This is a genomic window from Bacteroides sp. 2201st1_D9_2201SCRN_220225 (assembly GCF_040928965.1).
Taxonomy (GTDB): domain Bacteria; phylum Bacteroidota; class Bacteroidia; order Bacteroidales; family Bacteroidaceae; genus Bacteroides; species Bacteroides stercoris.
Map to the genome: position 1 here is coordinate 2,659 of NZ_JBCODG010000014.1, position 51,659 is coordinate 54,317.

General features: G+C 50.7%; 59 protein-coding genes and 2 pseudogenes. 37 read left to right on the forward strand and 24 right to left on the reverse strand.

What is annotated here, in order from left to right:
* The 10 genes and pseudogenes from AB5903_RS06365 to AB5903_RS06410 form a co-directional block, all read left to right on the forward strand.
* A pseudogene (locus AB5903_RS06365) lies at window positions 1–180 on the forward strand (hypothetical protein); the annotation flags it as partial.
* 83 nt (window positions 181–263) lie between these two features.
* A complete protein-coding gene (locus AB5903_RS06370) occupies window positions 264–605 on the forward strand; it encodes a hypothetical protein (protein WP_004295473.1) in 342 nt (113 codons plus the stop codon).
* Window positions 606–691: 86 nt separating this feature from the next.
* Window positions 692–1,120, forward strand: coding sequence for a hypothetical protein (locus AB5903_RS06375; RefSeq protein WP_008025569.1), 429 nt, complete (start codon window positions 692–694; stop codon window positions 1,118–1,120).
* Window positions 1,121–1,199: 79 nt separating this feature from the next.
* Window positions 1,200–1,652: a DUF4265 domain-containing protein gene (locus AB5903_RS06380; protein ID WP_016212891.1), complete on the forward strand. Its 453-nt coding sequence runs from the start codon at window positions 1,200–1,202 to the stop codon at window positions 1,650–1,652.
* Window positions 1,653–1,725: 73 nt separating this feature from the next.
* On the forward strand, window positions 1,726–2,238 hold the full coding sequence (locus tag AB5903_RS06385; protein WP_008763874.1) for an ankyrin repeat domain-containing protein: 513 nt from the start codon (window positions 1,726–1,728) through the stop codon (window positions 2,236–2,238).
* A gap of 40 nt (window positions 2,239–2,278) precedes the next feature.
* A complete protein-coding gene (locus tag AB5903_RS06390; protein ID WP_004295263.1) occupies window positions 2,279–2,743 on the forward strand; it encodes an Imm21 family immunity protein in 465 nt (154 codons plus the stop codon).
* A 73-nt stretch (window positions 2,744–2,816) separates the two neighbouring features.
* Window positions 2,817–3,812, forward strand: coding sequence for an SMI1/KNR4 family protein (locus tag AB5903_RS06395; RefSeq protein WP_004295262.1), 996 nt, complete (start codon window positions 2,817–2,819; stop codon window positions 3,810–3,812).
* 77 nt (window positions 3,813–3,889) lie between these two features.
* Window positions 3,890–4,258 (forward strand): Imm44 family immunity protein, encoded by a 369-nt coding sequence (locus AB5903_RS06400; protein WP_004295261.1) that lies wholly within the window; start codon window positions 3,890–3,892, stop codon window positions 4,256–4,258.
* Window positions 4,259–4,317: 59 nt separating this feature from the next.
* Window positions 4,318–5,268: a hypothetical protein gene (locus AB5903_RS06405; protein WP_007662662.1), complete on the forward strand. Its 951-nt coding sequence runs from the start codon at window positions 4,318–4,320 to the stop codon at window positions 5,266–5,268.
* A gap of 24 nt (window positions 5,269–5,292) precedes the next feature.
* Window positions 5,293–5,883, forward strand: a complete 591-nt coding sequence (locus AB5903_RS06410) for a DUF4948 family protein (RefSeq protein WP_004295259.1) — start codon at window positions 5,293–5,295, stop codon at window positions 5,881–5,883.
* Window positions 5,884–5,911: 28 nt separating this feature from the next.
* Here the strand turns inward: AB5903_RS06410 and AB5903_RS06415 are convergent.
* The 8 genes and pseudogenes from AB5903_RS06415 to AB5903_RS06450 all read right to left on the reverse strand — a co-directional run bounded on the left by AB5903_RS06415 (window position 5,912) and on the right by AB5903_RS06450 (window position 11,764).
* Window positions 5,912–6,290, reverse strand: a pseudogene (locus AB5903_RS06415) (hypothetical protein).
* An 8-nt stretch (window positions 6,291–6,298) separates the two neighbouring features.
* Complete coding sequence (locus AB5903_RS06420; protein ID WP_008763921.1) at window positions 6,299–6,691, reverse strand: hypothetical protein; 393 nt, start codon at window positions 6,689–6,691, stop codon at window positions 6,299–6,301.
* Window positions 6,688–7,083: a hypothetical protein gene (locus AB5903_RS06425; RefSeq protein WP_004295258.1), complete on the reverse strand. Its 396-nt coding sequence runs from the start codon at window positions 7,081–7,083 to the stop codon at window positions 6,688–6,690. Before AB5903_RS06425 ends, AB5903_RS06420 begins: the two co-directional genes overlap by 4 nt.
* 4 nt (window positions 7,084–7,087) lie before the next feature.
* A complete protein-coding gene (locus AB5903_RS06430; RefSeq protein ID WP_004295257.1) occupies window positions 7,088–7,369 on the reverse strand; it encodes an Imm17 family immunity protein in 282 nt (93 codons plus the stop codon).
* 153 nt (window positions 7,370–7,522) lie between these two features.
* Window positions 7,523–9,532 carry a conjugal transfer protein MobC gene (mobC, locus tag AB5903_RS06435; protein ID WP_004319168.1) on the reverse strand — a complete coding sequence of 670 codons (2,010 nt, stop codon included), beginning with the start codon at window positions 9,530–9,532 and terminating at the stop codon, window positions 7,523–7,525.
* A gap of 37 nt (window positions 9,533–9,569) precedes the next feature.
* A complete protein-coding gene (mobB, locus tag AB5903_RS06440; RefSeq protein ID WP_004319166.1) occupies window positions 9,570–10,715 on the reverse strand; it encodes a conjugal transfer protein MobB in 1,146 nt (381 codons plus the stop codon).
* The gene (gene mobA, locus AB5903_RS06445) at window positions 10,709–11,131 is read right to left on the reverse strand and encodes a conjugal transfer protein MobA (protein WP_004295462.1); all 423 of its coding nucleotides are present in this window, start codon (window positions 11,129–11,131) and stop codon (window positions 10,709–10,711) included. Before mobA ends, mobB begins: the two co-directional genes overlap by 7 nt.
* Before the next feature lie 390 nt (window positions 11,132–11,521).
* Entirely contained in the window at window positions 11,522–11,764 is a 243-nt protein-coding gene (locus tag AB5903_RS06450; RefSeq protein ID WP_007559006.1) for a hypothetical protein, read from the reverse strand.
* 70 nt (window positions 11,765–11,834) lie between these two features.
* On the opposite strand from AB5903_RS06450, the gene AB5903_RS06455 reads away from it, so the two are divergent.
* The 18 genes from AB5903_RS06455 (at window position 11,835) to AB5903_RS06540 (ending at window position 26,579) form a co-directional block, all read left to right on the forward strand.
* The gene (locus AB5903_RS06455) at window positions 11,835–12,587 is read left to right on the forward strand and encodes a ParA family protein (RefSeq protein ID WP_007559008.1); all 753 of its coding nucleotides are present in this window, start codon (window positions 11,835–11,837) and stop codon (window positions 12,585–12,587) included.
* Window positions 12,588–12,593: 6 nt separating this feature from the next.
* Window positions 12,594–13,016 (forward strand): DUF3408 domain-containing protein, encoded by a 423-nt coding sequence (locus tag AB5903_RS06460; RefSeq protein ID WP_004295459.1) that lies wholly within the window; start codon window positions 12,594–12,596, stop codon window positions 13,014–13,016.
* A gap of 41 nt (window positions 13,017–13,057) precedes the next feature.
* Window positions 13,058–13,477: a DUF3408 domain-containing protein gene (locus AB5903_RS06465; RefSeq protein WP_004295458.1), complete on the forward strand. Its 420-nt coding sequence runs from the start codon at window positions 13,058–13,060 to the stop codon at window positions 13,475–13,477.
* Entirely contained in the window at window positions 13,474–14,214 is a 741-nt protein-coding gene (locus AB5903_RS06470) for a hypothetical protein (RefSeq protein ID WP_368117697.1), read from the forward strand. Before AB5903_RS06465 ends, AB5903_RS06470 begins: the two co-directional genes overlap by 4 nt.
* A gap of 145 nt (window positions 14,215–14,359) precedes the next feature.
* Window positions 14,360–14,662, forward strand: coding sequence for a DUF4134 domain-containing protein (locus AB5903_RS06475; protein ID WP_004319158.1), 303 nt, complete (start codon window positions 14,360–14,362; stop codon window positions 14,660–14,662).
* Between the two features lie 20 nt (window positions 14,663–14,682).
* Complete coding sequence (locus AB5903_RS06480; protein ID WP_032558190.1) at window positions 14,683–15,009, forward strand: DUF4133 domain-containing protein; 327 nt, start codon at window positions 14,683–14,685, stop codon at window positions 15,007–15,009.
* Window positions 15,006–17,501 carry a TraG family conjugative transposon ATPase gene (locus tag AB5903_RS06485; RefSeq protein WP_070753133.1) on the forward strand — a complete coding sequence of 832 codons (2,496 nt, stop codon included), beginning with the start codon at window positions 15,006–15,008 and terminating at the stop codon, window positions 17,499–17,501. The genes AB5903_RS06480 and AB5903_RS06485 overlap by 4 nt, the downstream gene beginning before the upstream one ends.
* A gap of 14 nt (window positions 17,502–17,515) precedes the next feature.
* On the forward strand, window positions 17,516–17,830 hold the full coding sequence (locus AB5903_RS06490) for a DUF3876 domain-containing protein (RefSeq protein WP_032558181.1): 315 nt from the start codon (window positions 17,516–17,518) through the stop codon (window positions 17,828–17,830).
* Between the two features lie 35 nt (window positions 17,831–17,865).
* Window positions 17,866–18,486, forward strand: coding sequence for a DUF4141 domain-containing protein (locus tag AB5903_RS06495; RefSeq protein WP_004295452.1), 621 nt, complete (start codon window positions 17,866–17,868; stop codon window positions 18,484–18,486).
* 19 nt (window positions 18,487–18,505) lie between these two features.
* Window positions 18,506–19,585 (forward strand): conjugative transposon protein TraJ, encoded by a 1,080-nt coding sequence (traJ, locus tag AB5903_RS06500; RefSeq protein WP_007662673.1) that lies wholly within the window; start codon window positions 18,506–18,508, stop codon window positions 19,583–19,585.
* Between the two features lie 11 nt (window positions 19,586–19,596).
* Window positions 19,597–20,220 carry a conjugative transposon protein TraK gene (traK, locus tag AB5903_RS06505; RefSeq protein WP_004295450.1) on the forward strand — a complete coding sequence of 208 codons (624 nt, stop codon included), beginning with the start codon at window positions 19,597–19,599 and terminating at the stop codon, window positions 20,218–20,220.
* 4 nt (window positions 20,221–20,224) lie between these two features.
* On the forward strand, window positions 20,225–20,524 hold the full coding sequence (locus AB5903_RS06510; protein ID WP_004295449.1) for a TraL conjugative transposon family protein: 300 nt from the start codon (window positions 20,225–20,227) through the stop codon (window positions 20,522–20,524).
* Window positions 20,499–21,779, forward strand: a complete 1,281-nt coding sequence (gene traM, locus AB5903_RS06515) for a conjugative transposon protein TraM (protein WP_008620140.1) — start codon at window positions 20,499–20,501, stop codon at window positions 21,777–21,779. The genes AB5903_RS06510 and traM overlap by 26 nt, the downstream gene beginning before the upstream one ends.
* Before the next feature lie 72 nt (window positions 21,780–21,851).
* Window positions 21,852–22,772, forward strand: coding sequence for a conjugative transposon protein TraN (gene traN / locus AB5903_RS06520; RefSeq protein ID WP_004303795.1), 921 nt, complete (start codon window positions 21,852–21,854; stop codon window positions 22,770–22,772).
* A 1-nt stretch (window position 22,773) separates the two neighbouring features.
* Window positions 22,774–23,358, forward strand: coding sequence for a conjugal transfer protein TraO (locus AB5903_RS06525; RefSeq protein ID WP_368117698.1), 585 nt, complete (start codon window positions 22,774–22,776; stop codon window positions 23,356–23,358).
* A gap of 13 nt (window positions 23,359–23,371) precedes the next feature.
* The gene (locus tag AB5903_RS06530; protein ID WP_004295445.1) at window positions 23,372–23,815 is read left to right on the forward strand and encodes a DUF3872 domain-containing protein; all 444 of its coding nucleotides are present in this window, start codon (window positions 23,372–23,374) and stop codon (window positions 23,813–23,815) included.
* A 63-nt stretch (window positions 23,816–23,878) separates the two neighbouring features.
* A complete protein-coding gene (locus AB5903_RS06535; RefSeq protein WP_032558183.1) occupies window positions 23,879–25,831 on the forward strand; it encodes a DUF4116 domain-containing protein in 1,953 nt (650 codons plus the stop codon).
* A 361-nt stretch (window positions 25,832–26,192) separates the two neighbouring features.
* Complete coding sequence (locus tag AB5903_RS06540; RefSeq protein WP_004295441.1) at window positions 26,193–26,579, forward strand: hypothetical protein; 387 nt, start codon at window positions 26,193–26,195, stop codon at window positions 26,577–26,579.
* Between the two features lie 56 nt (window positions 26,580–26,635).
* Here AB5903_RS06540 and AB5903_RS06545 read toward each other — a convergent pair whose 3' ends face one another.
* Genes AB5903_RS06545 through AB5903_RS06585 form a run of 9 tightly spaced genes read right to left on the reverse strand, consistent with a single transcriptional unit; the run spans window position 26,636 to window position 31,045 of the window.
* Complete coding sequence (locus tag AB5903_RS06545) at window positions 26,636–26,839, reverse strand: hypothetical protein (RefSeq protein WP_004295440.1); 204 nt, start codon at window positions 26,837–26,839, stop codon at window positions 26,636–26,638.
* Window positions 26,823–27,002, reverse strand: a complete 180-nt coding sequence (locus AB5903_RS06550) for a hypothetical protein (protein ID WP_004295439.1) — start codon at window positions 27,000–27,002, stop codon at window positions 26,823–26,825. The genes AB5903_RS06545 and AB5903_RS06550 overlap by 17 nt, the downstream gene beginning before the upstream one ends.
* A 4-nt stretch (window positions 27,003–27,006) precedes the next feature.
* Complete coding sequence (locus tag AB5903_RS06555) at window positions 27,007–27,273, reverse strand: hypothetical protein (protein WP_004295438.1); 267 nt, start codon at window positions 27,271–27,273, stop codon at window positions 27,007–27,009.
* A gap of 47 nt (window positions 27,274–27,320) precedes the next feature.
* A complete protein-coding gene (locus tag AB5903_RS06560) occupies window positions 27,321–27,638 on the reverse strand; it encodes a hypothetical protein (protein ID WP_004295436.1) in 318 nt (105 codons plus the stop codon).
* Window positions 27,639–27,679: 41 nt separating this feature from the next.
* A complete protein-coding gene (locus AB5903_RS06565; RefSeq protein ID WP_004295437.1) occupies window positions 27,680–28,006 on the reverse strand; it encodes a hypothetical protein in 327 nt (108 codons plus the stop codon).
* Between the two features lie 40 nt (window positions 28,007–28,046).
* Window positions 28,047–29,330, reverse strand: coding sequence for a PcfJ domain-containing protein (locus AB5903_RS06570; RefSeq protein ID WP_017141505.1), 1,284 nt, complete (start codon window positions 29,328–29,330; stop codon window positions 28,047–28,049).
* 2 nt (window positions 29,331–29,332) lie between these two features.
* On the reverse strand, window positions 29,333–29,743 hold the full coding sequence (locus tag AB5903_RS06575) for a PcfK-like family protein (protein ID WP_009132163.1): 411 nt from the start codon (window positions 29,741–29,743) through the stop codon (window positions 29,333–29,335).
* A 45-nt stretch (window positions 29,744–29,788) separates the two neighbouring features.
* Window positions 29,789–30,781: a hypothetical protein gene (locus AB5903_RS06580; protein WP_007559037.1), complete on the reverse strand. Its 993-nt coding sequence runs from the start codon at window positions 30,779–30,781 to the stop codon at window positions 29,789–29,791.
* A 12-nt stretch (window positions 30,782–30,793) separates the two neighbouring features.
* Window positions 30,794–31,045, reverse strand: coding sequence for a hypothetical protein (locus tag AB5903_RS06585; RefSeq protein WP_004303766.1), 252 nt, complete (start codon window positions 31,043–31,045; stop codon window positions 30,794–30,796).
* Between the two features lie 542 nt (window positions 31,046–31,587).
* On the opposite strand from AB5903_RS06585, the gene AB5903_RS06590 reads away from it, so the two are divergent.
* Entirely contained in the window at window positions 31,588–31,881 is a 294-nt protein-coding gene (locus tag AB5903_RS06590) for a helix-turn-helix domain-containing protein (RefSeq protein WP_004319131.1), read from the forward strand.
* On the forward strand, window positions 31,878–32,189 hold the full coding sequence (locus tag AB5903_RS06595; protein WP_004295430.1) for a helix-turn-helix domain-containing protein: 312 nt from the start codon (window positions 31,878–31,880) through the stop codon (window positions 32,187–32,189). The genes AB5903_RS06590 and AB5903_RS06595 overlap by 4 nt, the downstream gene beginning before the upstream one ends.
* Before the next feature lie 33 nt (window positions 32,190–32,222).
* On the opposite strand, the gene AB5903_RS06600 is transcribed toward AB5903_RS06595, so the two are convergent.
* Genes AB5903_RS06600 through AB5903_RS06610 form a run of 3 tightly spaced genes read right to left on the reverse strand, consistent with a single transcriptional unit; the run spans window position 32,223 to window position 35,161 of the window.
* Window positions 32,223–32,588: a hypothetical protein gene (locus AB5903_RS06600; protein WP_007559043.1), complete on the reverse strand. Its 366-nt coding sequence runs from the start codon at window positions 32,586–32,588 to the stop codon at window positions 32,223–32,225.
* Window positions 32,589–32,616: 28 nt separating this feature from the next.
* Entirely contained in the window at window positions 32,617–33,906 is a 1,290-nt protein-coding gene (locus tag AB5903_RS06605; RefSeq protein ID WP_007568639.1) for a site-specific integrase, read from the reverse strand.
* A 31-nt stretch (window positions 33,907–33,937) separates the two neighbouring features.
* Window positions 33,938–35,161 carry a site-specific integrase gene (locus AB5903_RS06610; RefSeq protein ID WP_007486356.1) on the reverse strand — a complete coding sequence of 408 codons (1,224 nt, stop codon included), beginning with the start codon at window positions 35,159–35,161 and terminating at the stop codon, window positions 33,938–33,940.
* Between the two features lie 421 nt (window positions 35,162–35,582).
* Between AB5903_RS06610 and pyrH the strand changes: the two genes are divergently transcribed.
* From pyrH to pelA, 7 genes are all read left to right on the forward strand, one after another.
* Window positions 35,583–36,293, forward strand: a complete 711-nt coding sequence (pyrH, locus tag AB5903_RS06615) for a UMP kinase (protein WP_005657658.1) — start codon at window positions 35,583–35,585, stop codon at window positions 36,291–36,293.
* A gap of 158 nt (window positions 36,294–36,451) precedes the next feature.
* Window positions 36,452–37,012, forward strand: a complete 561-nt coding sequence (frr, locus tag AB5903_RS06620; protein WP_005657660.1) for a ribosome recycling factor — start codon at window positions 36,452–36,454, stop codon at window positions 37,010–37,012.
* A 112-nt stretch (window positions 37,013–37,124) separates the two neighbouring features.
* Window positions 37,125–38,057 (forward strand): ribosome small subunit-dependent GTPase A, encoded by a 933-nt coding sequence (gene rsgA / locus AB5903_RS06625; RefSeq protein WP_005657662.1) that lies wholly within the window; start codon window positions 37,125–37,127, stop codon window positions 38,055–38,057.
* 131 nt (window positions 38,058–38,188) lie between these two features.
* Complete coding sequence (locus AB5903_RS06630; protein ID WP_005657666.1) at window positions 38,189–39,271, forward strand: efflux RND transporter periplasmic adaptor subunit; 1,083 nt, start codon at window positions 38,189–38,191, stop codon at window positions 39,269–39,271.
* Window positions 39,272–39,417: 146 nt separating this feature from the next.
* Entirely contained in the window at window positions 39,418–42,450 is a 3,033-nt protein-coding gene (locus tag AB5903_RS06635) for an efflux RND transporter permease subunit (protein ID WP_368117699.1), read from the forward strand.
* A complete protein-coding gene (locus tag AB5903_RS06640; RefSeq protein ID WP_117856948.1) occupies window positions 42,447–43,772 on the forward strand; it encodes a TolC family protein in 1,326 nt (441 codons plus the stop codon). Before AB5903_RS06635 ends, AB5903_RS06640 begins: the two co-directional genes overlap by 4 nt.
* A 110-nt stretch (window positions 43,773–43,882) precedes the next feature.
* Window positions 43,883–44,989, forward strand: coding sequence for a pectate lyase (gene pelA, locus AB5903_RS06645; RefSeq protein WP_368117700.1), 1,107 nt, complete (start codon window positions 43,883–43,885; stop codon window positions 44,987–44,989).
* A 116-nt stretch (window positions 44,990–45,105) separates the two neighbouring features.
* On the opposite strand, the gene AB5903_RS06650 is transcribed toward pelA, so the two are convergent.
* The 4 genes from AB5903_RS06650 to AB5903_RS06665 form a co-directional block, all read right to left on the reverse strand.
* The gene (locus tag AB5903_RS06650; RefSeq protein ID WP_005657676.1) at window positions 45,106–46,746 is read right to left on the reverse strand and encodes a fumarate hydratase; all 1,641 of its coding nucleotides are present in this window, start codon (window positions 46,744–46,746) and stop codon (window positions 45,106–45,108) included.
* A 174-nt stretch (window positions 46,747–46,920) separates the two neighbouring features.
* The gene (locus AB5903_RS06655; RefSeq protein WP_195658172.1) at window positions 46,921–48,906 is read right to left on the reverse strand and encodes a DUF4954 family protein; all 1,986 of its coding nucleotides are present in this window, start codon (window positions 48,904–48,906) and stop codon (window positions 46,921–46,923) included.
* Window positions 48,907–48,946: 40 nt separating this feature from the next.
* Window positions 48,947–50,206, reverse strand: coding sequence for a GTPase HflX (hflX, locus tag AB5903_RS06660; protein WP_272710974.1), 1,260 nt, complete (start codon window positions 50,204–50,206; stop codon window positions 48,947–48,949).
* A 235-nt stretch (window positions 50,207–50,441) separates the two neighbouring features.
* Window positions 50,442–51,659 (reverse strand): RagB/SusD family nutrient uptake outer membrane protein (locus AB5903_RS06665; protein WP_368117701.1); only part of this gene is annotated, 1,218 nt, incomplete at its 5' end.

Here is a 51,659-nt window from a genome sequence, read left to right on the forward strand (position 1 = left end):
CCGATAGAAGAAGTTGAAGTAAAATGGGATTCTACTGAATTAGTCCTATTTGATTCTTTGTCTCCCTATTGTGAAGCATCGGTTAAAGTGTTTTTATCACTACAAAAAACATCTTGTATAATAAAAACTTATCATTACCAAAAAGACGAAGTATCTTTAATAATACATTCAATCCAATAAAGACGATTAACATGCGGCTAAACCTCCCCAGAAAAAGGTCGGTTAGCCACCAAACATTAGCAACTTTACAAACTAAAAAGAATATGAGTGACCAAATAATTTTTGATGTTGACGGACTTATAGAAGCTCAAATCCGTCAGAGAGATAAAGACTACGCAAAAGTCTGTTGTCAGAACTTATTAAACTACGCATACGGAAAGGGGCTTTTGTGTGATAATCCATGTGATAATGAAGGAAACCTAATCATGCCTTCAATTATTAAGGAAAGTTCTTTAACAGAAATTGGTAAACATATTTTTGTTGAATTGCTATTTAAGTGGTTTGCATACACAGATAATGAAAGTGGAAAAATTGACAGAAAAAATAACATCAAAATGTTAGAGAAGTATTACAATCAACTTTTACAAAAGATTGATAGAAAATAGGTTGCTAACAAACAGATGAAACATTGAAGGCGGTTTATCTGCCGGACATTAGCAATAAAGTAAAACAAATAAAATATCATCAAATCATGCTAAGTAATAAAGTGATAGACTATTTGAATAAACAAGGTGTATATTCAGAAAAAGAAGATAAAGCATATAAAAAGGCTTTGATTGATTTAGGAATTGATTTAAATAGTGATTTTGCACTGTTTAATCTAAATACTACCGAAATAACATTTCGAGGACAATGTGGCGAAATCTATAATGTGTGTTGGTTTAAAATTTACTCTAATGATTTAAGTTATGGTATAGAAAGGCAAGCAGTGTTAGGCATTCCCTCCGAATACTTACCTCTTGATAGCTTTGAAGGTGAAGGCGGTTTTTTCTATAACCGTAATACAGGAGAAGTTCTTGAAATTGAATTGGGAGAGAAACTAATCAATTTTCAGAATGGAAAGTTGTCTCCACAATGGAAAGACTTCAATTCTTTTTTGGAATGGTATTTTGGATTATAATAAGTTATTGCTAACAAGCGAATGAACTGCCCTAACAATCAGTTATTCGCCAGCCATTATCAACTTATTAATGAATAAAATGAAAAAAGACAAACATATAAAAGTGCTATTCCACTTGGAACAAGATGAAGATGGCTATCCACCATTTTCTATTGAAGGTTTGTGGTGCAAAAAGGCAAGTAATGATACCTATATTGTCGATAATGTGCCATTCTATACCTATGGAATCAGTTTGGGGGATGAGATATGTGTTACAGAAGAAGATGGCGAATATCATTTTCAATCCATAGTGAATCCCTCTGGAAATAGCACATTGAGGGTACATTTTAACGATAAACGTATGCAGATGGTCAGAGACAAACTACTTGATATGGGATGCAAGGTAGAGATTTCTAATCTCTCTTCATTCGTATCCATAAATGTACCACAAGAAGTTTCCTTAAAAGTGGTCGAAGATGTTCTGACCAATATGCAAAAAGAATGTGATAGTTTGGCTTATGAACATGGTGTTGTCAGACAAAATATAAGTTGATAACAAACAGCAGATCGACTGAATAAGCGGAACGCTGCCGAACATTATCGTTGTCAACATTAGAATAAAAAAAATGAAAACAATAGAAGATATGAAACTTGAATTATTGAGTGATAACTCAAATAAGTTCATGCAGACTCTAATAGATTATGACATAAAAAGTAAAGACAAATATGGCAGTAATCTACTTCATTATTATATAATGAACTATGATAGTATTGTACATCCAGCAGGTGTGATTATATCCGAATTTATAAAAAAAGGATTGGATATAAATGATAAAAGAAAAGACGGACGGACTGCATTATATCTTTCTGTTCAGTGTCAGCTACAAGATATTTTTGAAATACTCCTGAATAGCAATGCAGATTTGGATATACAAAATGTAAATGGGAATACTCCTTTATGGGAAGCCGTTATGCGATACCGTGGAGATGGCTTCTTTATCGAACAACTTTTGAAAAATGGGGCTAATCCCGATATAAAAAATAACTATGGAGTATCTCCTAAATCATTGGCAAGAACTATCGCAAATTATGATGTAAGAAGATTCTTTAACAACGATAACAAACAGCAAACCGACTGAACAAGCGGCACGCTGCCAAACATTAATCGCTGAGAAAAATATGAATAATTGGATTGAAACATCAGGAAGCCCATTTGTCATTGTTGAGCAACAATATGCCCATCAATGGAAGGGTCAAGAAAACTACAATGCTATATGTAGCGTAACAGATTACTTGGGGAAAATCTATATAGACAATCATGTCTTATTGGTAATGGGAGATGAACCGATGGCTACACGCATAGTAAATAAAGATGGAGCAATTTTAATAATTCGTTGGAAGTATGCTCCCGATTATCTAACGGTGGAAAAACTTCTGGAGAATGATATAGTAACTGGGGCAGAACCGATAGAAGAAGTTGAAGTAAAATGGGATTCTACTGAATTAGTCCTATTTGATTCTTTGTCTCCCTATTGTGAAGCGTCGGTTAAAGTTTTTTTATCATTACAAAAAACATCTTGTATAATAAAAACTTATCTTTATCAAAAAGACGAAGTATCTTTAATAATACATTCAATCCAATAAAGACGATTAACAAGCGGCTCAACCTCCCCTTAAAGGTCGGTTAGCCACCAAACATTATCTGCCCATAAAAAGAATGAATATGAAAATAGAATTAGAAAATTGCCAAAAAAGTCTTACTCTCAAAGATTTTGAAGAAATAGAGAGTAAATTGGGTTATGCCTTGCCGGAAAGACTGAAAGAGTTCTATTTACAATATAATGGAGGTTCTACGAAACAGATCGCAAGCATAAATAAATATCAAGAGGTGGAAATTGAAGATTTCTTCCCATTCAAATATAACAAGGATTTTAAGAATGACCCCAGATATACGGCAGAAGGCGAAACATTAGAGTTAAGAAAAGCAGGAGCTATATCTGATAGCATTCTTATTTTTGCTATGGAATCTACCGATGAAGGTCGGATTACCATAGACTTGGTTAATGGAAAGATCTATCTTTACCCTATTGTGGGGATGCAAGATGTAATCTTCAATTTTGGAGAGCCACGACTTGTTGCAAATTCAATAGATGATTTCTTTGACAATCTCGTTGTTTTGGACGGGCACAAAGCAATTCCAGCAATAGAAGAAATCGAAGAGGGACAAACGGAGACAGCAGGTGTAATGCCTGAACTTTCGGACTGTTCGGCTTCGCTAACAAAAGAAGATATAAAGAATTTTGAGGTTGAGTTGAATGTAAAGATTCCGGCAGGCATGAAGAACTTTTACCTCAAGTTCAACGGTGGTATGCCATCACCATATTGTTATCAACCGCAGGACGAGGATTTGGATCGGGTGGAGATAAATGCGTTCTTTCCGATAAAGGAACGCACCAATGCTTTTGAAACAATTGAAGTCATAGCCAAAGATATATGGAGTAGGAATTTAATGCCATGCAATCTGTTGCCTTTTGCTATGGATTCGGGTGGAAACTATTATGCGTTGAACTTGAAGAATAAAAAGATTTACTATTACTTGACTGACGAGTGGGACGAAAACGCTTCAAGAGAATACAACTTTGAAACAAATACTCGTTACATCGCCCAGTCATTCAATTACTTTATAAATCATTTCATCGAAGAAGAGGAATAAAGCGGGCAGATAACAAGCGGATCAATCTCCTTTAATGATGATTATCCGCCGAACATTACTAACGATAACAAATTTGTATGAAAGTTTTTATTGGAGGTGAATTGGAACATAGTATTTCTGATAAGTTTCGTAAAGCAAGAAACTCTGTAATAGAATATATGGATTGTCTATGTGATATTTCATATATTAATGAACTAAGTTTCTATGTATTCTGCTTAAAAGGATTTACTACAAATCCATTAAGTCGATATTCGAAAAAACGTAATCGGATAGAATTGGAAATTCTACTCCCATTTGATAAATTTGAAACAGCAAATGATTCTCAATGTGTTGAGATATTGAAACAAAGTATTCTTGATGCTATTGAGAACTATAAAAATAAAAACATTCCACAACAATATATTGATGTAATTGTAGAAAAAATGAAAGCATCAATTAATGAATGAATTCGTTAGTAACAAACAGCACTACTGCTTAAAGCGGAACGCTATTGAACATTACAGCTATGGATATAACGAATAGAATTATTGTCGCCTTACTGGAACGAATGAAAAGTAGAAACAAGAACTTTTCATTATCAAGACCTAAGTTTCATCGGTTGTTTCAAATAAATCCCGATGGCTACTTATGGTATGGCGAGAAACTGGAGCGGCATTTACTTAACAAATATGGAGAATCGGCTGATACATTGAAATATCTTGATATATATTATTTCATTTCCAATATTGTGCGGTTGTATTACATGCCTAAAAATTCAAATTCGGAGGAAAACGAGTTTGGAAAGCTATACGCTTATGGCTCCATAATAGGGTTACACCGTTGTCATATTCCAGATAAGCGAATATATCTGAACCGATTGTTAAATACTTTACTGTTCTGTTGTCCGACTTCTGAAGAATATATCCGTAGATTCCGCTGGCAAAAAAACGGTATATATTACAAATCGCAGGATGTGGAAGTTCTTATTGCCGATACATTTACAGAAATACGGGAATCGGACAAACAATCAGAATCCATTGAAATAGTTGAGTCAATAGTCAATGAGACATACCGTTATCTGGTAGGCTCAAATACGGGGCTTCCATTTGTCCGTTCGGAAACTTTATTGCACTACAACCTGAACCCATCTGATTATATGTGGCTATATCAGCACGATAAGGAATTGTTTTATACTTGTCTTGATGCAGCAGCATTACAGTCGGAGATTTTCAGTTACAAGTCATTTGTGTACAATTTCAACCTGTATATTCTAAAAGACGCAAATATATTGGATGAATTGTCCAGATATTCCAAATGTTATGAAGCCGTTTTAGAACTGCTTTTCAAATCCGATTCAATTATGCAGAACTCTGTTATTCGGCAAATCAAATTATGTAGAAATGAAGATACCATTAAACAGAATAACAGATTGGATGCTATTAACAAATGGCTCAACTCCCTAAACAAGATTGGTTAGCCACAGAACATTAAACATTAGAAAATGAGAACACCAGTCATAATCCTGTTATTTGTAATCCTGCTTGCCGTAAGCTGCGGAGAGCCTCCCATGCCGCCGTCGGACGAGGAAATGATACGCCATTTCACCACGCATGAGGTGGCGTTCCGTAAGGTGTACGAAATCATGGCAGAGAGTTCAGAAGGTAGTTTTCACTACCCGCCGCTTTCTCCGGAAGAGGTTATTATACTTGATTCAATGGAGCAAAGCGATACATCCCATGAAACGAATGATGAACAAGACATCCCGGTATATGGACTGTTGAAGCCGGAGCGAATCCTACTCGACTCCCTGTTATCAGAGATTGGATGCGGTTTTATCCTTGTTGATCGCAGGGAATGGGGAACGGCAGATTCGGTATATGTGAGCCTCGTTATGCCGTACTACTCCCACGGCATCGTGGATGCCGGAACGTCCAAGAGTTTCGTTTACGATCCCGGATTGAGAAGCCGTCGGAATATCCGTATCACCGAACATGGCGACCTGAACGAGATCTACCGCAGGACGTACAACGACACCACGCTTTACAAGCCCATCAAGGGAAACTGGTACATCGAGTTAGACCATTCGATATAACGGCCCGGAGTCCGTATCAAAGTATGTATCACTTTTTGTCAAGAAGATACATCATAAAGCAGATAATGGCCATCGCAAGGAAAAATAACAGAACCGCAAGGAGTTCGTTAAACCTGCACTTGGCATAGTGAGACATCACTGCTTTGCCTCGCCATTTGTAAATCCTGCTGACGAGCGACATAACGGCAAATGTGACAATGCTAAAAGACACATGGCAACAATGCCGACACACCTGGAAAAAGCCGGATAGTAACAGTCATCATAGGGAATATCAAAAGAGCGAAGATATAAATCGAGAGCATCATTTCGCCATCGACCCTGCCTGTTCGTCTTGCCTGCTTCCATTTCTCCCCCATCCACCAGAGGTAGTCCCAGAGATAGAACCGTTGTCTGCCGTTATTCTTCATGCCGTTATTTATTTCATCAATGAAACGATTGTGATAATCATAGCCACAAAAAACATTACTGGCAGGAAGAAAAGGAGAAAACCTGTTGCAGGCTTGAATCTTCTATCAGCATAGTGGCTCATGACGGCTTTGCGCCTGCGGACTCCGTAAAGCTTTTCACCCCATATCACATACACCAGTGCAAGGACTAAATAGACACCCCACATACATTGCTGAAACGTATGGTAAACCCTCGCAAACGCAAGCAACGACATGACCGGAACATACAACAAAAAATTGAAATACATAAACAGCATACTCTCTCCTGTGATGCGAAGGTGGTATTCGTGCAACCGCTCTCCGACCCACCAGAGGTAATCCCAGAGATAAAACCGTTGCTTATTCTCCTGCCGTTTCATCATGCCCAATGTATAAATCCGAGGTGGAACATCAGCGCTACATTTGCCACGATCAGGGCGATAGCGATAAGAACTATTTTGGCGAGCTTCCTGCCGGGATGTTTCATCTTCCCGTAATGTTCACGGAGCGCTTCACGCCGTCCGGCTGTATAGCGTAGCTTGCAGAATAAATCGGGAAGAAAGCAGAGAGGAATCACTATGGCCAAACCAATCATCCAGCCGAAAAGGCGCAATATCGGTGGAAAACCAAGCGGTATGAGTAGGACGAAGAGCCAGCACCAAAACAGTAGCATACGTCCGTTGAGATTGGTACGCTCCCTTTCGTGCCATATCTCGGCTACATACCACATATAGTCGATGAAGCAGATCCGGTATTTGCGATTGTCCTTTTCCATACCGTTATCTCCATACAAAGAAACCAACCAATATAAGTATAATCAGAACGCTGACCAACACAATCTGAACCCTGCGGCGTGTTTCGGGTTTGCAATCATCAAAGAACCATAGCTTTCCATGAAACTGCCACTCACATGCCCATTTCCAACGGAACAGCAACCCTGCAAGCCATAGGGCAAGCAACCCGACACCAAACAGCAACCCGTATTTCGGGTGAGCCTGCAACCACTCGAAAAACGCTTCCGCCTTGCTGTTCATTGCTTCGTATATATCGGCAACTGTCATACTTATAATTAAAAGGATTCCGAACACAAAAATAATGTTTTCTGTTCACATAATCACTACTTTATGCTCCAAAACACCGGCTGTACGGTTATAAAACCAGGAAACAGCCCCCGTTAAGGTAACGGAGGTTGTTTGCGGGGTGTTTGTGTTCATTTAGTTCTGTTCCGGCAGGAGCTTGCAAAGCACCGGGTCGTTCTTGATACGTTCCAGTTCCTCGGCGACGATGCGGCCGGCCTCTGCCTTGATACGTTCGTAGTTTTCCTGCACGACCTGTTTCATGTGATCCGTCCCGTTCTCGTCCGTGAAGTCGGTAATTTGTGGTATCTTCTTGTACCGGGCCGTTTCCGCTTTCACTTTTTCGTTGTCCACGACAATCTCGCAGTGGAAAATCTTCTGCTCGATACGTTCGTCGAAATTGTCCGCCACGGCCCCGACGAACATTCCCTGCGTGAGCGTCGAGATCTTCGAGGCCGGGATCAGGCTGTCCAGCTGCGTGGATATGGATGTCGATTTGTCGCTGCGGCTCAACGTCATGCTCTGCCGCTTCTGCAATACCTTACCGAACCGTTCCGAGAGTGTCTTGGCCGTTTCACCTACGACCTGCCCGGAGAAGATGTTGCCCACCGTGTTCATCACGACGGCGGCCTCCTTGTCCCCGTAGTCCCTCTTCAACTGTGAAAAATCCTGGAAGCACAGCAGCACGGCGACCTTGTTGCTTCTGGCCGTGGCGATCAGGTTGTCGAGTCCCTTGAAGTAGATTGTCGGCAACTCGTCGATGATGATGCCCGATTTGAGCTGGCCTTTCTTATTTATGAGCTTGACAATCCGGGAATTATACAATCCCAAAGCCGCTCCGTAAATGTTTTGCCTGTCGGGATTGTTCCCCACGCAGAGTATCTTGGGATCGTCCGGGTTGTTGATGTCGAGCGTGAAATCGTCGCCCGACATGACCCAATATAGCTGGGGCGAAATCATGCGGGAAAGCGGAATTTTGGCCGATGCTATCTGGCCCTGGAGCTGGTCTTGAGCGCCTCCGAGCCAGGCATCCATAAAGGGGCTGAGGTAGTTTTCGAGTTCCGGGTAGGATGTCAGAATCGGGAAAATATCCTCGTACCGCTTGTTCAGGAACTCGATGGCGTGCGGGAAGGTACAATACCGCCCGTTGTCGTAGATGCGCAGGAACCAGATCACGGCCGCAAAAAGGATAATGGGGCTTTCCACAAAAAAATCGCCCTGCTTCTGCACCCAGCTTCGGTTCAGGTTGAGCATGATGGTATAGGCGCTCTCGTAGGCGTCCGAAATATCGGTCATGAAGTCCGGGTGAATGGGGTTACAGCGGTGCGAGCGGCGCGGGTCGTCGAAATTTATGACGTAGAAAGTCGGGATTTTCTTGTAACCTTTCTGGTGATTCAGCAGGTGGTTGTAAGCGATTTCCGAAAGATCGGGAAACTTGTAGTCATAGATGTATTGGGTATAGCCCTTTTCGATTTGCTGTTTAATGAACTGGTTTACAACACAATAACTCTTCCCGCTGCCCGGGCTTCCCATGCAGATGCAAGCCCTTTGCGGGTTTACGACATTGGCGAACCCGTTGTTCCACTGTTTGTTATAGTAAAATTTCGTCGGCAGATTTATGGAGTACTCGTTCTCGATCAGGCGTGTTTCCTGCTGGAATGATTCGTTCTCGTTGTTGAAAGGGTCATCCATGAGATTGTTCTTCAGCAGGCGGGACATCCACACGCCGCCCATCAAGAGGCAGATATACCCGGCCGATAGGGTCAGTATGTAGAAAGCCGCGTTCGCCATCGCCGTCAGCGGCAAGTCCAGCAGCCACCAGTTGAAGAAGAACAGCACGCCTCCCGTGGCCAGCGATGCCGTGATTTTCCGCCAGGTAATTTTCTCCTCTTTTACTCCTTTTGTCCCGAGGCATGAAAGGGCGAGGAACACGACGGCGAAAAGTTTCGTCCATAGTATATTCCGGAACAGCCCCGCGGTGCGGTCGAAGTTCAGCAGAATCCTATCGACCACGCCGATATTGATTCCCCATTCCCGTATCTGCCCGTAACAGAACCAGTAGATGTTGATAACCACGAACAAGATACTCAATGCCCGCATGAAATCCATTGTTTTTGCAAGACCCCGAAGGTCGTCTTCCTGTTGCATAACCGTAAAATTTAATAAATGAATGATAATTGAGATGTTATACTTTCCTCCGTCGTGAGGTATTCCGCTTCCGTTGCCCGTCCCGTCCGGCAGGCGCTTGTTTCGGGGACAAGTCCCTCGTGTTTTCCCCGGGATTCCGTTTCCCGCCGAAGCGCAGCTCGAAGGCGTTGGCCGAGTATGCCTTTCCCAGCCGTGATCCGTTCACGACCGTCCGTGTTTCGTGGTCAATGAACGTCACTCCCACGATGCGGCCGTTTTCGTTGCGTCGTATGTAGAGATCCACCCGGGCTCCCCGCAGGCGTTCGCGCAGTTCTTCCTCCGTGGGTTCTCCCCGAAGCGCTTTATCGACCCGGCCACGGATTTGCCTCCTCGTGTCGTCCTTCCCGAACCGTTCGGCGTTGCGCTCCATGTGCCGTTCCAGCCCGTCATACCCGACCTCTTTACCGAACAGTGAGGATTTGAGCGGCGCGGCCACTGCCTTGTCCCCGTTCTCGTCCAGCAGCGTGTAGAGCAATCCCCGGTAGGGGGTTCCGTTCCGCTCTCCCCGGACTTCCTCTATACCTATATTATATAAGGACAACAATGCCCGGAACTCGCCGAGGGTCTGGAAGCGGTATGTCGCCACGGCCGGTTTTATTACCGCTGCCACCTGGCGTTTCAGGTCGCCCCGCGTGTAATCGGCGGGGACGATCCCTTGCCCTTTCTCCCGCCTTCTCCCTTTGGCGGGATGCAGTCCGTACTCCCGTTCCAGTTCCTCGGTAACGGCCACGCTGCGTTCGTTGCGCCTGCTGTCGTTTATCTTGCGCCCGTCCTGGGCCACCTGCACCGACACGATATGGATATGCTCCCGTCCGATGTCGGTATGCTTGAATACGATATAAGGTTGTCCTCCCCAGCCCATGCGCTCCATGTAGGCCCCGGCTATCTCCGCGAGTTGCCCGTCGTCGAGGCGGTCTTCGGGAGCCGGGTTGAGCGACACGTGCACGACGGGTTTTTCCGTCCGGTAGTGCGAGGGCATCCAGCGCAGGAGGTCTTCTGCCGTCGCGGCCACGTTGAAGCGCCCATCCGCCGGCTCCCTCACGATGTGGGTCAGCAGCACCTTCCCGTCGCCCCGATCGACTTTCTCCTGGTTGTACGCCAGCGCGCCGTACACGTCTTTTCCGGTGGTGATATTGGCTACCATCGCTGTTTGAACTCTTCGGAGAGCGACACGACCTGCTGCCCGACGGCCGCCAGTTCACGTGTCGCTCTCTCCAGTTTATAGAGCAGCGCGAGTGTTTTCTTCTCGGAAAAATGCGCGTGCAGCTCCTTCACCACCTGGTTGTAATTCGTTCCCACGGCACGGAATTGGGCGTGGAAAGCGGTCAGCTTCGCCACGTATTCGAGCGTTCCCCGGTCGGTCTTTACCACCCGGAACGCCTCGTTGAACACTCTCGCTTTGATAAAAGCGGCTTTGGACAATAGCCCGGACTGCTCGTAAAGGTCGAGGAAACGGGCATGTTCCACGGCTGAAAAGTTTACCGAAAAGCGGTAAACGGCCGGGTCGTTTTTCGCGGGTCGTCCCCCTTTGCCCCCTCGGGGCTTTCTGTTCTTTTCCATCGCATCGAAATTTTAAGGAGAGGCCAGGGCCCCACCGGTTCCTGAAAATTCCGATCCCTTCGCGGCTTGCCGCCCTTCTGAAAAGCACCGACTCCGGAGGTGCTTTCTCCCCCTTGCGGGCAAGCTGTTTTCTGCTGCAAAACGAGAATCGTGCAGCAGAAAACACAGCTTGCTATTTGCCCTTTGCAAATACCTTCTGCCCGCTCGCGGACAGAACATTGAAAGAGCCGCCGTAAAACGGGGCAAGGACGGCTTCATTAGCGTCGGGATCATTCACGAGGCAAAGATACCGACCTGGTCAATCACTTGTGCCATAAGCGATTACGCCACTTGCGTCCACTTTGACGCCACACGCGGCCATAGCGGAAAAAGAGCATACAACCCGTGTTTTTAAGGGTTTACTTTGCACGTGAGAACGGATACGGGCAATGACACATCCCCCTGTCCGCACACGTGCGGACGGATGCAGAAAACACCGTGTGCAGAGGAAAAAGCGGGTCTTTGTCCGGATAAGCAAATGCGGTTGCGCATGAGTATAAAATCGGACACGCGCCCATGCACCGGCATACCGGCGTAACAGCCTGCCAGCGCACCGGCATATATGCGTGCCGGCATACCTGCATAAAATCTCATGCCGTCACTTGCCCGGATATGTGAAGAGATGAACGATTACCCGATTGTATAACTAAAAACGCATGGAACAATGAAAGAGAAAACGAAATTCGTGGCCTTCTCCACCCAGAAAGGCGGAGCGGGCAAAACCACCCTCACGGTGCTGGCAGCCTCTTACCTGCACTATGTAAAGGGTTTCAATGTCGCGGTCATCGACTGCGATTATCCCCAACACTCCATCGTGGAGATGCGGGAACGTGACCTGAAGCTTGCCCTCGAAGACGAACATTACAAGAGGTTAGCTTACGAACAATTCACCCGGCTTCAAAAGAAAGCCTATCCTGTCGTGGAAAGCAACACGAAAGAGGCGTTGGCCGATGCCGACTACCTCCTGCCGCAAGGTGATTTCGATTATGTGTTCTTCGACCTTCCCGGTACGATCAATAACGAGGATCTGATTCATTCCCTGGCCGGAATGGATTATCTCGTCGCCCCGATCAGTGCCGACCGGGTTGTCATGGAAAGCACCCTGAATTACGCGGTTGTGGTAAAGGAGCATATCATGGGCCGCGAGAAGTCCCGGATGAAAGGGCTGTATATGCTATGGAACATGGTGGACGGGCGTGAGAAGACAGAATTATATCAGGTTTACGAGGCGGTAATGAAAGAGCTGGATCTTCCTGTTCTGAAGACCTTCCTGCCTGACACCAAGCGTTTTCGTCGTGAGCAGAACGCCAGCCGTCGCTCTGTCTTCCGCTCCACGCTCTTCCCGGCAGACCGTTCTTTGATCCGGGGCAGCAACCTGGATAAACTCGTGGATGAATTGATCGAACTGTTAAAGTAGGATCTTATGAGCGGAAAAGAACATGACGACGGTTTGGACGCTTCCTTCATCATCAGCCAGGCCAAAAGTCGAAACCGGCCATTACATCCTTACACGCCGGAAAAAGAGGAGGAGGCATCGGCTCTATCGGAACCGTCCGGCGAGGCCGCCTCCTCGTCGGCTACGAAAGAGGAGGGCCGCCGCCGAAGAGGGAAAGGCCAGGATTACGAGCGTCTTTTTATCCGGAACGCCCCCTCCAATACCCGAAGCGGCAAAACGGTGTATATCCGCAAGGAGTTTCACGAGCGTATAACCCGGATAGTGCAGGTTATCGGTAAGAACGAACTCTCGCTGTATAGCTACCTGGACAATGTGCTGGAGCAGCATTTCGCTACCTATCAGGAGGAAATTTCGGAACTCTACAAGAAACGGAACTCCGATATTTTTTAGTTATGAACCCAATATTTACAACCTATTAAAAACAATCCATCATGTCAGACAAGGCAATTATTTTATCTGTTATCCTGGCGGCTGTCCTTTGTGTCGCCGTGCCCTTCATCTTCCGCGTGTGCCGCTACCGGCGCAGGATGAAAACCCTTATCGTCCCCGACGGCCCTTCGGGGGAGGTCGCCGTGGGGACTGTCCCCACCCCCGAGGCCGAGTACCTGGCCCGTTACATCTGCCTGCTGCGGCTGCCTTTCGCCGGTAACAAGCACGTGAAGATACGTCCGTCGTATCACGAGCGTATCCGCGAGATCACCCGTGTCATCGGTCGTGGCGACGTGACGATCACGGCCTACGTGGACAAGGTTCTCAAGGCGCACCTGGACGATAACCGGGAAACCATCGAGCGGCTTTTCGAGGAACGCGAGGCCGTGGCCTCCCGGCAACCCAAAGCGGAGGAGCGATGAACGGGGCGTTGTGGCTGCTGCCCCTCTTTGCCGTGGGGTATGCCTTGTGGGCGTTTTTCCGCCTGCGGCGGATGGAACGCAACGAACCGGCAGACGGGATCGTTGCCGAAGACACTCCCTGCCGGCAGGAGATCATCGGCAGGAGCCGCTTTGTCCTCGACCCGCGCCACTCCCGGCCACAAGCTGCCGTAGAATCTGAAACTGAAAAAGTTACGGAAAAAGCCGATATATTTGTGCCCACGAATGTACCCGAACACCCCCGGCAGATTCCGCCGGAAGACCTGGATGAAGTGTTCGGTGTCGCTCCCGAGGGGGAGCCTAACGAACCTCTGGAAATCGACTTTCCGCTGTACGATGAATCTTTCCCGGATGCGGACGCGGAGGAGCCGGATTATGACGAGGATGAAGACGACACCGAAGAGCTGCCCCTTTTGGGCCGCTCGCTTGCCCAGGGGGTTAGTTTTGAACAGATGGGCGAAGCCTACCGCCACGTGGTACACGATCCACCTTCAACAGACGAGCAAAGGGAGGAAACGGGACGTGTCCTCCTGGGCCTGAAACAGACCGACATGTTCGAGGTCATCGTTTCGGGCCGCCCCGACGGGAACGACAGGGTAAAATCCCTGATCGACACCTACCTCTCGGCCTTTCACCGGCGTATGTCCGAGAGGTCTGCGGAAAGCCCATCTCTGCAGGGTTCGGTTCCCACGGGTTTCGACGTCCGTGAGTTTGTTTAACCCCATAATGACATCACGATGAAAGAAAAAGACTACGGGTAGCGCGTGAGGCTATCCTCGAACCACTGAAAAAATCCGAATCAAGAAGTTTAACCCGGTGCGGGGCCTATCCATCCCCGCGCCACAATTCAAACATTATCGAGTTATGAGAAAGAACAAGATTCTTCTTCCGGCGGCATTTCTCTTTGCCGCCATCTCCTCCGCTTTCGCGCAGGGCAACGGCATCGCCGGCATTACGGAGGCTACCAACATGGTAACCAGTTACTTCGACCCCGGCACGAAACTCGTGTACGCTGTGGGGGCTGTGGTCGGCCTTATCGGGGGCATCAAGGTCTATAACAAGTTTTCGAGCGGCGACCCCGACACGTCGAAGACCGCCGCGAGCTGGTTCGGCGCGTGTATTTTCCTGATTGTCGCCGCGACGATCCTACGCTCTTTCTTCTTGTAGTCCAACCTGTCATGCAAATAATTATGGAATATGGAATCAACAAGGGAATCGGCAAGAGCGTGGAGTTCCGGGGTCTGAAGGCGCAGTACCTCTTCATCTTCGCGGGCGGCCTGCTGGCCGTCTTCGTGGTGTTCGTCATCCTCTACATGGCAGGGGTCGATCAGTGGGTATGTATCGCTTTCGGCGTTGCGGCGGCTTCGGTGCTGGTCTGGCTTACCTTCCGCCTGAACGCCCGTTACGGGGAACACGGGCTGATGAAGCTGCTCGCCGCGCGCCGGCATCCCCGCTACCTGCTCAACCGCAAGTCCCTGCGCCGGTTGCTGAAAAGAAAGGGGGGCCGCGTATGAGAAACATCTTGAAAGCCACCACGCTGGAAAGCAAGTTCCCGCTCCTGGCCGTGGAAGGCGGTTGTATCATCAGCAAGGACGCGGACATAACGGTCGTCTATCGGGTCGAACTCCCGGAGCTGTTCACCGTCACGTCCGCCGAGTACGAGGCGATCCACGCCGCCTGGTGCAAGGCCCTGAAGGTCTTGCCCGAATACAGCGTGGTACACAAGCAGGACTGGTTCATCCGCGAGCGTTACCGCCCGGCCACGGGCGAGGGGGACATGAGTTTCCTCTCCCGCAGTTACGAGCGGCATTTCAACGAGCGTCCGTTCCTGACCCACGCCTGCTTCCTTTACCTGACGAAAACGACGAGGGAGCGTATGCACATGCGTTCAGACTTCTCGACCCTCTGCCGGGGCAACATCATTCCCAAAGAGGTAAACCGGGAGTCGGCGACAAAATTCCTGGAGGCGGCGGAACAGTTCGAGCGTATTCTGAACGATTCGGGTTTCCTGACCCTTGTCCGCCTCACGGGGGACGAGATCACGGGTACGGCGGATTGTCCGGGCCTGCTGGAGCGGTACTTTTCCCTCTCGCTCTCGGAGACGACTTCTCTTCAGGACATCGAGCTGGGGGCCGAGGTTCTGCGCGTGGGTAACAAACGGGTGTGCCTGCACACGCTCTCGGACACGGAAGACCTGCCGGGGCGCGTGGGTACGGATACCCGTTACGAGCGTCTTTCCACCGACCGTTCGGACTGCCTGCTCTCGTTCGCGGCCCCCGTGGGGCTTCTGCTTTCCTGCGACCACCTTTACAACCAGTACGTGTTCCTGGAAGACAGCGACGAAAACCTGCGTATGTTCGAGAAACGTGCGCGTAACATGCAGTCCCTTTCCCGCTACTCCCGCGGGAACCAGATAAACAAGGAGTGGATCGACCAGTATCTCAACGAGGCGCACTCGTTCGGTCTTCAATCCGTCCGGGCCCATTTCAACGTGCTGGCCTGGTCGGACGACGTGCAGGAGCTCCGGCATATCCGCAATGATGTGGGCAGCCAGCTCGCTCTGATGGAGTGCCGCCCGCGCCACAACACCGTGGACGCCGCCACGCTCTACTGGGCGGGTATGCCGGGCAACGCGGGGGATTTCCCCGCCGAGGAATCGTTCTACACGTTCATCGAGCCCGCAGTCTGTTTCTTCACGGAGGAAACCAACTATAAATCCTCGTCCAGCCCTTTCGGCATCAAGCTGTGCGACCGCGTAAGCGGCAGGCCCCTGCACCTGGACATCTCGGACGAACCGATGAAAAAAGGGATCATTACGAACAGGAATAAATTCGTGTTAGGCGGCTCGGGGTCAGGCAAGTCATTCTTTATGAATCATTTAGTCCGCCAATACTGGGAGCAGGGCACGCATGTCGTGCTGGTGGATACCGGTAACAGCTACCAGGGTCTTTGCGAGCTGATCCGGCGTAAGACCAAAGGTGAGGACGGCGTGTATTTTACCTATACCGAGGAACATCCCATCAGTTTCAACCCGTTCTACACCGACGACTACTATTTCGACGTGGAGAAGAAGGACAGCATCAAGACGCTGCTGCTGACACTCTGGAAAACCGAGGACGACAAGATCACGAAGACCGAGAGCGGCGAGCTGGGCAGTGCCGTGAACGCCTATATCGAGCGTATCCGCGCCGACCGGAATATCGTGCCGTGTTTTGACAGTTTCTACGAGTACCTGCGGGACGACTACCGCCGCGAGCTGGAGGAGCGGGAGATCCGGGTCAGCCGCGAGGATTTCAACATCGACAACATGCTCATCACCCTGCGGCAGTATTATAAGGGCGGACGCTACGACTTCCTTCTGAACTCCCGGGCCAACATCGACCTGCTCTCGAAGCGCTTCGTGGTCTTCGAGGTGGATTCCATCAAGGAAAACAAGGAGCTTTTTCCCGTGGTCACCATTATCATCATGGAGGCTTTCATAAACAAGATGAGACGGCTCAAGGGGGTACGCAAACAGCTCATCGTCGAGGAGGCCTGGAAGGCGCTCTCTACGGCCAATATGGCTGAATATCTGCGTTATATGTATAAAACAGTCCGCAAATACTACGGTGAGGCCATCGTTGTGACGCAGGAGGTCGAGGACATCATTTCCAGCCCGGTGGTCAAGGAGGCGATCATCAACAACTCGGACTGCAAGATCCTGCTCGACCAGCGCAAGTTCATGAACCGTTTCGATGCGATTCAGTCCTTGTTGGGGCTGACCGACAAGGAGAAGGCGCAGATTCTCTCGATCAACCAGTCCAACGACCCTTCCCGTAAATACAAGGAGGTCTGGATCGGTCTGGGCGGCGTTCAGTCGGCGGTCTATGCCACGGAGGTCAGCGTCCCGGAGTACCTGGCCTACACGACCGAGGAAACGGAGAAAGTGGAGGTACAGCGGCTTGCCGGCGAGCTGGGCGGTGATATGGAACTGGCGATCAGGCAGCTCGCCGAGGGCAAACGTTAAAGGGAGGGCAGGCCATGTATCGCAAGTGTATCGGATCAGACCCCACGGCGGCGCATTTGGACTTCGCGCTGTACGAGGTGGCGGGCGAGTGGGAAAGCCGCTCGGGTTCTCCCCGGGTTCGCATCTACCGCAACCCGGGACGCCGGGGCGGCGGTTTTTACGTGGAGGTGTCCTACAAGGACGGGACACGCTTCTCCCGTCCCGTGAGGAAGTATTGGGGAGGTATCCGTTACTTCGACCTCTACGGGTATGTCGCCCTGGCCTACGATGCGGGGCGCGAGGTGCTCCAGCTCTCCGCCTACGGGGATTATTACCGGGCGTCGGAATGACCGCCCAAGTATTCACGAATTAAATAATGAAAAGGATGAAACGATTGATTTTAACGCTGTTCGTGGGGCTTCTTTGCTTCACGTACCAGGCAAAAGCGCAGTGGACGGTCATCGACCCGTCGAACCTCGTTCAGAACATCAAGAGCGCGGTTCAAAGCTCGACCACGGCGACCAACATGGTCAAGTCGCTGCAAGAGAGTATCAAGATTTATAACCAGAGCAAGGCTTACTACGACGCCCTCAAATCGGTGCATAACATCATCAAGGATGCCCGGAAGGTGAAGCTGACGCTCGAAATGGTCAGCGAGATCACGGAAATCTACACCTCGGGATTCAACCGTATGGTTTCAGACCCGAACTTCACGGTGGACGAGCTGGCGGCGATCTCGGCGGGTTACGCCCGGTTGCTGGAGGAGGGCGGCGCGCTGGTGGCGGAACTCAAGACGGTCATAACCGGCGGCAACGGCCTCTCGCTCTCGGACAAGGAGCGGATGGACGTGGTGGATCAGGTTTACACGAAGATGCTGGAGTACCGCAACCTCACGCGCTATTACACGCGCAAGACCATCTCCGTGTCCTTCATCCGCAGCCGCGAAAAGGGCGACGCGCACCGGGTGCTGGCACTTTACGGGAACCCGAACGACAGATATTGGTAACCTGAAAACGGAGGCAGTCATGGATTTCGACAATTTACACCAGGTTCTCCGGAACCTGTATCAGGAGATGATGCCGCTATGCGGCGACATGATCGGGGTGGCGAAAGGTATCGCCGGCCTGGGTGCGCTCTTTTACGTGGCTTACCGGGTATGGAAGGCACTGGCCAATGCGGAGCCTATCGACGTGTTCCCGCTCCTGCGGCCTTTCGCCATCGGCTTGTGCGTGATGTTCTTTCCCACCGTGGTTCTGGGGACGATCAACGCCGTGATGTCGCCCGTGGTGCAGGGCACGCACGCCATACTGGAGGGGCAGACATTGGATTTGCAGGCATACCAGCAACAGAAGGACGATTTGGAAGCCGAAGCCCGCAGGCGCGAGGGCAAGGCTTGGTTAGTGGACGACGAGGTGTATGAACAACGGCTTGCGGATATGGGTATCACGGATTTGGGCGAGATTATCAGCATGTGGGCCGAACGCACGTGGTACGACATCAAGGCCGGTTTCCGGCAGCTTGTCCGGGACTTCTTCGAGTTGTTGTTCAACGCCGCGGGGCTTACCATCGACACGCTGCGGACATTCTTTTTAGTCGTGCTGTCGATTCTGGGGCCCTTGTCGTTCGCCCTCTCCATTTACGACGGCTTCCACTCGACGCTCGCGAGCTGGATTTCCCGCTATATCAGCGTGTACCTTTGGCTTCCCATCGCCGACCTGTTCTCCGCGGTGCTGGCCAAGATCCAGACGTTGATGCTCCAGGCGGACGTCCTGGCCCTGCAAGACCCCAACTACATTCCCGACAGCGGCAGCGGTGTCTATATTATCTTTTTGATTATAGGTATCATAGGCTATTTCACGATCCCCACCGTTGCCGAGTGGGTGATCCAGTCGGGCGGAGCCGGCGGGGCTATGGGCGGTATCAACAAGGCCGGGGCATTCGCCACGGGTGTCGCGGGCGGTATCGCCGGCAACATGATCGGCCGCACGTTCGGGCGTCGCGGCGGTGGCGGTTCCTCCTCCGGTAACGGCGGCGGTGGCCCGGCTTCGGGCAGTGCCCCCAACGGGCGCAACCTGGCAACACAAGGTAACAATAATCATTCATAACAATTTGGACAATGGAATTCAAGTCATTAAAAAACATCGAAACAAGTTTCAGGCAGATTCGGCTTTTCGGTATCGTGTTCCTCTGCCTGTGCGCGCTGGTATCCGTGTTCAGCGTGGTCGCGAGCTTCCGTTTCGCCGAAAAGCAGCGCGAGAAGATCTACGTCCTGGACGGGGGCAAGTCGCTGATGCTGGCGCTCTCGCAGGATTTGAGCCAGAACCGCCCCGTGGAGGCGCGCGAACATATCCGGCGTTTTCACGAGTTGTTCTTCACCCTCTCGCCCGACCGTGCGGCCATCGAGAGCAACATCAACCGCGCGCTGTTCCTGGTCGATAAGAGCGCCTTCGCCTACTACCAGGACATGCAGGAGAAAGGTTACTACAACCGTGTGGTGTCGGGGAACATCAGCCAGCGTATCGAGGTGGACTCCGTGGTGTGCGACTTCAACGCCTATCCCTACCGGGCCATGACCTATGCCCGGCAAATGATTGTCCGCGAGAGCAACATCACCGAGCGTTCGCTGGTCACGCGCTGCGAGCTGATCAACTCGGGGCGTTCGGACAATAACCCGCAGGGTTTCATCATGGAGAAATTCGAGATTCTGGAGAACCGCGATTTACGTACATTAAAAAGATAAGGCTATGGCAAAGAAGAGAATAAAGGCTTTCGGGGAGTGGGTCGAAGACCACCTGCGCCGCGCTTGCGGGGCGCTCTCGCCCGATAAGCGGATTATCGTGATCCTCACGCTGCTCTTGTTCTTTTCCGTCTTGTCGCTCTACTTTACCGTGTCTTCCATCTACCGCTTCGGCAAGGGAGCCGGGGAACGGATGCAGATACGGCATATCGAGCGGCTGGAACTGGAATTAAGACAACGGCAGGAGGCCGACAGTGTAAAACATCTAAAAGATTTCAATTATGACGACGAACGAAAAACAGAATAAACAGCCGGAGGCGGGGAAAAAGGAACTCACGCCCCGGCAGATACAGATGCGGAAGAAGCTGGTGGTCTTCCCGCTCTTTTTCCTGGCCTTTGCCGGGTGCATGTGGCTGATCTTCTCCCCCGGCGAAAAAGAACGGGAGGAGCCTTCGGCGGGTTTCAACACGGAGCTGCCGACCCCGGAATCGGAGGGTATCCTCTCGGACAAGCGTGATGCCTACGTGCAGGAGGAGATGCGGCGCAGGGAACGGGAAAAGATGCGCTCCTTGCAGGATTTCGCGTTCGGGATGGAGGACGAGGAGGAAGAGCCCGTCATGCCCGCTGCCGTGCCGGATAAGTCTTCCGGCCCTGCCGGCGGTTCGTCGGGAGCTTTCCGGACTTCCCGTGCCGCCTATGCCGACATCAACCGCCAGCTAGGCAGTTTCTACGAGGAGACCGCCGGTGAAACGGGGGAAGAGCGCGAGATGCAGGCCCGCATCGAGGAACTGGAACGCCGCCTGGAAGAACAGCAGGCGCAGAAAACGGCCCAGGAGGAGCAGGTGGCGCTGCTGGAGAAGTCCTACGAGATCGCCGCCCGCTACATGAATGGCGGTCAGGCCCCTGAAGCCCCGCGTCAGAAAGCCTCCGTTTCCGGCAAGGCTTCCGTGCAGCCCGTGCGCCAGGTGCGCCGTAACATCGTGTCGCTGCTCGCCGCCCCGCTGCCCGATTCGGTCTTCGCCCGTGAGTTCGTCAAGCCCCGGAACTGGGGTTTCAACACGGTGGGGAGCGACCTTCGCGAGCCCGAGCGCAACAGTATCCGTGCCGCCGTGCAGCAAACCGTGACGCTCACCGATGGCGGGGAGGTTACTTTCCGGCTGCTGGAACCGATGATGGCGGGAGAGCTGCTCATCCCCTCGGGTACGCCCGTAACGGGGGCGGCGAGGATCAACGGCGAACGGCTGACGGTCAAGGTCAGCGCTGTCCAGCACGGCGGGGCGGTCGTTCCGGTCGATCTGTCGGTCTATGACACGAACGGCAACGAGGGTATTCCCGTGCCGGGGTCGGAAGAACTCAATGCCGTGAAGGAGATCGCCGCCAATATGGGTGCGGGCATGGGCAGCAGTATCACGATCACGGACGATGCCGGTTCGCAACTGCTTTCCGACCTGGGGCGCAGCGCCATCCAGGGCGTGTCGCAATACGTGAGCAAGAAGATGCGCTCGGTCAAGGTCACGCTCAAGGCCGGTTACAGCGTCCTGCTGCTCCCGCCCCTTCAATAAGGGTACAAACGACGTACTTCCGTACACCACTGAAAAAATCCATTTTTATCAACAATCAAAAATTTATCGAGTATGAAAAAGATTCTTCTGGCACTCGCTTTTATCGGGTGCATGTTCGCTGCCCACGCGCAGGAAAAGCCCTCCACGGGCGATTTGTACGACGGTCTTACCCGTCCGCTGACCTTCAACCGGGTTATCCCGCCCTACGCGCTGGAGGTGACGTTCAGCAAGACCGTTCATGTGATTTTCCCCTCGGCCATCCGTTATGTCGATCTGGGGTCTTCGGATCTTCTGGCGGCGAAAGCCGACGGCACGGAAAACGTGCTGCGTGTAAAGGCGGCCCTGCGTGATTTCTCGCGCGAGAGCAACCTTTCGGTCATTACCGAGGACGGGGCCTATTACAGCTTCAATGTCAAGTATGCCGACGAGCCGGTGAAACTGTCGGTCGAGATGGCGGACTTCCTGCATGACGGGGAGGCGGTAAACCGCCCCAATAATGCGCTGGACATCTATTTGCAGGAGTTGGGATGCGAATCTCCGCTGCTGGTCAAACTGATCATGCAGTCCATTTACAAGAATGACCGCCGCGAGATCAAGCATATCGGTTGCAAGCGTTTCGGGGTACAATACCTCCTCAAAGGTATCTACGTGCATAACGACCTGCTTTATTTCCACCTCCAACTGAAAAACTCCTCCAACGTGCCTTTCAACGTGGACTACCTGACGTTCAAGATTACGGACAAGAAGGTGGCCAAACGCACGGCCATTCAGGAGCAGGTCGTATGGCCCGTGCGTGCGTACAACAACGTGCAGGTCATCGGCGGCAAGCGTACCGAGCGCATGGTCTTCACGCTCCCGAAGTTCACGCTGGCCGACGACAAGCAGCTGGTCGTGGAACTGCACGAGCAGCAGGGCGGGCGACACCAGACTTTCACGGTAGAGAATGCCGACCTGGTGCGCGCACGTGTTATCAACGAGTTAAAGGTAAAGTGATATGAAACGGGCGATATTCATTCTCACGCTGGGGTTATGCCTCCTCCTTTCGGACGGGGCGCACGCCCAGCGTGCCCTGCCCGCCATGCGCGGGCTGGAAATACGGGGAGGCATGACCGACGGCTTCTATACCCGGGACAGCCGCAGCGAAACGGGCTACTGGTTCGGGCTGGCCATGAGCCGCTACGCGAAGAATGCCGACAAGTGGGTGTTCGGCGCGGAGTTCCTGAACCGTTATTACCCCTACAAGTCGGAACGTATCCCTGTGGCGCAGTTCACGGCCGAGGGCGGTTACTATTACAGGTTCCTCGCCGACCCGTCCAGGACTTTTTTCTTCTACCTCGGCGGCTCGGCGCTGGTCGGTTACGAGAGTGTGAACCGGGGCGAAAGGCGGCTCTATGACGGCTCTACGCTCCGCCACCGCGACCGTTTCCTCTATGGCGGGGCCGTCACGCTGGAGGTCGATGCGTACCTGACCGACAGGATTATCCTCTCGCTGACGGGGCGTGAGCGTATCCTATGGGGCACTACAACGGGACATTTCCACGCGCAGTTCGGCCTGGGCGTGAAATTCATAATCCATTAAACTTGCAAGCGACATGAAAAAGATGAAAAAGATATTGGCCCTGGCGGTCTGGATCGCCGCCCTGGGTCTTTTATGCGCATCCTGCGACAACGGGCTGGATATACAGCAGGCGTACACGTTCTCTCTGGAAACGATGCCCGTTCAGAAGCGAATCTCCGTTGGTGAAACCGCTGAAATCCGCTGCACGCTCGTGCGGGAGGGGAGATATGACGGCGCGCGTTACACGATCCGCTATTTCCAGCCCGACGGGCGCGGTGAGTTGAGGATGGACGACGGTACGGTGTTCCTGCCCAACGACCGCTATCCGCTCGACCGTGAGGTGTTCCGCCTCTATTACACATCGCGCAGCGATGACCAGCAGACCATCGACGTCTATGTCGAGGACAACACGGGTCAGGTCGTGAAGACCTCCTTCACGTTCCAGAGCGAGAACGGGACGGAGGAAACGGAACGATAACGGAATATGTCTAACCAAGAGAAGCGCCCGTCACCCGGGCGCTTTCCATAAATACTGAAAACCATGACAGAGCAAGAGAGAATAGATATAGCCTATCTCGATACGGGGGTGTACGAGAACCCGTGGCGCGAGAACCTTTTCGAGACGCTGCCCGAGGATCGGAAAACGGCGGAAGTCTGCCGTTTCGCCATCAAGAAATCGGCTTTCAACATCGAGTTCGTTCCCGAAGCGATGAAAACGCCGGAACTTTGTCTTGCCGCGGCCGGCCACCGGGGCGAAACACTGAAATTCGTCCCTGACCGTCTGAAGACACCGAAAATGTGCCGTGCCGCCGTCGATAGCAACAGCTACGCGCTGTATTACGTTCCGGAGGGGTTGAAGACCCCCGAACTGTGCATGGCGGCCGTGAAGCGCAACGGTCTGGTGCTGGAGGCCGTCCCCGGGGAATTGAGGACGCCGCAAATATGCCGTGCGGCGTTGAAAGCGGTGGACAGTGCCGATTACAAGATACTCCCTTACATTCCGTATCCCGATATATGCCTGGAAGGGCTGAAAAAATTCGGGATGTCGTTCGTGGACAAGTTCGAGATTTTCGCCTCCATTGCCCCGGAGGTCATGACCGAGGAACTGGCCCTTCACGGCGTGGGGATGGACGCGTCCTGCCTTTCGCTCGTGCCGGTGGAACTGCGCACGGAGGCAGTCTGCCTGCGTGCCGTCAGCGGGGACGGCATCCTGCTCCATGAAGTGCCGGAGGAATTACGCACGGAACGGGTCTGCGAGGCCGCCGTGTCCTCGAACTACCTGGCACTGGAGTACGTTCCGAAACATCTGAAAACCGACCGTCTGTGCGGGATGGCGCTGGAGCGCGATCCCCTGGCCATCCGCTTTTTCAACCCCGAACAGCTCACGCCGGAGGTCTGCAACCGGGCGTTGGCCCGTACCGACGACCTGCGTGTCCTCCGCTATATCCCCTTCGAGGAGATACACCTGAAAGTGTTGGGGTTCTATTGCACGAATTACGATAAGACCTTCGATTTTTTGGAGAACATGAACCCCTGGTTCCTCACGCCGAGGGTGGCCCGGGAAATTTTCGCCCTGGAGCCGGAGCTGTTCTACAACCTTCCCGACCACGCCAAGAACGAGGAGATGTGCCGCCGGGCCGTCGGGCACGACGGGAGCTACCTGCAATATGTCCCCGAGAAGTGGAAAACGCCGGAGTTGTGCATGGAGGCCATACGGCGCAGTCCCTATGCCATCGCCCACCTGCCCGAGAGCATGAAAAGCCCGGATCTATACATGAGCCTGGTGCGGGAGAACCCGCAAAACCTGAAAGGCGTCCCCCGCGAAGCCCGGACGCCGGAGATGAGCCGGGAGGCTTTCGAGCGTACCTACGGGAAGGACAAAACCGATTTCTCGGTTATCAGCGCGTTGAGCGACCCCGCCCTGGTCTTGCAGGTGTTCCGCGAGCAGGACGACCCGCAGCAGATACACCGGTTGATGAGTGTCCTGCACCTGAACCGCCGGCTTGTAACGGAGGAGGTGGCGTTGGAGGCCGTTCGCAAGGATGCGGGGGTGCTGTACGACATTCCCCAGACGGCCATCACGCCGCTCGTGGCCGATACGGCCGTGCGGGGCGACCCGAGGATGATCCAGTGGGTTCCGAGGGAGCTTCGCACGGCGGATCTGTGCCTCTATGCCGAGGCCGCCCATCCCGAGTTGCGGGTTTACGTTCCCGACGAAATAGCAAAGGGACGTAATATCTACTCGTTCCACCGTCAGGTGGACGCGAAATTGCGGCAGCCGCTCGAATACGAACAATACAAGACCCTCTACTCGGGCGGCGCGGTGCGTGTGAACAACGTGTGGACATCGGTTGCGGGTGAGATTGACTGCTGCGAGGTGCGTTACGACCGTAAGACGGAGAAACTCAAACTGCGGATCGTCGAACCGCCCAGGGAGAAGAAGGCGCAGCCGAAGGTCGCGCCCCGCAAACCCGCCCGGGGGCCGAAATTGTAGGACGGCGGGTAGTTCTTTGGCAGGAAGGTTGTTAAAAATCGCACGTGTTGTCGTCGATACCCGGATGAAATCGTTATATTTGCAATCGAATCCTCCGGCGGCGTGCCGCCGGGCGATTTACATACGGAAGGAACACATTATGGTGGGGCATTGAAAACAGCCAAATTTTAATCCGCTCGCAAAATAATGGGTAGTTCTCTTCTTCATCGTCGTGTCTATATGCGTCAAGCGTATGCGATAGCGGCGTGGGGAGAAATTATCTATCGAGTGGATGGGTGCTTGGCTGTACCTCAATGCCGGTATTTAACGTATTCTCACGCCTTTTTCGTATGGTATTTGTCTGAACCTAAAGAAAAGCGATATGGAAACGAAATCGACAAATGAGGTAAAGGGTGATTACGACCGGGTATCGGCGAGTGAATGCCTGGGGTCGCTAATCGAGTTGCACGGGATTGTCATGGAAGACGATCTGTTCGTCATTCCCGATGCGGATGGCACGGCAGTATTATACAATGACGGGAAGATACGTTTTGACGAGATCGCCGACATCGAGGTCGGCTCGGTGTTTGTGGGCATCCTGCTCCGCAACGGCTATCTGTTCTACCTTTCCCGTACCGAACCGCTCAAGACGTGCATATACACGCATGGCGGGTGGGGTTCAATCTCTGAAATTTCTCCCCGTGGCATTGCCGGACATATCGGGCGTGAACTGCACGGGAAGCTGGGCGACCATACGGCGGTCGATTGACGGGAAACAAAAAAATCGGACGGTTGTTATCGTCCGATTTTTTTCGCGTCGTATTTTCACGGCCGTTGCCTGCCGTGTTCCCGTTTCCGTCTTTGCAGGGCGAGCAGTTGCCGCAACATGTAGGCATGGTTTTCCCCCACGGTATGCCCCGAGGGCATCAGGTAGGGACTTGCGAGGCACTCCCGGCATTGGCGTACCGCCTCTTTTAAGTCGGTAACGGTTATTTCCGCTCCCGTGATGTCTTTAATCTTTGTTTCCATTCTTGTCCTGTTTTTTTGGTTCGTACCAACTGTCCCGGTAATTTTCTCCCACGAGCGAGAAAATTCCGCTCATGCCGCTTTCAGCGGCGAAATTTTTGGCTTCCCATATACCGGAAAACTCTCCCAGCAGCCGGTAGCCGATGAATAATTTGTACTTGCGCATGATTTTATCGTTTTTCCAGGTTGATAATCGGTGTGTTCTTTTGCAGCCATTCCTTCACGCTGTCCATGTTGTATTCGGATGTGATAACCGCCGTTCGGTCGTCGATTTCGGTGAAGCGCGTAGTTTCATACCCGTCGATCCACTGCTTCAGCGTGGCAACGCCCCACACCTGCGGGTCGTCGAACATGGTGTTGAGCCGCCCGATACCCTCGCCGAAGGTTACGAGCAGCGTTTCATAGGAGATTTCCTTGTTTACTTCATTCGTTTTCATATTCTCGCTTTTTTCGGGGCGGCTTTTGCCGCCCCGAAATTTTTTAATCAGACAAGTTCCACTCTAACCCTGCTCATGTTCGCCCAGAACACGCCGTTGCAGTAGTAGGCGTAGCCGTTATGCCAGTTGCTCCTGCGGCGTATCACGTCCTGCTCGGGTGGTCGTATCTCGATACTCGTGGTGTAGATGTTGTGTCCCACGGTAATGACGAGGTTGCACCTTCGCCATATCTCGGAATGGGTTTTGAACCCGTTTTTCCCCTCGACGAGCGCAAGGGCCGTCTTGACTGCTTCCCGAACTTCCCAATCCCACTCCCCGAAGGGTTTGAGCGGGCGTGCCATGTAGCTTTTATAGATGATTTTCATTGTTATATTTTTTTTGTAGGGCGGCTTTCGCCGCCCCGATTTTATAATTCGACAATCCTTTCCACTCTGCCGTACAACATGGAGCGTATGCTCGTCTTGTCCACGCCCTTGTATTCCGTGTAATGCCCGTACTGCTTTACCACGAATGTTTTCAGTACATCGACAAAGTTGAAACGATACCCTAAAAGCGGAATGGAGTCCTTGAAATAGGTGTTATGGTTTACCTCACGGGTAATCCAGTCTTTCTCCTCACGGGTGAGCGTTCCCCCGTCATTGAGCCGTTTGCGTAATATGTACGCTTTTGAGCCTGCAAGGCTTTCGAGTGCGGGAACGTCCCACGACACGAATTTATATGCTATTTGGTTCATTCTATTTTGTTTTTGCGGGCGGCTTTCGCCGCCCCGATTTTTATGCTGTCATTCGTTTCCGTATAAGGGACATGTTCCCCTTCATCAGTTTCAGTATTTGCCCGTGGTATGGGGTATTCTTGTTACACACGCCACGGCTCTGCACGACCTCCATGCGTTTTAGGGACACCTCTATCGTTTCGATACGTTTGCCGTCGATTGTGGCCGAGAGTATGAGCGAGTCGGCTTTCAGATAGTATTCGTTGGTAAACACGCAATGGTGCATGGCCTCGCCCTCCTGCCGTATGGCTTCAACGCTGTCCAATACCTTGATGCAGATTTCCCCGTCGGAAAACTCCACTCCGAAAAACCGCCCTTTGGCTTCGACAAACGAGGCTTCCTGTTCCAACGCCTTGCGCCGTTCCTCCTGCCGCCGTTCCATTTGCATGTGCCGCCGTTTTTTTGCCATGTAGAGGTCATGCGCTGCGGGCAGGTCTGCGGGACACACGAAATGGGCGTTATGCAGGTCTTTCCCGAAAAATCGCAGCAGGTCGATGTAGTCGCACCATTCCGTCGGTTTCCCGATAGCGTACCCGTTACGGATGGCGATACGGATGGCCGGCCAATAGTCTGCGATATTGCGGGAGGAACGGGCGAAAAATCGCACGAGTGCCGTTTGTCCCGCTTTAAGCAGCGTTTCGGCCTTGTTCTCCGAGAGCAGCAGGTGGATAAGGTCGAAAGGGGTTACATCGGGGAGTTGTTTGCCGTAGCCGCTTCGGCGCAGTTCGGGGATAAGCCGTTGTCGGGGATAGATGCGTGTGGGCGTGATGTTGTATTTCCCGTCGTTCTCCGCCCGCAGTTCCAATGCGCTCGACCAACTCCACCCGTGAACGAAGAAGCCCATCGGGCGCAGCCGTGCGAAGGTTGCGGAGCGTCCGTCGGGGGCAATCCACCGCTGTACGGCTTCGATATGGGTGTAAACGGGCGTCTGTCCCACTTTCGCCCAACACTCGATATAGACGAAGCGCAGGACTTGAAAACCCTTGCAGCGGGTTACGATGCACAAATACTCGTAATCGTTGAACTTGCGGCGCAGGGTGGTTTCCACTTTCAGCGGGGTGTGGCAGTGCGGACACTCGCACCCTAACAGATTGTCCGTGAGTTCTCCGTTTTCGCTCTGCCACGTGTGGCCGCACTCGGTGCAGGTGATAAGTCCTTTCGGCGTGCGGCGTCCGATATGCTCGATGCAGTTCTTGTACCCCCATTCGATTTGTGCGGGGGTAAGCGGCGGCAGGTGTTTACTTGCCGCCACAACGCTCTGTTGGAATTTTGTTCTCGGTTTCATAACTAAAATAGACTGGGCATTAGTTTGTTATCTTCGATTTTCTTGGGTTTGGACTTGGCTTTCGCCAACTTGGCGTAGGCTTCGCTCTCGGCCTTCCGTATGGCGTTCCGCCGTGCCTCGGCTTTTTCCTCCTCGGTCAGTTCAACGGTGTGATTGACCACTACCTTGCAACTGACGGGTTTGCCGATGTCGATGTCCTCCTCGTCGTAATAGTGGAGTGCCATAGAGTATATTTCCTCGTCGGCAAACCCGTTGCAACCGCTCTGCCGTACTTGGTTGATGATGAAAGTGCAGCAATCGTCAATGTTCTTTTTCGGGTTGGCGTATCGGGGTGCGAAAAGTTCGTCCTCCCGTGCCCGTGCGTCGAGATAGTTCTGTATCGTCAGTTTGAAATAATCTGTTCCTTGTGCCATGATTTTTTGGTATTGTGGGGCGGCGAGCCGCCCCGTGTTCAACATTTATTCGTCCTTTCCGAGAAGCCGCCGCACCTCGTCCTCTTTGGTCTTTTGGAAAATCCATCCCGCTCTCTTCTGCCCGTCATGCGTCAGCCGTGCGTTGAAGCGTCCCCCGAGTGCGTGAAGGGCGTCCTTGACGGGCTTGGTGTCCCCGAATACGGCTATCGCCTTCTCGGAATAGTCCACGATGATAAACCCGCCTTGCACGCTCGTTTCAGTGCGTTCCGCCCGTTTTTCGTCTTTCGGCTCGGGCAGACATATATTCTCCTCGTTTCCTGCGATATATGCCAGCCTGTCGATGTACCCTTCACGTGTGTAGTGGGTCAGTTTGCAGACACTCCACCCGTATTTCGGACTTTTGCCGAGCGTGAAAACGGGATAGCGGTGTTCGTTCTTGGGGTCGTATTCGGAGAGGTGCGCCGTTTGCGGGAAATTGGCCGCCGCCTTTCTCAACTCCCCGAAGCCGTTGCGGGAGGTGGCCGAAAAGCCGAGAATGACGGTACGCACGCTTCGGGTGGTCGAACACTCGTAAGAGGGGTCAGTGTATTCCGTTTCGTTGAGTTCGGCGATGATTACGCCCTGCACCCCTTCGGGCATGATGCGGCGTAACCTCTGCGCTCCTATTTCCGCTATGCGGTCATGCTCGGCTTTCTCTTTGGCGGCGGCGATGGCCTGCGCCGTGGCTTGCTCTTCCGCCTGCCCCACGAGCAAAGCCACCTCGAAAGCGTCCATGAACTCGGGGTTCACGTCGTCGTAGTACCTGCCGATACCGAATGTTTGCGAGAGGGGTCGCAGAATGTCCGTTTGGCTGATTTCCTTTGTTTCGGTATCGACCATGTGGTACACGTAGCCACGGGCGGTGTGTTCCACCTTGTAAACGACGTAACGCTTTCTGCTCGCACCCGCACCGATACCGATGATTACCTGGTTTTCCTTGACTACCTGCACCCGTGTGTCCGTGGTAGTCGCTCCGAATAATGAAATGTACTTTGTCATACCTGTAATAATTTAGAAGATGTGAGTGAATAGGAAATAGAAAAAGCCGGTTAGAGCCACGAGAGAAACAAGGCAGGAGAAAATGCCCCGCAGGATGTCATAACAGAACGTGAAGCCCAAAACGACCCAAATAAAGTCGATACCCCACACGTGGAAGCCCAAAGCCACCGCCCCGACCTTTACCGCCAACCCGACCTTTGCCTTTATGCCAAGTGGAAGGTTGGAGGATTTCTGTTTCCATTTATTTTTCTCTTCGTTTCTCATAACCTTTGACTTTTTTTTTATGCCGTAGCGGAGCCGGTATGGATGGAATCTGTTTCGGTAGCATCAAAAGGTGTCGGGGATAGCTGCTGCAAGATTTTGTCGGAAAATACGCTCGCCCGCAGGGAAAGAGGAAGATTTTGCGGCAAACCGCCCCGCGGCCCGATCTTGCAGCAGCGTGAGCCCCGTAACTACCTTTGCTACTGACAACAGATTTCCATACCGCGCTCCGCGGCATGAAAAAAAGAGAGGAAAAGGTTATGGGAGAGAAACGGGGAGAAAACGATATGCCGTGAACGCTCGCGAAAGTCGGTTCACGGCTCACCCTGCATGGAATGATAAATCGCCCGCGAACATTTCCTTTCACGGGCGATTGGCGTATCGGAGCGTGCCGATCCCGTATCGGCGGAGGATCGTTTCCGCCGGACGTGGCGCCACTCGCTGCCACTTTTAAGACGGATACGTCCATATACCACTGGCTGATAACAAGATACTGTTCATTTGTGTACTTTTGGGCATCCGGGAAACAAAAAATGAAACAGAACATGGAAATAATAAGTATGGACGTGAAGGCTTTCGACGCGCTGGCAGGGCACGTGGAAGCCATTGAAAGAAAAGCCGAGGCGTTATGCCGCAGGCAGGAGGACGTGAGTTTGAAAAAATGGCTGGACAACCAGGATGTCTGTGACGTGCTGGGGATATCGAAACGTACCCTGCAAACCTACCGGGAGAAAGGGTTGCTGCCTTTCAGCCGCATCCGTCACAAAATCTTCTACAAACCGGAAGATGTCGGGAAACTGCTGCAATCGTCGCACTATCCTAATACCGCCGCGTTATGAGCCATTATTTCATCGACAAGCACGATCCGCGTGTGGCGGATCTCTTCCGGCGTTTGGAAAAGGCCGGCAAGGCACTGGATAAACTGGAATCCTCCGGAGGCCGGACACTCAAGGGAGAGCGGTTCGTCACCGACGAGGAATTGTCCCGGCTGCTGAAAATCAGCAGGCGTACATTGCAGGAATACCGCACGGCGCGGATCATTCCCTATTATTTGATTCAGGGCAAGGTACTATACATGGAATCCGAGATACAGAAATTTCTGGAAGATTCCCGGAAGAAATGTATCGGGGGACAGGAATGGGTATAAAAGAAGAACGGCCATCACGGCCGTTCTTCTTTTTCAGTTCAATATCGTGTTCATACCGGGGAGCTGCCAGACGACGGCGGTCGTCGTGGCCCTTCGGACAAGCCACCGTCGGAAGGCTTCGGCATTCCCGGATTTTAAGCGGAAAGCCAGCGCGGCGATCATTTCGAGCGAATACAGCTCGACAATACCGCCGTCACGGTTGCGCTCCCGGCGGTAAACCCGCTCCTCACGGAGTATGCCGCTTTTGAGTATGGAGCGGATGTTGCTCCCCACGGCAGGAACGAAGACTCCGAACAGGTCGGCAATCTGGTGGCGCGTGAGCCATACACGGTTCTCCGGCGTGTGGATTTCCACCCGCCCGTTTTCAATGCTGATAGGTTCTCTTGTCGTCATAGTCATACAAATTTATCAATTTTTGTTATACTGTTCAACCGTTTACCGTTATAATATCTGCCGTTTCCGGTTCGTCCTCCTCGTAGAGATTTATTTTTCGGCCTTTGGTCTGTTCTTTCAGACGTTTCATGTCCTCGTCCACCTTGCGGTCGGTCACTTTGGCGTAAATCTGCGTGGTGGAAATGCTCTTGTGTCCCATCATGCGGCTGACAGTTTCGATAGGCACACCCAGCGAGAGCGTGATATGTGTCCCGAAATTGTGCCTCGCCTTATGAAAGGTCATGTCGAAGCCGTATGTCCGTCCCAGTTCTCTGGTGAGCTTGATGAGATACCCCCGGCAATAGAGGTTGAAAATCCTGTCGCTTTTACGCTCGTGGCGGTATTTCTCGATGATCTGCAACGGCACGTTCAGCAGGCGGATGGCCGAGGGCGTTTCGGTCTTCTGGCGCCGGATGTGTATCCAGTACGTTCCGTCGTCCGACTGCGTGATGTCTTTTTCGGACAAGCGTTTCAGGTCGGCGTAGGACAACCCCGTGAAGGTAGCGAAGAGAAACCAGTCCCGCACCCGCTGGAGGTTGGGTTTACCGACGGGAGTTTCCATCAGTTTTTTGAGGTCTTCGAGTTTCAAATGGCGGCTCTTGCGCCGGGGCAGTTCCGGGTGCAGCTTCCCGTAAGGGTCGCGCCGGAGTGTACCCTGACTGACAGCCCGCTTGGTCATTTTTTTCAACCGGTAAAGATGCTCGTGTACTGTCTTGGGTTTCATTTCACGATCTGTACGCAGGAATATTTCAAAATCATCGTAGAACTCCCGGTCAAGGCTCCGCAACGCTACATCCTCCTTTTCCTTCCTTTTTTTCACGAAGGAGGCTAAAATATTATAGGAGTTCTCGTAACTTTCATAAGTTTCTTCCTTGCGATCCACGCCGACACGCTTGCGGAACTCCTCGTTATGCTCGCGGAACAAGGCAAGGAGGGTGAACGGTTTCTGCCCGATTCCTTCCACGGCGTTTTTGACCAGCTCGGCCGTCACGAAACCGAGGCTTTTACGAATATGACGGTAATGTCCGGTGATTTTTTCGGTCAGTTTCTCTATTGCCTGGTTTACCGTTCGGGCGTTCTCGCTTCGTCCGTTCGCCCTTTTGGTTTCCGGATTCCAAAGCGATGGATCGACAAACGCGTTGATATTGATCGGGGCCGACTTGGCGTCGATGCTTACCTTGCATAACAATTTACATGTTCCGTCCTTGCGGACTTTCGTGCGGTTGATGTAGAACAGCAGGGAGAACGTGCTGCGGCGTTTTATCTCTTTATTATTCGTTTCCATAATCGTTGTGAATTTGATTGTCAATGATAGATTAAATAGCTACGGAGAAGCGGCCGGCAATCTTTTCCTCTAAAGACCGGGTATCCATGTCGATCTTGTCATCGGTCACTTTGGCGTAAATCTGCGTCGTGGAAATGCGGCTATGCCCCAGCATTTTACTGACGGTTTCAAGCGGGACACCATGCGAAAGCGTGATCTCGGTGGCGTAGGTATGGCGTCCGCAGTGAAAGACGAGCTTCCGTTCAATTCCGCAAATGGCGGCAATACGTTTCAGTGTCCGGTTGAGTTCGTTGTTGCTGTACATCGGCAGCAGTTTTCCTTCCGGGGCCATATCCCGGTACTTGTCGAGGATGAGCAACGGTATGTCGAGCAACGGCACTTCATAGTCGATTTTCGTCTTCTTGCGGGCGGTCTTGATCCATACCTCACCGTCCTCGGCCACTTCCAGATCCTCCGTCGTCAGGCGGCACATGTCCCCGTAAGGGATACCCGTGTAGCAGGAGAAGAGGAACAGGTCGCGGATATGGTAGAGTTTCGGGTCGTGCAGGGGTGTGGTCATCAGCCGTTGTAACTCTGCGGCGGTAAGGTATTTCTGTTCCCGCTCGGGATGTTCGGCTTCATACCCCGCGAACGGGTCGGCAGTGATAATCCCTTCCGCGATGGCTTCCCCGACAATCGTGTTCAACCGTGTGACAAGCAACACGATAGTTCCCAGGGCAAAGCGGCGCTCCGTGCGTAGGTAGAGGTCATAGTTGTCGATGAATGAACGGTTCAGGGCCGTGAAAGGAACATCCGACAACTTGTATTTCTCCTGGATGAAAGCAGCCACACAGTTACAAGCATAGCGGTAAGATTGTGCTGTTCCCTTTTCCCGGTTCACGCCGACACGTTTTTCGAAATGTTCGATGAACGTCCGGAAATAACCCAACAGGGTTTCCTGCCCGAAAGCCGTCCCCAACAACAGATTCCTTATTTCTTCAGCCGTTACATTCTCACGGGTGGCTGACAGTTCGTCATAAATGGAAATGGCTGAAGCTCGCAAATCGTCCAGTTGCCGGTTGATTTCCCGCGCGGCGTTACTTTTACCCGTGGCACGTCCGGATGCCCACAGTGCAGCGGGTACGGACATTTTCGCACTAAAAGCCGCTTCTGAAAATTTGCCGACGGCAAGTTTCGCCATGACCGGGCAATGTCCCTCGTCATTCATTTCGCTCTTTTTGAGGTAGAACGTAACCGTTACATCCGTCTGTTTCATAACTCTATTTTTTTTATGTTGCAAAATTACTTGATATAGAGTTATTTACAGTTATGAAAATTATAGTGGAACAAAGAATAAAACCCCGGATGCCGGTAACATAACCTGTATTTCCATGAAAAACGGAAAAAAACGGTTATCTTTACGGGCAAAATATAGGGTTCTTTGCATGGTGAACGGTAAAACCGCAGGTGGTTAAGCGTTATTTTGCCGGATTATCCGGGGCTAAAAAAGGCAACGGATAAGTAGCAAATCTTTCTCTTAACCTTTCATTATCCTGCATTTTAGCGATTTGGAAAGGTATAGAAGAATTTGGCTTAACTCTCCTCAATACCAAACACTTACTTTATTTATCCAAATTTTGCCGTTTTTTTGCGAGTTCTTTCTATCTTTGCCGCTAAGCGAAATAAATTAATAAACTATGGCAACATACAAAAGAATCTTACTGAAACTCAGCGGCGAGAGCCTGATGGGAGAAAAGCAATACGGCATCGACGAGAAACGCCTTGCCGAATATGCGGCACAAATTAAGGAAATACACGAGATGGGCATACAAATCGGCATCGTTATCGGCGGCGGCAACATCTTCCGCGGACTGAGCGGCGCCAACAAAGGTTTCGACCGCGTCAAAGGCGACCAGATGGGTATGCTGGCAACCGTTATCAACAGCCTTGCACTGAGCTCGGCACTGGTAGCGGCAGGCGTAAAGGCACGTGTACTGACCGCCGTCCGCATGGAGCCTATCGGCGAATTCTACAATAAATGGAAAGCCATCGAGTGTATGGAAGCAGGTGAAGTGGTTATCATGTCTGCCGGAACGGGCAACCCGTTCTTCACGACCGATACCGGCTCCAGCCTCCGCGGCATCGAAATAGAAGCGGACGTCATGCTGAAAGGCACACGCGTTGACGGCATCTACACCGCCGACCCGGAGAAAGACCCTACGGCAACGAAATTCCACGACATCACTTACGACGAAGTGCTGAAACGCGGCCTGAAAGTCATGGACCTTACGGCTACCTGCATGTGCAAGGAAAACAACCTGCCCATCATCGTCTTCGACATGGATACCGTAGGCAACCTGAAGAAAGTAATGCAAGGCGAAGAAATAGGGACGCTGGTACATAACTGACATTCCCCGGCGTACATCCGCCGGTTTGCATTAATGGATACGGATTTAGATTTACACAGATTATCGGATAAAATAATCTGTGTAAATCTGTGTAATCTGTCGTGAAACAATTATATTTGCAAAGTTTCAAACTAAAAGCTACTTCAAACAATAGAAATATGAAAGACGTAAAAGACATCTTAGACGAAGCACAAGAGAAAATGGATATGGCCGTAATGTATCTGGAAGAATCATTAGCCCACATCCGTGCCGGAAAAGCCGATGTTCGTTTGCTGGACGGAATCCGTGTCGATTCTTACGGAAGCATGGTTCCCATCAACAACGTAGCAGCCGTAACCACTCCGGATGCCCGCAGTATCGCCATCAAGCCGTGGGACAAGAGCATGTTCCGCATCATTGAAAAGGCAATCATCGACTCCGACCTCGGCATCATGCCCGAAAACAACGGCGAAATTATCCGTATCGGCATTCCCCCGTTGACGGAAGAGCGCCGTAAACAACTTGCCAAACAGTGTAAGAACGAAAGCGAAACCGCCAAAGTGAGTGTACGTAACGCACGCCGCGATGCCATCGACGCCTTTAAGAAATCTGTGAAAGAAGGATTGGCGGAAGACGCCCAAAAAGGCGGTGAAGAGAAGCTGCAAAAGATTCACGACAAGTATATCAAGCAGATTGACGATATGCTGGCAGCAAAGGATAAAGAGATTATGACAGTATAAATATAGTTGAGAGTTGAAAATTGAAAGCCGAGAGTTACCGTACGGCACCGACCGTTCTCCAACGACTCCTTACTTTCAACTTTCAACTCCCAACTCTCAACTTTCAACTATTTTGAGGGGACTGGTAATTAAAAATACAGGAAGTTGGTATCTGGTAAAGACCGACGAGGGGACATACGTTGAATGCAAAATTAAAGGCAACTTCCGCCTGAAAGGTATCCGTAGCACCAATCCGGTGGCAGTAGGCGACCATGTACAAATCATATTGAATCAGGAAGGAACAGCGTTCATCAACGAAATTGAAGACCGGAAGAACTATATTATCCGGCGTTCGTCCAACCTGTCCAAACAGTCTCACATCCTTGCCGCCAACCTCGACCAGTGTATGCTGGTGGTAACGGTGAATTATCCGGAAACCTCCACTACATTCATCGACCGTTTTCTGGCATCGGCCGAGGCATACCGCGTACCCGTCAATATCATCTTCAATAAAGCAGACGCTTACAACGAAGACGAGCTTCGCTACCTGAACGGACTTATCAATCTTTATACTACCATCGGTTACCCTTGTTTCAAGATATCCGCCAAAACCGGTGAGGGAGTCGACACTATAAAAGAAAAACTCAAAGGGAAAATAACGCTCTTCTCCGGACATTCCGGAGTAGGTAAATCCACCCTTATCAATGCCATCCTTCCGGAACTGGATATCAAAACCGGCGCAATCTCCGCCTATCACAACAAAGGCATGCACACCACTACTTTTTCCGAGATGTTTCCCGTGCCGGGTGACGGCTACATTATCGACACACCGGGCATCAAAGGCTTTGGAACATTCGACATGGAGGAAGAAGAAATAGGGCATTACTTTCCGGAAATATTCAAGGCTTCCGCCGACTGCCGCTATAACAACTGTACCCACCGCCACGAACCGGGCTGCGCCGTGCGCGAAGCGGTAGAGCAACATTACATCAGCGAATCCCGCTACGCCTCTTACCTGAACATGCTGGAAGATAAGGAAGAGGGCAAATACAGGGCAGCATACTAAGAGAATAATAAAGTGGCAGGTTTGCCTTACCGTTCTATTATCCTATCACTTTTATTAACTTTTCCCGTTTTAAACCTTCGGGTATATTTTCCGTCAAAATCTATGGCTAAATATACTACTAATACTACAACATGAATAAAAAAGTGAAATGGGGCATCATCATATTCATTGGTGCCGGACTGATAGGCGGAGGCATTTATTCCCAGCTTCCCAAGACAAACGAAGAATTGGCAGCTGCCGACAAGGTAATGACCGGTAAACGTGGCGGCAAAAAGGTGCTGAACGTAAATGCCAGAATAATCAAACCGCAACTGCTGAAAGACGAAATACAAATCAGCGGCAGCCTGCTGCCTGATGAGGAAGTAGACCTTTCATTCGAGACATCCGGCAAGATTATCGAAATAAACTTTGAAGAAGGCAGCTTCGTGAAGAAAGGGCAATTGCTCGCCAAAGTAAACGACCGCCCTCTTCAGGCACAATTACAAAGACTGGTATCACAGTTGAAACTGGCGGAAGACCGCGTGTTCCGTCAAAATGCGTTGCTGGAAAGAGATGCCGTCAGTAAGGAAGCATACGAACAGGTAAAAACCGAACTGGCAACCCTGAATGCCGACATCGACCTGATAGAGTCCAACATTGCACAAACCGAACTTCGCGCTCCCTTTGACGGAGTGATCGGTCTGCGGCAGGTCAGTGTCGGGACATACGCGTCTCCCTCCACCATTGTAGCCAAGCTCACCAAACTTTCTCCGCTGAAAGTAGAGTTTGCAGTACCCGAACGCTATGCCAATGACGTAAAGACAGGTGCGGGACTGGACTTCACGCTCGAAGGCAAACTGAACACTTTCCATGCCACCGTCTATGCACGCGAATCAAAGATAGACCCCACGACCCATACACTGACTATCCGTGCGCTCTATCCCAATGCCAACAGCGCCGTACTGCCGGGCCGTTATGCCAGTATCAAGCTGAATAAGGACGAAATACAAAACGCACTTGCCGTACCCTCCGAGGCCATCGTTCCGGAAATGGGCAAGGATAAGATTTTCCTTTATAAATCAGGAAAAGCACAACCGGTAGAGATTACTACCGGCATTCGGACGGAAGCCGAAGTGCAAGTATTGCAAGGCCTGAACATAGGCGATACAATCATTACTTCGGGAACCTTGCAGCTCCGCACAGGACTGCCCGTGACATTGGACAACATTAACTGAGTACGAAATTTTATAAAGTATAAGGTATAAAGTATGAGCTATGGCAAGTCTATGCCGGCATATGTAACTCATAATCCGTACATTATACTTTATATTCCAGACTTTGCACTTTATACCTTAATACTTCATACTTTACGCTTCATATCATGAATATATCCGAATTAAGCATACGGCGACCGGTACTCTCTACGGTATTGACACTGATTATCTTACTCTTCGGTTTCATCGGGTACAACTACCTCGGTGTCCGCGAGTATCCGTCGGTGGACAATCCCATCATTTCCGTATCCTGCTCCTACCCCGGAGCAAACGCCGACGTTATTGAAAACCAGATTACAGAACCGCTGGAGCAGAATATCAACGGTATTCCCGGCATTCGTTCACTCTCCAGTGTCAGCCAACAGGGCTCGTCACGTATTACGGTAGAATTCGAACTTTCCGTAGACCTGGAGACAGCCGCCAACGATGTACGTGACAAAGTGTCGCGCGCCCAGCGTTACCTGCCACGCGACTGCGACCCGCCAACCGTATCCAAAGCCGATGCAGACGCCATGCCTATCCTCATGGTTGCTTTGCAAAGCGACAAACGCTCGCTGCTGGAACTCAGCGAAATAGCCGACCTCACCGTAAAAGAGCAACTGCAAACAATCTCCGATGTGAGCAGTGTAAGCATTTGGGGAGAAAAACGTTATTCCATGCGCTTGTGGCTCGACCCTATCAAGATGTCCGGTTACGGTATTACCCCCATCGACGTAAAGAATGCGGTAGACAATGAGAATGTGGAACTCCCCTCGGGTAGCATCGAGGGAAACACCATCGAACTGACTATCCGCACACTCGGATTGATGCATACGGCAGAGGAATTCAATAATCTCATCCTGAAAGAGGACGGCAACCGTATTGTCCGGTTCAGCGACATAGGCCGCGCCGAACTCGGTCCGGCGGACATCAAAAGCTATATGAAGATGAACGGCGTGCCTATGGTAGGCGTCGTAGTGATTCCACAACCGGGCGCCAATCACATCCAGATAGCCGATGCCGTGTACGAGCGAATGGAGAACATGAAGAAAGACCTGCCGGAAGACGTACATTACTCCTACGGCTTTGACAACACCAAATTCATCCGTGCCTCCATCGATGAAGTAAAACAGACCGTATACGAGGCCTTCGTCCTTGTCATCATCATCATCTTCCTGTTCCTTCGCGACTGGCGCGTCACCCTGGTTCCGTGTATCGTAATTCCCGTATCATTAATCGGAGCATTCTTCGTTATGTACCTGGCAGGATTCTCCATCAACGTACTCTCCATGCTTGCCATTGTACTTGCCGTGGGACTGGTGGTTGATGATGCCATTGTAATGACGGAGAACATCTACGTCCGCATCGAAAAAGGAATGCCCCCGAAAGAGGCCGGTATCGAGGGAGCCAAAGAAATCTTCTTTGCCGTAATCTCTACCACCATTACGCTGGTAGCGGTATTCTTTCCCATCGTATTTATGGACGGTATGACGGGACGTCTGTTCCGTGAGTTCAGTATCGTGGTGTCCGGTTCGGTTATCATCTCCTCTTTTGCCGCACTGACCTTTACGCCGATGCTGGCTACCAAGCTACTGATAAAGAGAGAGAAGCAAAGCTGGTTCTACCGTAAGACCGAACCGTTCTTTGAAGGATTGAATAACCTTTACAGCCGTTCTTTGGCAGCCTTCCTGCGCAAACGCTGGATTGCACTTCCTTTCACTGCGGCAACCATTCTCATTATCGGCTTTCTTTGGAACCATATCCCTGCGGAAATGGCGCCACTGGAAGACCGTTCGCAAATCAGCATCAACACGCGCGGAGCCGAAGGTGTTACCTACGAATACATCCGCGACTACACGGAAGACATCAATCAGCTTGTCGACTCCATCGTCCCCGATGCCGAAGCGGTAACCGCCCGCGTATCCAGCGGTAGCGGTAACGTACGCATCACCCTGAAAGACATGCAGGACCGTGACTACACGCAAATGGAAGTGGCGGAAAAGCTGTCGAAAGCAGTACAGAAAAAGACCATGGCACGCTCTTTTGTGCAACAGTCCTCATCCTTCGGCGGCCGGCGCGGCGGTATGCCCGTGCAGTACGTGTTGCAAGCCACCAACATTGAGAAATTGCAGGAAGTGCTGCCCAAGTTCATGGCAAAGGTATATGAGAATCCGGTATTCCAGATGGCGGACGTAGACCTGAAGTTCAGCAAGCCGGAAGCCCGCATCAACATCAACCGCGACAAGGCAAGCATCATGGGTGTCAGCACCCGCAACATCGCCCAGACACTGCAATACGGTCTGAGCGGCCAGCGTATGGGCTACTTCTATATGAATGGAAAGCAATACGAGATATTGGGAGAAATCAACCGTCAGCAACGCAACAAGCCTGCCGACCTGAAAGGTATCTACATCCGTAGCGACAAGGGAGACATGGTACAGCTCGACAACCTGATAGAGCTGACAAACGGCATTGCCCCGCCCAAGTTGTATCGCTATAACCGTTTCGTGTCCGCTACTATTTCCGCCGGACTTGCCGACGGCAAGACCATCGGGCAAGGTCTGGACGAAATGGACAAGATTGCCAAAGAAACATTGGACGATACTTTCCGCACCGCCCTCACCGGTGACTCAAAAGAGTACCGCGAAAGTTCTTCCAGCCTGATGTTCGCTTTCATCCTGGCCATCCTGCTTATCTACCTGATTCTTGCCGCCCAATTCGAAAGTTTCAAGGACCCGCTGATTATCATGCTGACCGTGCCCCTTGCCATTGCGGGCGCACTGGTATTCATGTATTTCGGCGGCATCACGATGAATATATTCAGCCAAATCGGTATCATCATGCTGATTGGGCTGGTGGCAAAGAACGGTATCCTGATTGTAGAGTTCGCCAACCAGAAGCAGGAAACCGGCGAGGACAAGATGCAAGCCATCAAGGATGCCGCCCTGCAACGTCTGCGCCCTATCCTGATGACGAGCGCTTCTACCGTACTGGGACTGATACCGCTGACATTCGCCACGGGCGAAGGGTGTAACCAACGCATCGCCATGGGTACGGCCGTAGTAGGCGGTATGCTTGTGTCTACATTGCTTACGATGTACATCGTCCCCGCTATTTATAGTTATGTATCTACCAACCGAAGTAAACTGAAGAACGAATGAAACGTACGCTTTTATCTTTCCTGATCATTCTGTGCACCGCGCTTGCCGTCCAGGCACAGCCAGCACCTGTCTATACCCTGAAATCCTGTCTGGAACAGGGACTGCTGAACAACTATTCCCTGCGTATCACCCGTAACGAACAGCAAGTAAGCAAAAACAACGCCACCCTTGCCAATGCCGGCTACCTGCCCACGCTCGACTTGTCTGCCGGCTATAAAGGTACTTTGGACAATACCGAAACCAAACTGCGCGCCACCGGTGAAACCACCAAAGAAAACGGCGTGTTCGACCAGACCGTCGATGCCGGCATCAACCTGAGCTGGACAATCTTCGATGGCTTCAACATCACCGCCAACTACCAAAAGCTGAAAGAGCTGGAACGCCAGGGCGAAACCAACACCCGTATCGCCATCGAAGACCTCATTGCCAACATCGCCGCCGAGTACTACAACTACGTGCAGCACACCATCCGTCTGAAAAACTTCCGCTACGCCGTATCGCTCTCCAAAGAGCGTCTGCGCATCGTAGAGGAACGGTATCACATCGGTAACTTCTCCCGCCTGGACTACCAGCAGGCCAAAGTAGACTTCAATGCCGACAGCGCGCAATACATGAAACAACAGGAATTGCTGCATACCTCGCGTATCCAACTGAACGAGCTGATGGCAAGTGAAGACGTAGACCGCCCTTTCATCGTTGAAGACAGCCTCATCAACGTCAGCGCCAAACTGAATTTCGATGAGCTCTGGAATGCCACCTTGCAAGCCAACGCCGCCTTACTGAAAGCCGAACAGAACAATACGCTGGCACGGCTGGACTATAAAAAAGCCAGTTCCCGCGACTACCCGTACATAAAGATGAATGGCGGCTACGGCTATACCCTTAACAAATATGATATTTCCGCCAACAGCCGCCGCAGCAACCTCGGGCTGAACTTCGGCGTCACCGTAGGTTTCAATCTCTTTGACGGCAACCGCCGCCGCGAACTCCGCAATGCACGCATTGCCGTACAAAACGCCCGTTTGGAACGCGAGCAACTGGAACAAGCCCTGCGCGCCGACTTGAGCAACCTATGGCAAGCCTACCAGAACAATCTCCAGATGCTGAAGCTGGAACGACAGAACCTCGTTGCAGCCAAAGAGAACCATGAGATTGCCATGGAACGCTATATGCTCGGCAACCTCTCCGGCATCGAGATGCGCGAAGCGCAAAAGAGTCTGCTGGATGCCGAGGAGCGTATCCTATCGGCAGAGTACGACACCAAATTGTGCGAAATATCCCTGCTGCAAATCAGCGGAAGAGTAGAACAGTATTTGGAATAGACATACCGTATAAATCACAATTTTTACTCCCTTAAAAACAAATATTGCCATCTTCTCCTCAAACTTTTCCCTACTTTTGTTCGTAAAGAGAAACCAAAAACAATACCAATATGAAACGAACAATCTTTTTCTGTGCATTGCTTGCCTTGTTTACAGGCGCCAATGCACAGAAAACAACCGACTACAAAGAGAAACATCCTTATAAGGATTGGGTAAAACTGGCCCCTAAATTGGACGATGCCTTCTTCACGACTCCCGAAGCTGTCCGTATTGCCGACAACGTACTGCTCTACCAGCAAACAACCGGTGGCTGGCCCAAAAACATTTATATGCCCGCCGAACTGACAGCCGATGAGTACCAGAAAGCCCTTGCCGACAAAGATAACGTCAACCAAAGCACCATCGACAACAATGCCACAAGCACAGAGATACGCTACCTTTCCCGCATCTACCTTGCCACCGGCATAGAGAAATACAAAGACGCTGCCTTAGAAGGCATACGCTACCTACTGAAAGCGCAATACCCCAACGGCGGCTGGCCTCAGTTCTGGCCGCGCCCCAAAGGTTATTATACCCACATTACCTACAACGACAATGCAATGGTGAACGTCATGAACCTGTTGCGTGATGTGTACAGCAAGAAAGCCCCGTACACCTATGTACCGGATACCCTTTGCCAACGCGCCCGTATCGCATTCGACAAAGGTGTGGAATGCATTCTTAACACTCAGGTAAAACAAAACGGCAAACTGACTGTGTGGTACGCCCAGCACGATGAACACACCCTTGCCCCTGCCAAGGCACGCGCCTACGAACTTCCCTCGCTCAGCGGCGCCGAATCGGACAATATCGTCCTGCTGCTGATGTCCATCCCCGACCCCTCACCCCGGATTATCGCTTCTGTAGAAGCAGCCGTCAGTTGGTTCAAGGCAAACAAGATTACGGGCATCATGCGTAAGGACTTTACCAACAGTGAAGGCAAGAAAGACTACCGGATGGTTCCTTGCCCGCAGGATGACTATCCTTGCCCCGTATTTTGGGCACGTTTCTATACCCTTGAAGACAACCGCCCTTTCTTCTGCGACCGCGACGGAGTGAAGAAGTACGATATTTCCGAGATAGGGTATGAGCGCCGCAACGGCTATAGCTGGTATAACAATGCCGGATTGAAAGTGCTGAAAAAGTACGAACAGTGGAAAAAACAGATAAAAGATTAACGGCGACATCAAAAAGAAACTTCCATTAGCAGCCTTATATTCCACCGGTCATCATACAAAAAGCCGCTCAAGGAGAGTTTCCTGAGCGGCTTTTATATCATATTAGGGATTGTCCGTTATTTACTGCAATTCCACGGTTTCAACTGTTTGAAGAAGTCATTACCCTTGTCATCCACCAGGATAAATGCCGGGAAATCTTCCACTTCAATCTTCCAGATAGCTTCCATACCGAGTTCGGGATATTCCACACATTCGATGCTCTTAATATTGTTTTGCGCCAAGATAGCGGCAGGACCGCCAATAGAGCCGAGATAGAAACCGCCGTACTTCTTGCAGGCATCCGTAACCTGCTGGCTGCGGTTACCTTTGGCAAGCATAATCATGCTTCCGCCGTGACTCTGGAAGAGGTCTACGTACGGGTCCATACGTCCGGCCGTTGTCGGGCCCATCGAACCGCAAGCCATTCCCTGCGGAGTTTTGGCAGGACCGGCATAGTAGATAGGATGGTCTTTGATATACTGCGGCAAATCCTCACCGCGGTCCAAACGTTCTTTCAGCTTGGCATGAGCGATGTCACGACCCACGATGATAGTACCGTTCAGAGACAGGCGGGTGGAAACCGGATACTTAGTCAGCTCTTTCAGGATATTTTCCATCGGTTGGTTCAAATCAATCTTCACCACATCACCCTCACCGGCTTTACGGAGTTCGGCAGGAATCAGTTCACCCGGATTGCTGTCGAGCTTTTCAATCCAGATACCGTCCTTGTTGATTTTACACTTGATGTTACGGTCGGCAGAGCAGGAAACGCCCAAGCCTACCGGACAGGAAGCACCGTGACGCGGCAGACGGATAATACGTATATCATGAGCCAGATACTTACCTCCGAACTGTGCACCAAGACCAATTCTGTGAGCTTCTTTCAGCACTTCTTTCTCCAGTTCTACATCACGGAATGCACGGCCGAATTCGTTACCCGTAGTCGGCAGGTTGTCGTAGAAATGAGTGGAAGCCAGTTTCACAGTCAGCAGGTTTTTCTCGGCAGATGTACCGCCGATAACGAATGCGATATGATAAGGCGGACATGCAGCCGTACCCAACGTTTTGATTTTCTCAATAAGGAAAGGCACAAGTGTACCGGGATTCAGAATAGCTTTCGTTTCTTGATAGAGATAAGTCTTGTTGGCAGAACCGCCGCCTTTGGTCACACAAAGGAACTCGTACTCCATGCCCTCGGTAGCCTCGATATCAATCTGTGCCGGAAGGTTACACTTCGTATTTACCTCATCGTACATCGTAAGAGGAGCATTTTGAGAATAGCGCAGGTTCTCTTCGGTATAGGTCTTGTACACACCCAGTGAGAGAGCTTCTTCATCACAATAGCCCGTCCATACCTGCTGTCCTTTTTCACCGTGGATAATGGCAGTACCCGTATCCTGGCAGAAAGGCAGCACGCCTTTCGAGGCAACTTCAGCATTACGCAGGAAAGTCAGTGCCACGTACTTATCATTGTCACTTGCCTCAGGGTCACTCAAAATTTTAGCAACCTGCTCGTTGTGCGAACGACGCAACATGAACGAAACGTCACGGAAAGCGGCATTGGCCATTGCAGTCAAGCCTTCTTTTTCAATCTTCAGGATAGGTTTTCCTTCAAACTCGCTTACAGACACATAGTCTTTGGTAAGCAGATAATACTCAGTCGTATCCTTACCCTTTTCGAACATGGGCTGATACTTGAACGGAGGTGTTGTTGCCATAATTACTTGTTCATTTAGTTTAAAAGTGATTTCGTAACAGCAAAGGTAAGAAGTAATCTTGAAATATTTCTTTAATTAGAAAGAAAAAACGAGATTGAAACCTAATACTTCAACCCCGCTTTCTCTATTTTAATCATATAAAACGAATGGATTTGCCATCCCTCCGCCTCATCTTCATTGTACTTTTTGCATACGTCCTATCAGCTCATCGCCCAATGCGGTCTTCACTTCAATGTGTTTGAGAACGGCAGTTACGAACGGATTGTTTTCGAAGTCACCACGTACCTGTTCAAAATCAAGTTCTTTTTCAAGACGTGAACCATCCGCGCCAAAACCGGTCATGGAAGCCAGAGAAAATTCCTTTTTGGCATCCTCATAAACCATACGGTCCAGACCAACAACAGCTTCTTTCCATTTCTCGACAATATGAATTATATCCTCTGCAGTCATATTTTCCGGAGCAATGCCATAGAATTCTTCCAACTTCTCATAAGCCCATGTCCACTCGTAGGTATAATAATTCCGGTGCATCCGCTCAAACTCGGCATTGATATGCTTCAAACGGTTAATCGCACCCGACTCTATGCCGTCTATCAAGGCATCAATCTCACTTTTGGGAGCTATCAGTCCGGAAATATCCACCCATTCGCCGCTACCGATAGGTGTATCGGGCTTCAACCGGGCACGAATCTCTTCATTGCTATGAAAACCGATACCTTCCAAACGTTTGATAACCGAATTGCCAAGAAACTTGTGAATGGCTATCTCATAAAAGCGGATACCTTTCACCAAAGCCGAGTTGCGTATCTTGGCACTGTGAAAAGAATAAATATCGGAAAGTTCGCCGGAGGCATAACGCAGATTCTTCAAAGTCTCCCGTCCCTTGAACATCTTCTGTACGGTATAGGGACTCAACAGATTGTAGTTAATGAAGTCCAGTTTGTTGGTATCGGTACGCTGGTCGCGCCGGGGCCATTTTTGCGCATCACGGATAGTACCCACACTGCGCAGATTGACGCCGGGCACAAGATATGTCGTATTGTTCTGTTCTATCAGATAAGAGAACGGCAGATTGGAAGTATCGGAATGGTTGACGTGGCGTCCCATAACCAGAGAGAACGCCCCTACCCTTGCGGGCCACAGGATATAGGAATCGGAAGTGGTTTTGGCTCCACGCTCCAACGTACCCTGATGGATAGGACCGAGCTTATACATGTGATTACTTTGATTGGAACCGGAACCGGCATTCATAAAGGAAAACATACCGGCTATAAGCAAGGTGGATTTGTGATGTGTCACCGTATAAGGTCCGGCAAAAATAGCACACGCTTCACCGTTTTCTCCCTGGCAGTTACTGAAAAACAAAGAGTCTGAGGCAGAGTAGTTATGTCCCAGTTTGCAAGCCTGCCCTACAAAGCAACGGGTAAGCATGGCTCCATCATCCACATGCGAACCGGACGATATGATAAAATTATCGCAAATAACGCCGTGCCCGATATGTACAGGCGCGTTCTCGTTACTGTTGACACTTCCGTTGTACAGACGACACGTACCACAAATGTGGCAATAGTCGCCAATGCGGACATTCTTGATAGAGCCGGTATTGAGTATCATTACATGGCTACCGATAGAACCGGTAGCGGAAGCATGCTTATTGGAATAGAAATCGGTAATTTCCTTCATCCGCGCAATCAGTTCCGGACGGTGACGGTACAGCGCCATGATATAGGCCTGATGGGCAGAAAGTTTGTCACTGATAAGCACTTCGCGCCCGCCGGTCTCGTTCAAGACAGACACTTCCACACTGTTACCGAACCTGGACAATCCGTCTACAAGAATAATGTCTACATTCTCGATAAAAGTATCATGCCCTATTTCATAATTGGCAATGTAGTTTTGGATATTCTCGATGCAGCAATTATCACCCACCGTTACATTGTGAAGCGTTACATGCCGCAAACCGGAATGTTTCTTTATTCCACCCGGCAAAGTAAATTCAGAATGGAATACCCCCAAACGCACCTCACCCGAAAAACGGGTATGATGTACGAATTCCGTTGAAAACTCTTCTGCAACGGTTACTTTCCCCCAATCATCTGCCAGACACGACTGGCTCTTCAACCGAAGAACTTCGTCTTCGGTCAAGTTTCTGTAAGTCATAATATTCAAATTAAAAATGAAGAATCAATTCTTCATTGAATTAAACTTCCTCTTCATCGTAGGTCTGATAAAGAAAGTCGTTATAGGGGTACTTCTGCACATGCAGTTCTTTTACACGCCGGTAAACCACACTCTTCAGTTCCTCTACATTGATACGTTCGCGGGCAGAGATGAAAAGGCAATTGTCTTCCAACTTCGCCATCCACGTCTTCATCAGTTCTTCGAGTGTTAAGTTTTCTTTGGTTCTGGGGGTAAGGTCGTCGCCCGCTTTCGCCACATAGGTGTAAGCGTCTATTTTATTGAATACAAGTATCATGGGCTTACCGGATGCACCGATGTCCGCCAATGTCTTGTTCACCACTTCTATCTGCTCTTCAAAATCAGGGTGGGAAATATCTACGATGTGCAACAACAGGTCGGCTTCGCGCACCTCGTCCAACGTCGATTTAAAAGAGTCTACCAAATCGGTGGGCAACTTACGGATAAAGCCTACCGTGTCCGACAACAGAAACGGCAGGTTCTCGATGATAACCTTGCGCACCGTAGTGTCCAACGTGGCAAACAGCTTATTCTCCGCAAACACTTCGCTCTTGGAAAGCAACGTCATCAGAGTAGATTTACCAACATTGGTATATCCTACCAATGCCACACGAATAAGACGACCGCGGTTCTTGCGCTGGGTGGCTTTCTGCTTGTCAATCTCCGCCAAACGGTCTTTCAGCAATGACATACGGTTCAGGATGATACGGCGGTCCATTTCCAACTGCGTCTCACCCGGTCCGCGCAGCCCCACGGAACCTTTACCGCCACCGGCTCCCGAACCGCCTCCCTGACGTTCCAAGTGTGTCCATAAACGTTGCAGACGGGGAAGCATATATTTGTACTGCGCCAATTCAACCTGAGTTTTCGCATTGGCAGTCTGTGCACGCATGGCAAAGATGTCGAGGATGAGTGAGGTACGGTCCAATATCTTTATTTTCAGTTCAGCCTCGATATTGCGTATCTGCTTTGCCGAGAGCTCATCATCGAAAATCACCATACCGATTTCGCGCTCGGCTTCTTCTTCGCTGCGGATATATTCTTTTATTTCTTCCAGTTTACCCTTGCCGACGTATGTCACGGAGTTTGCCTGGTCTAACTTCTGAGTAAATCTTTTCACTACTTCCGCCCCGGCTGTCTCAGCCAAGAATGCCAGCTCGTCGAGGTATTCGTTCGTCTTACGCTCATCCTGAGTTTTTGTGATAAGACCTACCAATACTGCGGTTTCGACCTGCGCTTCGGAAATTACAAATTCTTTCATTCTACTTTATACCTTATTATATATATGTACCTTTATTATATGTGCCGGCAAATATAAGAAAAAACAAAACCATTCTCATAGTGTTCATTCCCATTTTTAATAATAAGGATACGGATTCCTGTCGTAAACCATCGAGCACCGTCAGATACCACAAAACGGAAAGCGGATGTGCCAGCCCATACCTTCCGGTCTTTCGGCCCTGCACACCCGCCTTAATTATTTACGGATATTCCGTTTATTTCATTTCGATAGCGCTGTTATAATCGCTTTCACGGTTCGGAAGAATCCATTTCCAGAATTCCGATACATAGTTGCTATCTTTAAATCCGAATGTTCCGCTAATATACGAACTGTAATTACCGTCTTCCTTAAAAGAGTTACGAACCACTGGATCGCCCCAACGTTTACAGTCATACCAACTGAAACCTTCGCCCCATAACTCCAGACGACGGTATTTCTTAATCTCTTTCAGTAAATCCTCACCGGTAGCCGTACACGTATACTGAGGGTCACGGCCGCTGTTTTTATTCAATTCAGCCAAGCTGTTTTGTGCAGCAGTCGGGTCTGAACTCAGATAATAATTAGCTTCCGCCTCAATCAACAACATCTCCGAAGCACGGAAAATGGGCTGACAACCTACAGCCGGCTGTGCCGTAGCCTGGAATTTCAGGCTGGCATAAGCATATGCCTGCGGTGAAGCAGAGGCTACCGTCTCCTTTACATACTTATTGGCTTTCGCAGAAGCGGCCTTGCCCTCCGCTGTACTGTTAAATTTATTGGCATTACGGCTTTCAGTACTTACAACATCCAAGAATGTTTTACTTCCATCTTCCGGCAAGAATGTAGATTCCGTCAAGAACAATCCTTTACGAATATCGCTGTCGGCAAAAGACTCAACTAAATCACGATTGATACATACATTGATATTTTGCTGCGCATAGTAACCGTTACAAGCCATGAAGAGCTGCCATCCATAATACCAGATAGTTTCGGAAGCATCATTGTACACACCCCAAATCCACTCACTGCTGGGAGTGCAGAAACCGCTATAATATGTATTCGTGTCCATCAAGGGGAAATTTGCACGCGCCAAAGCCGCATGTTCCTTGGCCACGGCATAATCCTGACGTGTTAAAGCAGCACGGGCATAAATGGCATGAGCCACCGGAGCATCCGGGAAACTGATATTAGAGGTAGCATCCCAGTAAATGTCATCGCGGGTAAGTCCGGAAACCTCATATAATCTAAGGGCTTCATCAAGATCATCATAAACCTGCTTATAGGTTTCGGCCAATGTAGACAACTTCAAGTCTGTCTCTTCACCAGCTTCGGCCACTTCCTTAATGCGCAGTACCACACCATCGGTAGCACCATCATTACTACGTGCCCAAGGCTCACAATATAATTCAGCCAAACGGAAGAAAGAATAAGCACGGAATGTAAGCGCCTCGGC

Bases quoted from the DNA above. Each gene is read 5' to 3' on its own strand.
- AB5903_RS06370 (WP_004295473.1), top strand. From the start codon at position 264: ATGAGTGACCAAATAATTTTTGATGTTGACGGACTTATAGAAGCTCAA.
- AB5903_RS06375 (WP_008025569.1), top strand. From the start codon at position 692: ATGCTAAGTAATAAAGTGATAGACTATTTGAATAAACAAGGTGTATAT.
- AB5903_RS06380 (WP_016212891.1), top strand. From the start codon at position 1,200: ATGAAAAAAGACAAACATATAAAAGTGCTATTCCACTTGGAACAAGAT.
- AB5903_RS06385 (WP_008763874.1), top strand. From the start codon at position 1,726: ATGAAAACAATAGAAGATATGAAACTTGAATTATTGAGTGATAACTCA.
- AB5903_RS06390 (WP_004295263.1), top strand. From the start codon at position 2,279: ATGAATAATTGGATTGAAACATCAGGAAGCCCATTTGTCATTGTTGAG.
- AB5903_RS06395 (WP_004295262.1), top strand. From the start codon at position 2,817: ATGAATATGAAAATAGAATTAGAAAATTGCCAAAAAAGTCTTACTCTC.
- AB5903_RS06400 (WP_004295261.1), top strand. From the start codon at position 3,890: ATGAAAGTTTTTATTGGAGGTGAATTGGAACATAGTATTTCTGATAAG.
- AB5903_RS06405 (WP_007662662.1), top strand. From the start codon at position 4,318: ATGGATATAACGAATAGAATTATTGTCGCCTTACTGGAACGAATGAAA.
- AB5903_RS06410 (WP_004295259.1), top strand. From the start codon at position 5,293: ATGAGAACACCAGTCATAATCCTGTTATTTGTAATCCTGCTTGCCGTA.
- AB5903_RS06420 (WP_008763921.1), bottom strand. From the start codon at position 6,691: ATGATGAAACGGCAGGAGAATAAGCAACGGTTTTATCTCTGGGATTAC.
- AB5903_RS06425 (WP_004295258.1), bottom strand. From the start codon at position 7,083: ATGGAAAAGGACAATCGCAAATACCGGATCTGCTTCATCGACTATATG.
- AB5903_RS06430 (WP_004295257.1), bottom strand. From the start codon at position 7,369: ATGACAGTTGCCGATATATACGAAGCAATGAACAGCAAGGCGGAAGCG.
- mobC (WP_004319168.1), bottom strand. From the start codon at position 9,532: ATGCAACAGGAAGACGACCTTCGGGGTCTTGCAAAAACAATGGATTTC.
- mobB (WP_004319166.1), bottom strand. From the start codon at position 10,715: ATGGTAGCCAATATCACCACCGGAAAAGACGTGTACGGCGCGCTGGCG.
- mobA (WP_004295462.1), bottom strand. From the start codon at position 11,131: ATGGAAAAGAACAGAAAGCCCCGAGGGGGCAAAGGGGGACGACCCGCG.
- AB5903_RS06450 (WP_007559006.1), bottom strand. From the start codon at position 11,764: ATGAGATTTTATGCAGGTATGCCGGCACGCATATATGCCGGTGCGCTG.
- AB5903_RS06455 (WP_007559008.1), top strand. From the start codon at position 11,835: ATGAAAGAGAAAACGAAATTCGTGGCCTTCTCCACCCAGAAAGGCGGA.
- AB5903_RS06460 (WP_004295459.1), top strand. From the start codon at position 12,594: ATGAGCGGAAAAGAACATGACGACGGTTTGGACGCTTCCTTCATCATC.
- AB5903_RS06465 (WP_004295458.1), top strand. From the start codon at position 13,058: ATGTCAGACAAGGCAATTATTTTATCTGTTATCCTGGCGGCTGTCCTT.
- AB5903_RS06470 (WP_368117697.1), top strand. From the start codon at position 13,474: ATGAACGGGGCGTTGTGGCTGCTGCCCCTCTTTGCCGTGGGGTATGCC.
- AB5903_RS06475 (WP_004319158.1), top strand. From the start codon at position 14,360: ATGAGAAAGAACAAGATTCTTCTTCCGGCGGCATTTCTCTTTGCCGCC.
- AB5903_RS06485 (WP_070753133.1), top strand. From the start codon at position 15,006: ATGAGAAACATCTTGAAAGCCACCACGCTGGAAAGCAAGTTCCCGCTC.
- AB5903_RS06490 (WP_032558181.1), top strand. From the start codon at position 17,516: ATGTATCGCAAGTGTATCGGATCAGACCCCACGGCGGCGCATTTGGAC.
- AB5903_RS06495 (WP_004295452.1), top strand. From the start codon at position 17,866: ATGAAACGATTGATTTTAACGCTGTTCGTGGGGCTTCTTTGCTTCACG.
- traJ (WP_007662673.1), top strand. From the start codon at position 18,506: ATGGATTTCGACAATTTACACCAGGTTCTCCGGAACCTGTATCAGGAG.
- traK (WP_004295450.1), top strand. From the start codon at position 19,597: ATGGAATTCAAGTCATTAAAAAACATCGAAACAAGTTTCAGGCAGATT.
- AB5903_RS06510 (WP_004295449.1), top strand. From the start codon at position 20,225: ATGGCAAAGAAGAGAATAAAGGCTTTCGGGGAGTGGGTCGAAGACCAC.
- traM (WP_008620140.1), top strand. From the start codon at position 20,499: ATGACGACGAACGAAAAACAGAATAAACAGCCGGAGGCGGGGAAAAAG.
- traN (WP_004303795.1), top strand. From the start codon at position 21,852: ATGAAAAAGATTCTTCTGGCACTCGCTTTTATCGGGTGCATGTTCGCT.
- AB5903_RS06525 (WP_368117698.1), top strand. From the start codon at position 22,774: ATGAAACGGGCGATATTCATTCTCACGCTGGGGTTATGCCTCCTCCTT.
- AB5903_RS06530 (WP_004295445.1), top strand. From the start codon at position 23,372: ATGAAAAAGATGAAAAAGATATTGGCCCTGGCGGTCTGGATCGCCGCC.
- AB5903_RS06535 (WP_032558183.1), top strand. From the start codon at position 23,879: ATGACAGAGCAAGAGAGAATAGATATAGCCTATCTCGATACGGGGGTG.
- AB5903_RS06540 (WP_004295441.1), top strand. From the start codon at position 26,193: ATGGAAACGAAATCGACAAATGAGGTAAAGGGTGATTACGACCGGGTA.
- AB5903_RS06545 (WP_004295440.1), bottom strand. From the start codon at position 26,839: ATGGAAACAAAGATTAAAGACATCACGGGAGCGGAAATAACCGTTACC.
- AB5903_RS06550 (WP_004295439.1), bottom strand. From the start codon at position 27,002: ATGCGCAAGTACAAATTATTCATCGGCTACCGGCTGCTGGGAGAGTTT.
- AB5903_RS06555 (WP_004295438.1), bottom strand. From the start codon at position 27,273: ATGAAAACGAATGAAGTAAACAAGGAAATCTCCTATGAAACGCTGCTC.
- AB5903_RS06560 (WP_004295436.1), bottom strand. From the start codon at position 27,638: ATGAAAATCATCTATAAAAGCTACATGGCACGCCCGCTCAAACCCTTC.
- AB5903_RS06565 (WP_004295437.1), bottom strand. From the start codon at position 28,006: ATGAACCAAATAGCATATAAATTCGTGTCGTGGGACGTTCCCGCACTC.
- AB5903_RS06570 (WP_017141505.1), bottom strand. From the start codon at position 29,330: ATGAAACCGAGAACAAAATTCCAACAGAGCGTTGTGGCGGCAAGTAAA.
- AB5903_RS06575 (WP_009132163.1), bottom strand. From the start codon at position 29,743: ATGGCACAAGGAACAGATTATTTCAAACTGACGATACAGAACTATCTC.
- AB5903_RS06580 (WP_007559037.1), bottom strand. From the start codon at position 30,781: ATGACAAAGTACATTTCATTATTCGGAGCGACTACCACGGACACACGG.
- AB5903_RS06585 (WP_004303766.1), bottom strand. From the start codon at position 31,045: ATGAGAAACGAAGAGAAAAATAAATGGAAACAGAAATCCTCCAACCTT.
- AB5903_RS06590 (WP_004319131.1), top strand. From the start codon at position 31,588: ATGGAAATAATAAGTATGGACGTGAAGGCTTTCGACGCGCTGGCAGGG.
- AB5903_RS06595 (WP_004295430.1), top strand. From the start codon at position 31,878: ATGAGCCATTATTTCATCGACAAGCACGATCCGCGTGTGGCGGATCTC.
- AB5903_RS06600 (WP_007559043.1), bottom strand. From the start codon at position 32,588: ATGACTATGACGACAAGAGAACCTATCAGCATTGAAAACGGGCGGGTG.
- AB5903_RS06605 (WP_007568639.1), bottom strand. From the start codon at position 33,906: ATGGAAACGAATAATAAAGAGATAAAACGCCGCAGCACGTTCTCCCTG.
- AB5903_RS06610 (WP_007486356.1), bottom strand. From the start codon at position 35,161: ATGAAACAGACGGATGTAACGGTTACGTTCTACCTCAAAAAGAGCGAA.
- pyrH (WP_005657658.1), top strand. From the start codon at position 35,583: ATGGCAACATACAAAAGAATCTTACTGAAACTCAGCGGCGAGAGCCTG.
- frr (WP_005657660.1), top strand. From the start codon at position 36,452: ATGAAAGACGTAAAAGACATCTTAGACGAAGCACAAGAGAAAATGGAT.
- AB5903_RS06630 (WP_005657666.1), top strand. From the start codon at position 38,189: ATGAATAAAAAAGTGAAATGGGGCATCATCATATTCATTGGTGCCGGA.
- AB5903_RS06635 (WP_368117699.1), top strand. From the start codon at position 39,418: ATGAATATATCCGAATTAAGCATACGGCGACCGGTACTCTCTACGGTA.
- AB5903_RS06640 (WP_117856948.1), top strand. From the start codon at position 42,447: ATGAAACGTACGCTTTTATCTTTCCTGATCATTCTGTGCACCGCGCTT.
- pelA (WP_368117700.1), top strand. From the start codon at position 43,883: ATGAAACGAACAATCTTTTTCTGTGCATTGCTTGCCTTGTTTACAGGC.
- AB5903_RS06650 (WP_005657676.1), bottom strand. From the start codon at position 46,746: ATGGCAACAACACCTCCGTTCAAGTATCAGCCCATGTTCGAAAAGGGT.
- AB5903_RS06655 (WP_195658172.1), bottom strand. From the start codon at position 48,906: ATGACTTACAGAAACTTGACCGAAGACGAAGTTCTTCGGTTGAAGAGC.
- hflX (WP_272710974.1), bottom strand. From the start codon at position 50,206: ATGAAAGAATTTGTAATTTCCGAAGCGCAGGTCGAAACCGCAGTATTG.